The sequence below is a fragment of the Comamonas sp. UBA7840 genome (assembly GCF_002501455.1).
Lineage (GTDB): Bacteria > Pseudomonadota > Gammaproteobacteria > Burkholderiales > Burkholderiaceae_C > Comamonas > Comamonas jiangduensis.
The window spans coordinates 1-54547 of record NZ_DLTI01000028.1 but is presented as its reverse complement, the minus strand read 5'-3'; the positions used below and the strand labels follow the sequence as shown (position 1 = coordinate 54547).

Here is a 54547-nt window from a genome sequence, read left to right as displayed (position 1 = left end):
GCTGATTTTGGTGGTGGCCTTGTCTTTGATCAGCAGCTGGAACGCTTTCAGGCGCGCGCCGCGCTCGGCTTGCGGCTTGCGCACAAACACTTCGGGCTCATGAATGCGGTGGCGAATCACCCAGGCCACCACGGCGGGAATCACGCCCACCAGGAACATACCGCGCCAGCCAATGACGGGCAGCAGCAAAGGGGTGAGCAGCGCCGCCGCCAGCACGCCCACTTGCCAGCCCAGCGCCACGTAGGAAGACACGCGTGCGCTGTGGCGGGCAGGCCAGGCTTCAGCCGCCAGCGCCATGCCAATACCAAATTCACCGCCCAGGCCAATGCCGGCAATGGTGCGGTAGGCCAGCAAATCCCAGTAGCCGGTGGCAAACGCGCACAGGCCTGTGAAGATGGCGAACAGCATGATGGTCCAGGTCAGCACACGGATGCGGCCGTAGCGGTCAGACAGTGCGCCAAACACAATGCCGCCAAACACGGCGCCAATCAGTGTCCATGTCACCAGCGAGCCGGCCTGGCCCGTGGTGAGGTTCAAGTCGGCCGAGATGGCGCTGAGCATGAAGCCCAGAATCAGCAGGTCAAAGCCGTCCATGGCGTAGCCGACGGCAGAACCCATCAGGGCTTTCCAGCTGTAGCTGTTGACAGCCGTGGGCTGCCCGGTGGGGGAGGAGGAGAGAGAGGTCATGGCTGTGGTGTTGTTTTTTGATGTGGCACCAAGGAGTGCTTCCACCAAAAGCAAATACCCCAAGGTCCAAAGACTTTGGGGCCAGAAATTCAGCCAAGGGGCGGCGCAGCGGCCGCTGAAGTGAGGGGCGATCCAAGCCTGCACCGAATGCAGGCCGTAGAAGCCGAGCGTGATTCTATGCAGCACCTGCGGCGGCGTGCTGCGCGGCGCCCAACACCCATGCACAGGCTTGGCGTTTGCCCAGGCATTGCTGCAGAGGGCGCGTGTTCATGCCATTCGCGTGCGCGAGGTGGGGGGCAAGGTGATTGCACCTAGCGCAAAGCGGATGTTTGGGGCGTGCGCCGTACGCAATCGAACACTTTCGCGCAAAATCGATCAGCTTCGAAATTTTGGGTGGCCATGACGGCCTCCTGTTATTTTCTTTCCATCCCTTCCTATCACTGAATGACCCAGTACCAAGAGCTTTTGGCTCGCAAACGCGAGCTGGACAAGACGATTGAACAAATACGTCGCACAGAGTCGGCGGCGGCACTGAAAACCGTGCACGAGCTGATTGCCACGTTTGGCTTTACGGCGCAGCAGGTGTTCCCTTTCCAGCCTGTGCAAAAGAAAAAAGTGCAGGCCAAGTACTACGACCCTGAAACCGGGCTGTCATGGACAGGACGTGGCAAAGCGCCCAAGTGGATCGAGGGCAAAGACCGCACTGCCTATGAAATTGCTGCGCCGCGCACCGAACCCGCCAACCAGTCTGCGGGCCAAGCCTCGGACAGCGGCAACCCCTTCCCTATCCAGTAAGCGGCAACGCGGCTTTCAACAAAAAACCCTGCCTGTAGCAGTACAGGCAGGGTTTCTTTTGTGGGCAGCGGGTGGCTCGGGGGTGTAAGGCTCAGGGCTGTGTGGGCCAGCCTTGCAGGTGCTGCTGGGTAATGTCACGCAACGCCCCAATCCAGGCGCTGTGGTCGTTCAGGCAGGGAATAAAGCGGTAGTCCTTGCCGCCTGCGTGCACAAAGGCTTCGCGCGCTTCTTGGTTGATTTCTTCCAGTGTCTCGATGCAGTCGCTGGTAAAGCCGGGGCACATAATGTCCACGCTTTCCAAGCCGTTTTTGGCCATGTCGATCAGTGTGGGTTCGGTATAAGGCTGCAGCCACTTGGCTTTGCCAAAGCGCGACTGGAAGGTGAGGATGTATTGCTCCTCACTCAGGCCCAGGCGCTGTGCCAGCAAGCGACCTGTGGCGTAGCACTCATCGCGGTAGGGGTCGCCCAGCGTGTAGGTGCGCTCGGGCACACCATGAAAGCTCAGGAAAAGTTTTTGTGCGCGGCCGTTTTCCCGCCAGTGTTTTTCTACCGTCTGCGCCAGGGCCTCGATATAACCGGGGTGATCGTGGTAGCGCTGCACAAACCGCAGTTCTGGAATGTGGCGCTGGGTTTTGGCCCAGTCGTAGACCGCATCACACACACTGGCGGTAGTGGTGCCCGAGTACTGGGGGTACAGCGGCACGATCAAGATGCGCGTGGCGCCTTGGGCTTTGAGGGCGTCGAGCTGCGAAGCCATCGACGGGTTGCCGTAGCGCATGGCATAGCTCACCAGCACATTGGAGCCTGCTTCCCCCATCCAGCCTTGCAGCAGGGTGGCTTGACGCTGCGTGAAATACAGCAAGGGCGAGCCGGTGGCGCCCCCTTGGTTCCACACCGTGGCGTACTTGGCCGCAGAGGCTTTGGGGCGTATGCGCAAGATGATGCCGTGCAAAATAGGCCACCAGGCGAGCTTGGGAAGCTCGACCACCCGGTCATCGGCCAGAAATTGCGCGAGATAGCGGCGCACGGCAGCAGGCGTGGCCTCATCGGGGGTGCCAAGATTGCACAGTAAAACGGCAGTGCGTTCGGGCTGGCCGACGGGGAGCTTGGGTTCGGGGGCAAAACGAGACAGCATGGCTGCCATTGTGACAAAAGCCGGCTGCTTGTCGCAGGTTTTGGCGTGCAGCCTTAGTGAGCTCCAGTATTCTTGCAGTCTATGCTTGACCCATCTCAAATTCGTGCCGTCACTTTGGATCTGGACGATACGCTGTGGCCCATCTGGCCCACTATTCGCCGCGCAGAAGAAGTGCTCTTGCTCTGGTTAAAAGAGCATGCAGCGCAGACTGCACAAGTGTTTTCATCACCTGAGGCTTTGCGTGCTATTCGCCTGCAAGTGGAGCGGGAACGCCCTGACTTGCGCCACGATATGAGTGGTTTGCGCAAAGCCTCGATTGCGCAGGCTTTGCGCCAGGCGGGTGATGATGAAAATTTAGCTATCCCGGCGTTTGAGATATTTTTTGCCGAACGCCAGCGCGTGCAGCTGTTTGACGATGCTTTGCATGCACTGGAGTTTTTGGCAGCGCGCTGGCCGGTGGTGGCCGTTACCAATGGCAACGCTGATTTGGGCCAAATCGGGCTGGATCACTTTTTTCAAGACAGCTTTAACGTGCAGCGCACGGGTTTTGCCAAGCCCGATGTGCGCATCTTTGATTGCGCAGCGCAGGCGCTGCAAATGCCTTTGTCGGCCATCTTGCATGTAGGAGACGATGCCAAGTTGGACGCCGTGGCAGCGCGGGATGCGGGTATGCACGCTGTTTGGCTCAACCGTGCAGGCTTAGATTGGGCTGTAGAGGATCAGCACCCACCCACGACGGTGGCCAGCCTGTTGGAGTTGTGTGATTTGCTGGCTGCCTGAGTGATGCGCCCCCGCGTGGGGCAAGGAGCACGCGCATGTCTCAAGCCCTGTCTCGTTCATCCAGCATGGATTTGCCGCTGCCTTTGCGCATTGGCTTGATGCAGCCCCTGTCGTGGCTGGCACTGGGGTGGAAAGATATTTGCCGCGCTCCCACTTTGAGCTTGGCGCATGGCATGGTCTTAGCACTGTTGGGCGCTTTGATTTTGCTGGTGGGGCACAATCGCTTTTGGCTAATGGCCGGCGCGCTTTCTGGTTTTTTGGTGGTGGGGCCTGTGGTTGCCACCAGTTTGTATGCCATGAGCCAGGCTTTGGAGCGTGGTGAGGCGGTGAACTTGGGGCTGGTGCGGCGCACATGGTCGCACTGGCAGCAAGGACAGAGCAAGCTGGGCAGCAGCTATTGGTGCTTGGTGCAGTTTGGCCTGCTGCTGGCGGTTTCTGCCACCGGCTGGGTGGTGATTTCGGCGTCACTGATTACGCTGCTGTCGCCCGTACGCATTGCTTCGCCCATGGACTTTATGCAGCACGTGGTGCTGGCCCCAGACAGCACGCTGTTTTATCTGTGGCTGGGTGTGGGCAGTTTTTTGGCCGCGCCTATTTTTGCGTCCAGTGTGGTTTCTATGCCTTTGTTGCTGGATCGCAAAGTGAGCTTGCAGCAAGCCGTGCTCACTAGCTGGTTGGTGATTTTGCAAAACCCCATCGCTATGGCGCTGTGGGCGGCGCTGATTGTGGTGTTTACTTTATTGGGCTTGGCGTCGTTGTTGCTGGGTCTGGTGTTTGTGATGCCAATGCTTGGGCATGCCAGCTGGCATGCGTACCGAGATTTGGTGGATGCATCAGACTTTGCGTTGCGGGAGGCTGCATCGTAGCGACCTGGCCCTGCGGTTTCTAGGACACGTGTCGTGATCTTTGGCTACACAGAAGAACAAATTTCGCATTTTTTTATGACGTATGGCATAGGGGCGTTCATCCTCTTCATGCTGTTCATCATTGGCCACTTAGCCTGGGAGTCCAAGGCGGGCAAGTTCGGCACTTTTGTGCTGTTTTTGGGGCTGGCGGTAGGTTTCACCGGCTTTATCGCCAAAGCCGTGATTCAGTGGTACTTGGAAAAGTAAACGCTTAAAAAATAGCTGTCAGCGCTTGATGGATAAGAGTTTTGCATGGTTTTTTGCGTGAAAACCATGCTTATCCAGCGCTGCTAGCTATTGTTTTTTTATCTTGCGAATGCGGTCTGCGCCAAGGCGTGCGCCACTTGCATGCCGCTGCGCACCGCGCCTTCGAGCGTGGCCGGGTAGGGGCCATCCACATAGTCGCCACAGGCCCACAAACCAGGGGCAATCTGCATGCCGGGGCGCTGTACCAGGGGTGTACAGGCAAAGGTGGCGCGCTTGTCAATCACGGTTTGAAGCGCTTGCAAATGCTGCAGCTGCAGCTGCGCACGTGCTTGCTGCAGCACCTGGGTTTGCAGCTGTGCTTTGTCATCCGGGCTGGCGCTGACGACCAAGGCAATCACACCTGCAGGGCCGCCCAGTTGGCCTTTGTCGAACGCAAATTGTGCCGGCGCACCAGCATGGCTGCGCAGTGCCACCATGGGCGCGGGCAGCAGCGTACGGCCTTGCTGGGGCGGGGTGTACGCATAGACCGTGGCAATGGCGGTATGCGGCAATGCATGTGCTGCCGCAGCCCATGATTGGGTGTGCATTTGCACCGCAGCAGGCACCTGCGCGTGCTGCACCAAACGCGCCGCAGGAGTGCTCGCGGTGGCGATCACCACGGCATCAAAGGCTTGGCCGTCAACATGCCAGGTGGCGCTGTCTGCCTGCCACGCCAAGTGCGTGGCCCGCACGCCGAGTCGCAACTGTGCACCTTGGGCTTGCAGCCATTGCGCTGCTGCAGCAGGGTACAGCATGCTGAGGTCGGTGCGTGGAATCAGCAAGTTAGAGCCGCCTTGGCCGCTGAACAAGCCGTCTTGCAGCACCCGCAAAAAAATACGCCCGCTGGCCGCGCAAGCAGGCAAATTCAGCGCGGAGATGCACAGTGGGTCGACAAAATCTTGCATCAAGCGGGCTGGCAAACCGAGGCATATATCGGCCACGGTGGCATTGGCTGCGCATTGAAACTGCTGGCGTTGCCAGCGATGGGCGGTGCGCAGCAGTGCCAGTTTTTCACGCCAGCTCCAACCCCGGGTGCGGGCAATCCCGATGACGGCATCCCACGGCGTTGGCAGGTGGGGCAACTGCAGCCCGGTGCCATCGGCGTAACGCAAATCCAGGGGGAGGCGCTGCATGGCTTGGTCTGGCTGCACGCCCACGGTGCGCATGGCCTGCAGACAGGCGCTATAGGCTCCAATCAAGATGTGCTGGCCGTTGTCCAGCGTCCAGTGCTGGCCTTGTGGCCCCTGCGCCGTGAGTGCGCGGGCACGGCCCCCCCAGGTGCGGCTGGCTTCCCAGATATGTAGCTGGTGGCCCTGTTGCTGCAGGCTTGCGGCGGCAGCCATGCCGGCCCAGCCCCCGCCAATGATGGCAATACGCAAACGGGTGCGGCTTGCCACGGCTACATGCGGCCCAAGGCTTGCATCTTCCACGCCAGCCACAGCTTGCGCAGCGGGGTCAGGCCAATGCGCTGGTGCAGGACCTGGAAGTTCTCGGCTTCAATCTCGCGCAGCAAGGTGCGATAGATGCTGGCCATCATCAAGCCCGGCTTTTGGGCGCGGCGGTCTTCGGCAGGTAACAGGGCAAAAGCTTCTTCGTAGAGCTGGTGCGCACGCTGGGTCTCAAAACGCATCAGCGCGGTAAAGCGCTCCGAGTATTCGCGCTTGATGATTTGGTGCGCCTTGACATCGAACTGCTGCAAATCGCTAATGGGCAGGTAGATGCGACCCCGCATGGCATCTTCACCCACATCACGGATGATGTTGGTCAGCTGAAATGCTTGGCCCAGCTTGTGCGCGTACGCGGTGGTGGCTTCGTTGGTTTGACCAAAGATGCGCGCCGCCACCTCACCCACCACGCCAGCCACCAAATGGCAATAACGCTGCAAGCCGGGGTAGTCCAGATACCGCGTTTGGTCCAAATCCATTTGGCAGCCTTCAATCACGGCTTGCAAGTGGCGTTGCTCAATCTGGAACTGCGGCGCGTGCGGCATCAGCGCCTGCATCACAGGGTGGCTGGGCTTGCCGGCAAAGGCTTGCGCCACTTCCTGTTGCCACCATGCCAACTTTTGTGCGGCGACACCGGGGTCTTGAACCTCGTCGACTACGTCATCCACTTCGCGGCAGAACGCATAAAACGCTGTGATGGCAGCGCGGCGGTTGGCGGGCAGGAAAAGAAAGGCGTAATAAAAGCTGCTGCCTGATGCTGCAGCCTTTTGCTGAACGTAGGTTTCCGGTGTCATATAGCGGGGGATTGTCCCATGCCTTGGGTTGGCCGCTGCAATTGGGCTGGAAGGTGGGAGTGCTTGATGTGAATCAAGCGTCATCGACGTAGATGGCCCGCTTTTTGAGCAAGCCATCTAAGATAGCAAAGTTGCAATCAGATACATTCAACGAGATGCTCAGCTTCAATTCCCTGCGGTTAACTCAGCGCTACATGCTGGTTTTTGTCGGTTACTTTTTGTCGATGGCTGTCGTTATCGGCATGGGTTGGCATGGATTGATGAGCGCGCGTGACAGCCTGGGGGCGCTGCATGACAGATCGCTGCAGCGTATTTTGCTGGCAGAGTCGATCAATGAAAGCGTGTTGCAGTCGCGCATGCAAATGTTGCTGGCTTTCCAGCATGCTGCCGACAGCCCGCTGGCCGGGTTGCATGAACACCCTGTGGACATTCACCTGGATTTGGTGAAACACAATCTAAAGCAAGGTGCGGAGTGGCAAAAAGAGCTGAACTCCATGGTTGATACCGGCATCGAAAAAGACATGTTCACCGAAGCCGTGCGTGTGCAAAACGACTGGAACAGCAAGCTGGGCGAGTTGGTGGCGCAGATGGAGGCCGGGAATCTCAGCAGCGATTTGATGTCTCGCTTTTTGGCCACGGGCCGTGAAGAAGGGGACATGCTGGTGGCATTGGTGGGCGCCTTCAAGGGCCTGCAAGTGACGCAGGCGGATGAGGCTTACCAGGCAGCGGATGAGCGTTATCACCTCAGCATCTGGGTGTTTGCGCTGTGTGTGTTGCTGGGGGGATTGCCTGCGACCTTGCTCTCGGTGTCCTTGCTCAAGCGCATGCAAGCGGGTTTCCAGCAAGCGCATCGCACTGCGCAAGCGATTGCGGCGGGGGATATTTCGCAGCGCGTGAGTTCATCGGGCAAAGATGAAATCACGGAGTTGCTGGTGCAAATGGAAGATATGCGCAGCCACCTGCACAACATCATCTCGCAGGTGCGCAGCGGCGCTGAGGCGATTGCTGGCGCTTCGACCCAAGTGGCGGCGGGTACGGGTGACTTGTCCATGCGTACCGAGCAGCAAGCAGCCTCCTTGGAAGAGACGGCAGCGGCAACGGAAGAGCTCTCTAGCACCGTGCAGCAAAATGCCGACAGCGCTATCCGTGCCAGTGAATTGGCGCGTGGTGCCACAGATGTTGCGCAGCGTGGTGGTCACATGGTGTCGGAGGTGGTGGCAACCATGGAGGACATCAACACCTCGGCCAAGAAAATTGAAGCCATCATTGGCGTGATTGATTCGATTGCCTTCCAAACCAATATCTTGGCGCTGAACGCGGCGGTGGAAGCTGCCCGCGCGGGCGAACAAGGCCGTGGCTTTGCCGTGGTGGCCAGCGAGGTGCGTTCTTTGGCGGGCCGCTCTGCGGAGGCAGCCAAGGAGATCAAGGTCTTGATCAATGATTCGGTCAACCGTGTGCGCACCGGCAGCGAGCAGGTGCACCGCACGGGCAACACCATGCAAGATATTGTGCAAAGCATCGCCCGCGTGTCCGATATTGTGAGTGAAATTGCGGAAGCCAGCCGTGAACAGTCCAAGGGCCTGGCGCAAATCAATGATGCGGTGGCCAATTTGGATGATGTGACGCAGCAAAACGCTGCCCTGGTGGAGGAGACCTCGGCCGCCTCGACATCGTTGCAAGAGCAGGCCAATCAAATGGCGCAAATGTCGGCAAAGTTTGTCCTGGAGCCCAGTGCAGCTTCGGGCGGCTACGCTAGTCAATCTCGCCGCCCAGCCAGTATTGGCAGCGGCGGACAAACGGCCGCTGCATCAGCAAAAAATGCGCGAGGGCCCGCGTTGTCGCACAACACGAATGAAGAAAGCCTGGGCTAAATCTGCGCGGCGCACTCCCCCATCAAAAAACCGGCTCAGGCCGGTTTTTTCAATTGTGCAGCCTTGGTGCAAATGCTGCGGCCTACATCCAAAGTGCGTTCCACAGCAGGCGCGGAGCATCGGTTTTGCGCAGGGTCTGGCGGGTGTGCAGGCTGCGACCTGCTTGCGCCTCGACTTTGTCCAGAATGCACAAACCGCCTTGCACCACCAAACGCAGCTCCCAGCCAATCCGCCCGGGCAGGCGGTGCACAAGTTTTGAGCCTTTTTGCATGCAATCCCTTGCCCAATCTACGTTGGAAGCTATGAGTTTTTGAATGCTGGGCGTGACTTCTTGTGCGGCCAATGCCGCGCGTGTGACGCCAAATTGGGCGCAGTCTGCATCGGTCAGATAGTGGCGGCCGCGTGGAATGTCTTCACTCAAGTCCTGCCAAAAATTGGTGAGTTGCAGTGCGGTGCATACGGCATCGCTTTGCGCCAGCGATGCTGCGTCGTGGACGCCATATAAATGCAGCAACAGCCGGCCTACCGGGCTGGCAGAGCGGCTGCAATAGTCCAGCAGCTCGGTGCGGTCAGCGTAAGTCGCGTGATCGCGTGTTTTTTGAATGTCTTGCATGAAAGCGCTGAGTAGATCATCGAGCAGGGTGACGGGCAGCTGGTGCTGCAGCAGGTTGTACTGCAAGGGGCCGAAGATGGCGGCCCAGCGTGCTTGAGGTTGCGCCCCTCCAGCAATAGCGTGTAATTCCTGGCGATACGCGCGCAGTGTTTCCAAACGCTGCGGTGCCAGCGCATCACCTTCGTCAGCGATGTCATCTGCTTCACGGGCAAAGGCATAAATGGCAGCAATCGGCTGCCGCAGCGGGGCTGGGCACAACCACGATGCGACAGGGAAGTTCTCGTAGTGGGTGACAGCAGCTGCTTGGGTGGGCATGGTGGTGGGATCAGAGGCATTCACCCACGCATTGTCGCTTGACAGTCGGCAAGGCCTTCCCTAGATTGCTAACCAATCAGTCAGTAACTTTTTTTGTTATGTCTTCAAACGCTGTAGTTCTGCCCTTGAGGGGCTTTTTTGCTTGCGCGATCGCGGTAGGCGTTTTAGCGGCTTGTTCCAGGCAGGCGCCCGCGCCTGAGCCCATACGGGCCGTAAAGCTGGTGGAAGCAGGCGCCCACGCCAGCGCTGCCGAGGTGGAGTATGCCGGGGAGGTGCGGGCGCAGACTGAGTCGCGTTTGGGCTTTCAGGTGGCGGGCAAGTTGGTGCAGCGCCCGGTAGACGTAGGCGATGTGGTGCGCAAAGGTCAGTTACTGGCAGAACTGGATGCCCAAGACTATGCATTGGCTGCGCAGGCGGCGCAGGCGCAAGTTGCAGCGGCGAAAACCCAACGCGACTTGGCGCAGGCAGATTGGGAGCGTTATTCGGCGTTGAAAGAAAAAGGCTTTATCAGCGGCGTGGAGCTGGACAGACGCAAAGCCAATTTGCAGTCTGCACAAGCCCAGTTAGAGCAGGCGCAGGCGCAGGCCTCCGCGCAAAGCAACCAGAGTAGCTATACGCGTTTGGTGGCCAATGCATCTGGTGTTATCACGGCAGTGCAGGCCGAACCGGGGCAAGTGGTGACAGCGGGCGCACCGGTGGTGCAACTGGCGCACGATGATGCTCGGGATGTGGTGATTGCGGTGCCTGAAGGTGTTCGCAGCCGGGTAAAACCTGGGCAAGCAGTACAGGTTCGTATTTGGGCGCAAGATAAAACTTTGGATGCATCAGTGCGGGAAGTGGCTGCCAGTGCAGACCCCGTAACACGCACATACACCGTGAAAGTTCAGTTGCAGGCAGGAGCGCAGCCCCCATTGGGTGCGACCGCGTATGTGTGGATGCAGTTTGCTGACCACGTAAATGACACTTTGATCAAGCTGCCTTCGACAGTGGTATGGGAGCAGTCAGGTGCATCGATGGTGTGGGTATTTGATCGCCAGTCTTCATCCGTGCATGCCCGCAAAGTGGAGGTTGCGGGTGTGGATGGCAATGATGTAGTGATTGCGGCAGGTGTAGAGAAAGGAATGCAGTTGGTGGCAGCTGGCACCCATGTGCTCACAGAAGGCCAGAAAGTCAGCATCTACCAGCCTCGTCATCCTGATGCGGCGCGTTGAGCTTGGAGAAAACACATGAGTGGACCCAACCAAGCGCCTGAAAAAGAAGGCTTCAATTTGTCGCGTTGGGCGCTGCAGCATATTCCGCTGACGCGCTATTTGATGGTGGTGATTTTGCTGCTCGGTGGGGCAGCCTATTTTCAGTTGGGGCAGGACGAGGATCCGCCGTTCACTTTTCGTGCCATGGTGGTGCGAACCTATTGGCCGGGCGCGTCTGCCCAGCAGGTGGCAGAGCAAGTAACTGACAAGATTGAGCGCACGCTGCAAGAAGTGCCTTACGCAGACAAGATCAGCAGCTATTCCAAGCCGGGTGAGTCGCAGGTTATTTTCCAGCTCAGAGACAACTCTAGGCCGCAGGATGTGGCAGACCTTTGGTATACGGTGCGCAAAAAGGTGGGGGATATGCGCTACACCTTGCCGCAAGGGGTGCAGGGGCCATTTTTTAATGATGAGTTTGGCGATGTATATGGCGTGATTTATGGGCTCTCTGGGGATGGCTATAGCTATGCAGAGCTCAAAACTTTTGCCGATGACGTGCGCCAGCAGCTATTGCGCGTTAAAGATGTGGCCAAAGTGGAGTTGTTTGGTGTGCAGAGCGAACGAATTTTTGTGGAGCTCTCCCAAAAACGTTTGGCAGCAACGGGCCTGAATATCAATCAGGTCGTCAACCAGTTGAATCAGCAAAATGCCGTAGAAGGCTCTGGTGTCATTCAAACGCCGCAAGAGCAGGTGCAGGTGCGTATTGCCGGGCAGTTTGATGCGGTAGAGCAAGTGCGCGCAATGCCAGTCATGGCGCCGTCTGGCGTGCAATTGCGCTTAGGAGATATCGCAGAGGTCACGCGGGGCTACGAAGACCCGCCGAGCGTCAAAGTGCGGCATAACGGCCGCGAAGTGATTGCGCTGGGTATCTCCATGAGCAAGGGGGGCGACATCGTTGGGCTGGGTAAGGCTTTGCATGCGGCTGTTGCGCAGATTGCCCAGAAGCTTCCTGTTGGCATGGAATTGGTCAATATTCAGGATCAGCCCAAGGCTGTCACTGAATCCGTCAATGAATTTATCAAAGTGCTGGTGGAAGCCGTGGTGGTGGTGCTGGCAGTTAGCTTTATCAGCTTGGGTTTGCATAAACGTGCAGATGCCACGGTGTGGTGGCGCCGCTGGTATATCGATCCTAGGCCTGGCTTGGTGGTGGCAGTGAGCATTCCCCTGGTGTTGGCGGCGACATTTTTGGCCATGTGGTACTGGGGGATTGGGTTGCACAAGGTGTCCTTGGGCTCGCTGATTATTGCGCTGGGCTTGCTGGTGGACGATGCCATCATTGCGGTGGAGATGATGGTGCGTAAGCTCGAAGAGGGCTATGACAAGATGCGCTCGGCCACGTTTGCCTACGACATCACTGCAAAGCCCATGCTGACTGGGACGTTGATTACGGCCGCGGGCTTTTTGCCAATTGGCATGGCCAAGTCCATGACGGGCGAGTACACGTTTGCAATTTTCGCGGTGACGGTGATCGCTTTGATCCTCAGCTGGTTTGCTTCTGTTTATTTTGTGCCTTACTTGGGCAGTATTTTCTTGAAGGAGCCCAAGGCACGGGTCAGTACACCCGGCTTTGCACCAGATCCCCATGAGGTGTTCGATAGCGCCTTTTATCAGCGTTTTCGCAAAGCCGTGTACTGGTGTGTGGAGCATCGCTGGCTCACGATTGGGGCTACAGCGTTGGTCTTTGCCCTTGGTATTTTTGGCATGACCCGTGTGCAGCAGCAGTTTTTCCCAGATTCCAATCGCCCCGAAATTTTGCTGGATGCGTGGTTTCCGGAAGGCACTTCGTTTGCGGGTAACGAGCAATTGGTGCGCCAGATGGAAACGCATTTGCAAGCGCAGGCGGGGGTAGATGCGGTGACCGTGTGGGTCGGTTCAGGGGTGCCGCGTTTTTATTTGCCTTTGGATCAGGTGTTTCCGCAGAGTAATGTCTCGCAATTTATTCTGATGACAGAGAGCTTGCAGGTGCGAGATCAGTTGATGAAAACGCTGCCTGCGGAGTTGGCACAAGCGTTTCCTGAGGTGCGTTCACGCACCAAGCTGCTGCCCAGTGGGCCGCCTGTACCTTTCCCTGTGCAGTTTCGGGTGATTGGCCCGGATGCAACGCAGCTGCGCGTATTGGCCGATCAGGTCAAGGCGCTCATGAAACAGCATCCAGACATGAGGGGTGTGAATGACAACTGGAATGAGTCTGTCAAAGTCATGCGCTTGCAGATTGATCAGGAAAAAGCGCGGGCTTTGGGTGTGAGTAGTCAGTCGATTGCGCAAGCTACGCAAACGATGTGGACAGGCACAACGATTGGGCAATTTCGCGAGGGCGACAAGCTGATCAACATCGTGCTGCGCCAGCCCCTGAGTGAGCGTGATGCGATTGCTGACTTGGCTGGGGCCTATGTGCCTACTGCGTCAGGCAAATCTATTCCTTTGGCGCAAATTGCGACACCTGTGCTGGGCTGGGAACCTGGGGTGCTGTGGCGCGATGCGCGCACGTACGCGATTACGGTGCAGGGAGATGTACGCGCGGGTTTGCAAGGTGCTACCTTGACGCAGGCTTTGAAACCTGAAATGGACGGGTTGCAAGCGCAATGGCGTGAGCGGGGTTGGGCGGACTATCGGATTGTGGCGGCAGGTGCCGTGGAGGAAAGTGCCAAAGGTGCAATGTCGATTGCTGCGGGTATCCCGGTGATGCTATTTTTGGTGTTTACCTTGCTCATGCTGCAGTTGCACAGTTTTAGTCGTGCACTGCTGGTTTTTATGACGGGGCCTTTGGGGATTGCCGGTGTTGCTGCAGCTTTATTGCTGCTCAATCGTCCGTTTGGTTTTGTCGCGCTACTGGGTGTCATCGCGCTGATGGGTATGATTCAGCGCAACTCAGTGATTTTGATTGACCAAATTGAGTCAGATAGAGCGCGTGGCGTAGCAGCTTGGGATGCGATTGTCGAAGCTGCAGTGCGGCGGCTGCGCCCGATCGTGTTGACTGCGGCTGCCGCCGTGCTCGCCATGATTCCTTTGTCGCGCAGTGTCTTCTGGGGGCCAATGGCCGTGGCCATCATGGGGGGGTTGATTGTGGCTACGGTACTGACCTTGTTTGCATTGCCTGCCATGTATGCCGCATGTTTCCGTGTGAAACGTCCCGAGCTGGAGTACGCGCAAGAAAAATGATGACAGGGAATGTGTGGGAGGGATATTTTCGAGGTTAAAATCGCCGATTGACCTATGACGCAGGTGGGTTTGTTCTAGCCTGCAGTTATCAAAACCGCGCGGGTGGCGAAATTGGTAGACGCACCAGGTTTAGGTCCTGACGGTGGCAACACTGTGCGGGTTCGAGTCCCGCCCCGCGCACCACGATCAAAAATCGCTTGATCCAAGCGAATCCGGCAAAAGCCCGTTTCTCCCTCTGAGAACGGGCTTTTTTCTTGCCTAAAGTGTCCTCAAACAACCTACCCTATCCGGCATAAAACTGTATAAAACTACATGTGTTTCCCGCGCAGATCCCGACTGAAATCCCGCGCGGGATTTTTCTGTGGTGAGGGGCAGATGGCGTACTTAAGAAAAGTCAAAAACGGATGGCGCGCAGAGGTTGAGCGCGCAGGCGTGCGGCGAACAGCAACGCGCCCAACCAAAGCAGAGGCACAGGCGTGGGCCGTTGCTGAAGAAGCGGCGATTTTGTCTGGCGCGCGTGGTGAATATCCACGCCGCACCTTGGCTGAAGCGGTAGAGCGCTACCGGCGCGAAGTCACAGACAGCAAGACGGCCAGCACATCACGCGCTGACAACTTGCGGTTTGATGCCTGGCTGCGAGACTTCCCCGAGCTGGCCAACAAGGTGCTGCACGAGATCACAGCTGACGACCTAGCCAACTGGCGCGATGCTCGGCTTAAGCAGGTTTCAGGCTCCAGCGTTTTGCGTGAGGCTCAGCAATACCGCCCTGTCTGGACAATTGCCGTGAAGCAGTGGAAGTGGGCACCCAAAAGCCCTTGGCAAGAGATTCGTCTACCGGCTAAAGCGCATGCACGGCGCCGCACAGGCGGGTGGACAGAAATCCGGCGCATGCTGCGTTCTGCTGGCGCGTCACCACGTGTGGCGCCCAACACACCACAACAGCAAGCTGCCTGGGCCATGCTGGTGGCCTTGCACACCGCCATGCGTAGCGGAGAGATTTTGCGCATGTCGCGCAGCACCGTGGATCTCAAGCGAAAGGTTTATGAGCTACCCAAGCACAAGACCGAAGCATTGATTGGTGCCCGCCGCGTTCCACTCACCAGCCGGGCCGTGCGTTTGCTGCGTGTGCTGGAGGCGCAGGCCCAGCGCGAGGGGCGTGATGCTTATTTCACTATCAGTGATGCCAGCCGTGATGTGCTTTATCGCAAGCTGCGTGACCGCACCATGATTGAAGGGCTGCGGTTTCATGACCTCCGGGCCACGGCGCTGACTCTGCTAAGCAAGCGTGTGGATGTTATGACGCTGGCCCGAATCAGTGGTCACGTGGATATCAACGAGCTGTTCAATACTTACTATCGCGAGACTGCCGAAGATATTGCTGCTCGAATTTAAATTAGCTGGGAATCAATGAATCAATAGCTTTGCTGCCATCTCTTGGGTTCTTTATAGAACGGCGCGCTTCCCATAGCCTCATATCGTCTTCGCCATACACGTTAAACCAGCGGGACTCTTCATCACCATCAAGGTTAGCGAAAACTTTCTGTGAGCCTGCACTTCCTGCAATGTCCAAGTAGCTAATGCTGAAATCAAATACTTCAAATGGTTCAGTCGCTGAACCTTGAGCAATGACCCACCAAGTATGGTTAATACTTGCGTGTGGCTCCAATGTGACGTGCAGGCCTCTAGTGTCAGAGTTAACACGCATGTGACTGCAAATGGCACCAACGTTTTGGACTCTTATCTCCAGCCTTGTCCAGCCATCAATTTCATATGCATCACGCACGACTGAAAGCTCAAATTTTGGACGAGCCGCTGCTGCTTGTCTGTCGCGTTCGTCTTGCACCTGCTGTTTCTCGCGCTCTAGCTGCTGCTGGCCGAGTGCAACAAGTGCTTCTTGCTGCATGACATTTTTAGCAAGTTCCTCGGCTTGAAGCCTCAAAGCATCCGTGTTTTGCTTTAACTCATCGCCTTGCTGCATGTATCCAAGAATCAGCCACAGGAATGCGAGTGGGCCAAAGGCTCCTGCCGCGAAATCTCCAAGCTCATTAAGCTCTAGTGTGATGAGCTGTGGCCACTTTGCGTAGAGCAGCAGACCCAATAGAAGGAGATACACCGCAGTCACGACCACGCCTATCTTGGTACGGAGCGGTGTGGTTGGTTTAAATAAGCTGCACGACATGTATCCCCTCTATTAATTTTTGGTTTGAACATGCGCGGATTATGTGTTCATCGTCACATGCACCTGCACCTGCACCCCTTTGCCGCGGGCAGTGTTGTTAGCGATTTCCCCATCTGGCCACGTGCAAAGCATGCGCATGATGCGGGCGGTTTCGCGCACCACGTCGCGGCCGACGTAGGAGACCCTGCGCAGCATTTCGATAAGTCCAGCGCTGGCTGGGTTTGGCGGAAAGTACAAGGCTATTTGCCTCCCATCCACTTGAGCACATCGCTGGTGCGCCAGTAGCGCGTGCGTCGGCTGACATTGATATAGGGCTTGGGAAAGTCCAGGCGCTTGGTCAGTCGGTCGGTGACGTGTTCACGGCTCAGGCCCAGCAGGGCGGCGATGCCAGCGGTGTCCAGCCGTGGTGCGCTGCTGGCCATTGCGGCTTGGTTGGTTGTTTGCAAATCGGTGGTGTTCATGGTTTGCTCTCCTGAATTCATAGCTTTAAGCGCAGGCCTCTCCGGCGCTGGCATTGCTTTTTGCTGTGCGTGCTTGTGGCTTGCGTGACTGGGCCACCAAGGCCTGCAACTGCTCTTGCAGCACATCGTCTTGCGTGGCGTGTTCGTAGACCATCAGCCCCAGTTGCTTGGCCACCATGTACTCCAGGCTGGCGCCTTTGGACTGCTGCCAGCCCGGCAGCAGGTAAATGGCGTGGCAGGTCATGAGCTGGCTGACGCCCATGCGCATATAAGCCGTCCAGTCGCAGGCAGCATCCACGTGGGGCGCGGGGTTCTCGGCAGGGTTTTCAACGTGCCAGCCTTTGCTGCGCAGGCGTGCGGCGGCTGCATTGAAGGCGGGGTAGTTGCTTTCTGGCAGGCCAGTCATGGGCCCAGCCACATACACACGCTTGTTGGGGCATTCGTGCATCAGCCACATCTGCATGGTGCTGATGCAGCGGAATTCTTTGTTGCCAGAGACAAAGCCACCGAAGCGTTGGCACTCGTCGGCAATCATGCGCACAGCCATGCGCCAGCCGGTGAAAAAACTCAGCATGACCAAAGCGGGCATCAGCACCACGCGAAAAATCATCATGTACATGGCAAGTTTTCCTCTTAGTGACTGGGTTCAGCGATTTGGAATGTGGCTTTGGTCATGTCGCGCAAAACGGTCAGCGTGGTGAACAGCTCTTGCTCACGGTTGGCCAGCGCTCGGCCGCGTGCGTTCAGCCATGCATCCGCAGGCATGCGGCTCAGCTCAGCACTCACCTGTGCTTGTTCTGTAGTCAGCCGCTGGATGACGGCGGGCAGTGTTAGTGCTTGGCATTCATTTTTCATAGCTGCTTGCGCTTGTACTTGTTGTGTTTGCATGATGTTTTCCATTGAAGTTATTGATTTGCAAGCGCTGCCTGCTCTTGTTTTGTGACCAGTGCAGTGAACACGCCGCACAGGTTTTTGGTGAGCTGGCCAAAATTGCGGCGGTTGTAGTAGCAGTCCACGCGGCAGGCTTTGCACTGGTCGTGCAGTCCGTCTTCCTTGGTGCGGTCTGTCGTAAAAAACTCGGCGTCAGCTGGCCAGCTTTCACTGCAGCGGGTGCAGGTCTTTTCTTTCTGAATGGTTGGGGTGCTCATAAGGCGTTGGCGGTTTTGCGGGTCATGGGGAAGGCGGTCACGGTGGCCAGCTCCAGCTGGGTTTGCGCGGCGCTGGCTTGCTGCTTGGCGGCTTCGCGCTCGGCCTTGGCTGCGGCGCGGCGCATGTCGGCAAACTTTTTGGCCAGATTCGTGCTGGCGGAGTTCGTGTACTTGAAACCGGATGCCTGATTGAGCAGGCTTCGGCTGGGTTCGGTGCGTTTTGCAGGCATCGCTAATCCTCCTGGGGGCTTCAGGTCAGTAAAAAGGGATGGGGGAGGGGCCGATGGAGCGCCATTCGTCGCTACTCCGGCCAGGAAAACCGGGCAAACAGTCCTCGGCTTCGTGGGTTCCACGGCCCAAAAGGGCCCTGCGCAGCTCGCCTGTCAGACGACCTCTACAGTTATTGAAACCAGTCCAAGCTCGCGGCATGGCCGCTCGTGCCTCGCCAATGGCGAGGGAACAGCCGGAATCGCTATCCGTGCACAGTTCAGGGTTGAATGTTTCGGTTTCAGCGGCTACAGGCGTCCATGCCAAGCGGCGGCTAATCAGCCATTGGCCACGGGCGGTCTGCAGGCCCACCACGCGGCCCACGGTCAGCGCCTCGCCGTACTGGTTGCACTCACCATCACGCAGCGGGCGATGCGCCATGCGCAGGTGCCACTGGCCACGCGGGCGGCAGTGCCCGCCCATGGCCTCCATGTACACGCGCCAGTTGGCTTGAATGTTTCCTTCTCGGTGGCAGGCCACCCACGCACGGTGCGTAGTCTGGTCTCCAGCGCGGTGCAGGGTGTTGATCTGGTCTTTGCCCACACGGCGCAGCTCACGCCACACGCACACGCTGGGCATGCCAATGGCCTGAAACTGCCGAATGCCCCAAGTGGCCGCCCACGCATCCACACGGCGGTGGCCGGGCATGTCGTTTTGCTCCACATCCCACAGCTGGCCTTGCACCACGTCCAGGTGGTCAGCCAGCGCAGCGTGGCCCACACTCTTGGCGATGTACTTGGCCACATAGCCTGCGGCACCGCCGCTGGTCATGCGCTTGCAGTTCACGCGGTTTTTGAAAGCGCCGGGCTCGTCGCCGTCTTCAGCCAGCCACCACACTTTCATGGCCAGCTCCACGTATTGCGCTTCTGCCTCGGTCTCTGCCCAAATCAGCATGTGCCAATGTGGTGTGGCATCGTGGTGCGGCTCTGCCACACGAATGCCGTATATCTGAACGCCCTTGCTTTTCAGGTGCGCCCGAAACCGCGCCCAACGGGTGCGTAGCCACATCTGCGCATCACGCGGGGTGCTCACCCCGTCATAGCGCGGGTTGGGGCGTGGCCTGCCACCGGCGCCCACGGTCATGGGGTGAAACCGGCTGGGTGCAGTCTGCGTAAAAAACAGGCCCACATGGTTGCGGGCGTCTGCGTAATCTTCCGCACCGCGAATGCGTGTCATCAACTCGCCGCCGCGAATGACGGGGTTCGAGGGTGACAGTGCTGACAACTCAGCCAGCGTCCAAATCTGGCCAGCCTCGTTTTTGAACAGGCTGCGCTTGAGTGCCTCGTGATTACGCTCAATCTGGTTTTGGCGGCGGCGTACTGCCAAGTCACTGGCATAGCCACCTTGCTTGCGGTTCACAACTCCCAAGCGCACGGCACCACCTTCCACCACCCGGGCGACGTGTTTGCGCAGCAACATCCGCCACCACTTGGGGTCGTGGCTGCGCTTGATGTCAGGCTCACCTTGCAGCGGACGGCTTTCTTGCACACCCAGCATGCGCAGCAACATGCGCACCGTGTCAATGCGCTGGGGCACATCTGCACCCTCGGCCACCATGGCCGCGTCCAGCTCTTGAGCTTCTTGCACAATGCGCTTGGCCAATGCGCAGATCTCGCCATCGGTCAGGTTCCAGCTACTGGCGCGGCCAAAGCGCTGGTCAAACTCTGCAATGGCCTGCATGGCATCCCAGCTTTGTAGCCACAGCGGGGCAGGGTCTGGGTTGTGCAAATCCAGCTTGCCCAGCCCGCTCAGCGCAATCGGCTGGCGCCATTGCTCGGGCACGGCACGCAGCAGCGCATCTAGTGCGCGCTTGGCCATCCACGGTGCGGGCTTGTGCCGCTTCCACTCTTTCAGGGAAGCGGTAGGCAAGCTGCGCGCAGCGTGTTGCACGGCTCTGGTGATGGGTTTGCGGGCCATAGCTTTCAGCTCACCACCACATCACAAGCGGCTGCACAGTGCAGCCACGGCAGAAAACGTGCGCTTGGCCGCGCGCATTTCGCCCTTCACCGCTGCACGCTCCGCCGGGGTGAACTCACGCCACGCACGGGCAGCCAGTGCATCCAAGTCACCGCTAATGCCCGCCAGCATCATCACCATCATTCGGTGCTCATGACTGACGCGCGCCCACTCGCGGCTCTCGCCGTCCATCCACACACCGCCACTGGCTTTTTGCAGCAGCCCATCACGCAGGGTGCGCAGGCGCTCACGCGCTTCGGGCACGCTCAGGCTGGCGGCAGGCTTGCCCAGGTGCTTGGGCTTGGGTGGTTTTTGCGCCTTCACCGCTTTGCCAAGCGCTTTCATTTGCGCCTGCAGCTCATCCATGGTTGCGGGGGCGTTCATGGCTGCACCTCCATGCGTACAGCGCTGGCAAACCATGCATCGCCAAACTGTTGTTCCACCATGCGCAAGGCTTGGCGGCAGTTGCAGGCCAGCACACGCATGCGGCGGCGTGTGTGGTGCTCGTCAATATGGGTAATGCGGAACAGACTCATGCTGCACCGCCTTCCTTGTTCGCAACCAGTTGGGCCAAAGCAGCATCTGCATCGGCTGCGGCAGCAAGCAACAGGTTGGCCAAGGTGCGGGCTTGCCCGGGGGAGTAGGACAAGTTGATGCACTCATTGCCTTCAACCACCACCAGATCCACATACCCCTGCGGTTTAGAAATTCCGCGCAGCACTGTTGAGGCAATGCTGATGGCACCCTCAAAATCACTTACGTAGAGCGCGTGCCGGTGCTCGTACACCACATCAAGAGGTTGCTTGTCAGTGTTGAACTCCGGCGCAATCTCAAAGTTGCCCAGCGGTTTGAGTGGTTCGCGTTGGCTTTCGATCTGTGCTTGTATCACCGTCTCCATCCAAAAAAAGGCGTAAAAAATCCCGCAGCGCCTGCAAACAGGCTCTGTCAGTCGTTAAGCAAAAGGGGAAGGCAGCGCGCTAGGCGCTAGGGGTATCAGTCAGGAGGCGGTGCGCCCTGGCTGAATAAATCACCTGTCACAGGCGCGGTGTTGCGGGCGGTGTGTGCAGAGGTGGCTGCATGCTCCAGCTGGGCGCGCAGCATGTCGCGGCGCACGTGGCTGGAAAGGGGCAGGTTCACACTTGGGTCAGGCGTGGCGGAAGGCGAGAGGGTGCGCGATATTTCCAGCGTGCCCACAAAGGTGTGGCCGCATTCAGCATTCACGCAGCAAAACACGTACTGCCGTGTCAGCACCGACATTTGCTCACTGGTGCGAATCACGCTGGGCCAGCGGCAATGTGGGCAAGGCAAGCGCGTTGATTCTTTGCTGGTGCCCTTGAAGGGCTGCTTGGCTGTTACAGCTTGCACCGCTTGGCTACTGCCTTGCGCGGTTTCACCCGCAGACGCACGCGCTGCATCAGCCGCCTCATTCAGGCGCTTGCTGGCAACCAAAGCAGCCTTGGCCGCCTGAGAATTGCTGTCAGAAAAATGAAAACGCCCCACCATTGCACGCCACCTGCTTTAGCCGTTAGCGGCTATATCGGCCGCTGTCAGCTCAATGCGGCCACGGCGGCGGAACTCAGCCACGCCCATCAAATAAATCAGGCGGCAAAAGTTGCTGGAGCTGCGGCCCTCAGCCTTGGCCATGTCATGTGCGTCTTGCAGCTCACGCTTTTCAAGGCGCAGAGCAATGGGCTTTTCATGCACCAGGCGCTCTACGGAACCAGAGTGTTTGCGCGTGAGCTGCGCAGGGGTAGGTTGTGCTGACGTGGTCATGTACTATTGGGCATAGATTGTTACAACGTAAACGCATCATATGCTCACAAAAGTGAGCGGTCAATAGATGAACGAAAACTTTTGTGATCTTTTTGGTGATCGCATTAAAAGCGAACGGCTGCGCCTGAACATCCAACAACTTGCTTTTGCAGAAGCATGTGAGGTTTCACGCGGTGCGTTGCTCAAATGGGAAAAGAACGAATCCACGCCCAATGCCCAAGCGTTGGCTCTGATGAACAAGCTGGGAGTTGACGTGCTTTTCGTTGTGACAGGCAAACACGCCGACGAGTCAGAGGCCACCCTGGCACCCGCCGAACGCGCACTGCTGCAAGCCTGGCGCGATAGTGGCGAAAAGGGTCGAGCGGCACTGGCTGCAGTTGCAGAAGTTTTAAAGCCGGAGTAGCTAGCCATCTAACCAATTGGCACTCGTACCAACATAGCAAGAGAGGGAGGCAAGATGTCAGGTGAAAAAAAGACTTCAGGCAAGACGGTGCCTGTGTTTGATTCCGCAGCATTAACGTCCGAACGTTTTAAAAATGAGAGCTTCGGTAGTGGTGTAAACCGTCCCTCGACAATTGGCGACCCCCAAGTACGTGGCCAAGATGGCTTTGTGACGCGCAATGCAGCACCGCCACCGGTTTCAGATATTCCCGCACGACCCAAGGGAAAGTGAGCCACGGCGTTTTCTTTTTTGAAAGGCTGAGGTATGCAGACTGATTCATCGCTCGATACGCAAGCTTCGGACGTTGCTGATGACGCTGAATGGACGCGCCTGTACCAGCGCCGTGCTGAGCTGCTGAACTGGGCTGGCATTACGTATCGCTATCACCGCAAGCGTCAGCGTTTCTTTGACTGGATGGATAAGCTGACCCAAGTTGCTGCAGTGGCTGGCGGTGTTGCCGTGCTGGGAAAATCGCTTACCGATAACCTGCCTTGGGTGGGCGCAGGAATTTCTCTCACCAGCTTGCTAGCCTTGATTTACGGCTACGGTGACCGCCGTCAGTCACACAAAGAATTGGCCGAAGAGGCCATCAGTTTCTCTGGAAAAATTCAGAGTACGCCGTTGGCAGATTTGAACGAAACTTGTTTGTGTGCATGGGAAGTCGACCGTGCAGCCATTGATTTGCGGGAGCCTCCAAACCTGAAGACGCTGGTTTCCAAATGCGAGTGGGAACAAGCTACGTCTGAAGGGCATCCCGACCATGTTTCTGCACCTAAGTGGTACCAGCAGGCACACATGCATTTTTTCTAAACACTCAAGCCCTGTACAGGGCTTGTTTTGATTTGGTTTGGAGCAAAGACCTTTGATTGCAGCAGTTTGATGAAGGTTTCGGTTATCAGTGTGTTGCGTGTCGACCAGCCATCAACACTATCAAAGTATTCACTCAAGTCTGCCGCCCTATACAAGTTGCCTTGCGTAGTCATGTACAGGCGCATGATCACGTGTTTTTCGCCCCAGCACTCGACAATAAATTCGTACTCGTAAGCTAGCTCGCCAGCTTGCAGAGAAATCGGTCTTTGGCGTATTGCGACGTCATAGCCCAAGCATTGCAGCGAAACGCCTTCGCTTGTGCTCTGCACAGTACCTAGGTCTGATTCCACTTCTGGCTGTGCCGCCAACGCGTCCAGAAATGTTTTGTGAGCTTTCTGCAAGCGCTTCATTGATCTCAGTGCGTTGTAAACCTCGTACTGCTGCATCTTGGCCTCCATTGATAGTTGGTTGGCCCACAAGAATACAGTACCATCTGTTACAACTGGTATTTCCTTACATGGTTGCTATCACTGGTCATAGCAAGTTTTTTCAGTTGAACGTAACAGGCCATGCTGGCCGTGTTAGTCATCAGGGAGTGGCATGAGTATCTTTGTTGTGTCTGGGATGGATGGCCAGATCAAAACTACAAAACTGCCAAGTGGCGATATGTCTGTGTCTTGCTCTTCCTCTGGGCCATTAGAGCAAATCATGTTTGATATTTGCCGATGGGATGGGCGACGCAATCAGAACTATGGCGGATGGATTATTCCCAGTGAATACACATCACGCGCCTACGCAAAGTTATTGAATCGCTGCACCAAAATTTCGGATTGATCCGTGAAGCTAGCAGCATCTGCAATCTTTCTATTCGGCTCATTGCTTCCGTCTGTTGCAGCCACTCAATCGTTAGAGTGCTTGACGGTCGGAGTGACTGACGGTGACACGATCAAAGTGCGTTGCGGCCAGCAAGGCAGCTATGAGCAAATCACCGTCAGGTTTGGCGCCATCGATGCGCCAGAGCAGCGACAGCCTTTCGGGCAGCGTTCCAAACAGACGCTTTCTGAATTGGTCTACATGAAGCCGGTGCAGCTGGCCTGCTACAAAACCGACCGCTATCAACGCAAGATTTGCAACGTCAGCACTCAAGAGTCCGGCGATATCGGCCTCGCCATGATCCGCTCTGGCATGGCCTGGTGGTACCGCGATTACGCACATGAGCAAACCGCCGATGCGCGCAAGCGCTACGGTCAAACCGAAGCTTCAGCCATTCAAGGCAAGCAAGGGTTGTGGAGCGATCCGCACGCCGTGCCGCCTTGGGAGTGGCGGAAGCTACGCAGAAATTGACAAATGCTTGAGCGTCGAAATATTAACAGTAAAATATTTTTTAGTGATTAATATTTAAACTATTTATTCCTTAGTTTTGATATATAAAAAATTTAACTAAATGAAAAATAAATTTTTCGGTTTTTACAGCCCTACAGACAAAGAATTTTCCGATCTTTGGAGTAATTCTATTTTTGTCCTCGATACAAATGTTTTATTAAATTTATACAAACTCCCAAAGTTTGCAAGTGATGAACTTTTCGATCTTTTGAATCGTCTTAACGATAGGATATGGATACCTCACCAAGTTGCATTAGAGTTTCAAAGAAATAGAACAACTGTAATTAGTTCTGAGAAAAAAAAGATCCAAGATATTTTAAGTGAATCAGATAAATTTCTAATTAGTTTAAGAAAAAATATAGATGATCTACAAATACCCAAAAGAGGTATTGATGTAGATGTTGAGCCGATCTTTGAATCTCTTGACTTATTGAAAGAAAAAATATCAAGCTCTATATCTAAAATTCAAGATAACCAACTTGAGTTGGGCTCATCTGATCCGGTGCGTACGAAAATAGATAATTTGCTTGATGGAAGAGTCGGTGAAGGGCCAGTAAATCAAAACGATTTAGATAACCTCACGCAGGATGGTGAGGATAGATATGCTGAAAAAATTCCGCCTGGTTATCTTGATGTTTCAAAAGATAACCCAGCCAATCAATCTACGTTTATTTTTGATGGAATCAAATACCAAAGAAAATTTGGTGATCTCATACTTTGGAAGCAGCTTCTTAGCTATTCCAAGGAAAATTCTATAAAAAATGTTATTTTTGTCACAGGTGATAGCAAAGAAGATTGGTGGCTTATTGAAAAGGGCAAAACTATTGGCCCTCAGCCAGAACTCATTAGAGAGATTAGACGATTTTCTAATGTTGATAACTTTTGGATGTATAACTATCAAAATTTTGTCGTTCATGCGAATAAATATTTTAATGGTAATATTTCTGCGAAAACAGTTGATGAAATTGTGCACGTCGCAGAGGAAGATAAGAATGATTCTATAAATAATCAAAATTTAAAAATTAATTATAAAAATACTAGAGGTTCAGTAAATATAAAGTCAAGACTTTGGGACATGATGGATAGTTTGAATTTTTTAAAAGTTTCAAAGTGGATTGATCAAAATTATGGATTTAATGCAGAAGGAGCTTCGGAATCTTCTCTGCGCATTAAATACTATTTGCATGACAATAAGTTGCTAAGGATTTACATTGTAAAGTCATTTGAAGAAGCATCTGAATTTCATGACCATGGATACTTTGATTCTATAAACGATTACTTTTCAAATAAATTAAATATTGAGTTAAATAATTCTGTTCAATTTAATGTCGTTATACATGGTAAGGAAGATGATATTAAAAATAATATAGATGGTATTTTAAATATGAAATTCATCGACTACATTATGGATTATTGGGATTTAAGTGAAATTAGAGTTGAATATGGATTTTTTGATAAAGATAAATTTATTAATATTTGAACTTAAAAATTTCATTTAACCGAAGGTGCTTCGTTTAAAAGTGCGGTGTAATTTGGTGATCTCTTTTCCTGTCTCATCCTCCACTCGCTGGCATATAGCGCATTACCCGCACACAACGCCCCCTTGCCCCAGCGCGCATTGATGCGGTCCATGGCTTCCATCAAGGCGCTCATGTCTCTGCCACTTTCACGCTGCGGTGCTTCAAGCAATGAGGTCTGCTGTCGCGTGACGGGGGACAAGTCCAGCAGTATCACCCCCGCCTTGGCTAGCCGGTAACCGGGTTCATAAATCTTTCTTACCCCTCGCTCCGCCGCGGCAAGCAGCACAGCGGTGTCTGCGCTGGGCTGCACCAGTTGGATGGTGGCGCTTTGGGCAAAGCGGGCATCGTCTGGCCTGAAGGGGCTGGTGTGCGCAAACACGTGCACGGCGCCGCAGCGGTGTTCTTGCATGCGCAGCTTTTCTGCTGCCCGCTGAGTGAAGTGGCTCACAGCCTCAATCAGCGGCGCAAGCTCTGTCACCGGCCTGCCAAAGCTGCGCGTGCAGGCAATTTGCTGTTTGGGGGGCGGCTGGGTTTCTAGCTGCAGGCAGGCAGTGCCTTGCAGCTCGCGCACGGTGCGCTCAAGCACCACGCCAAACTGGCTGCGCACCCAAGGTACAGGGGCGTTGCGCAACTCCCACGCGGTGGCAATGTTGTACTCGCACAGGCGCTTGGCTATGCGGCGGCCCACTCCCCATACATCACCGACAGGCGTGCAGCGCAGCATGTGGGCCAACAATTCAGGGGCTGTTTCTGCCAGGTTGCATACGCCTGCCAAGTGAGGTGGGTACGAGCCGGGTTTGCGCTCTGCGTCTTTGGCGATGTGGTTGGCCAGCTTGGCCAAGGTTTTGGTGGGGGCTATGCCCACGCAGGTGGTAATGCCGATGCCGCGCTGTATGCGGCTGCGTATGGCGTGGGCGCGGCGGGTAACGTCTGCCACGCCTTGCAGGCCAATGAAGCATTCGTCAATGCTGTAGATCTCTTGCTCGGGGCCCATGCCTGCAGCCAGGCTCATCATGCGGTCTGACATGTCACCGTACAGGGCAAAGTTGGCACTCAGGGCCACCATGCCGTGGGTGGTGTGCAGGTGCTGTACCTGAAAGTAGGGCTGGCCCATTTTGATGCCGATGGCCTTAGCCTCTTCGCTGCGGGCAATGACGCAGCCGTCGTTATTACTCAGTACAACAAGGGGGATGCCCTTGAGTGAGGGGCGAAACACCCTCTCACAACTGGCGTAGAAGTTATTGCCATCGAGCAGGGCGAACATGGTGGCGCCTTATGCCTTGCGAAAACGCTTCACGCAGCTGGTGACTACGCCCCAGATCTCAATGGTCTGGCCGGGTTTGGGGCGTATGTCGGGGTAGGTGGGGTTTTCTGGGTGCAGGTGAAACTGGCCATTGCGCATGTGCAGGCGCTTGCAGGTGAAGTCTCCATCCACCTCGGCCACCACAATGTCACCGTGCTGGGGGCGCAAGTACTTGTCTACCACCAGCAGGTCGCCATCAAACATGCCCGCACCTTCCATGCTGTCGCCAGTCAAGCGCAGGATGAAGGTGCATTGCGGGTGAAAGATGAGTTCTTTGGCCAAGTCAATTCGCTTGGCTGCAAAGTCTTCAGCAGGGCTGGGGAAGCCCCCACGCACTTTGGCTGCAGCCAGCGGCAGTGGCATGGGGGCCGAGTCTGCCGGAACGGGCAGGCCTGCGAGGTAGTGGTAACTGTACATGCATACAGTATATGGCGGGTTTTGCCAGTACTGCTTTGCGCTTGATCGCTGATTTCGGCTTTGCTTTACGCCATCCTTGCAGCTGCGCTATGAAATCAGTAGGCAACTATTCATGATGGTTTTTACCGTCAGCGCTTGGCTTCGGAGCCGCTGTCTTCTTGTGCGCCCCTCTCCATCTGCACCTGGCTAGTCCACCCGCTCCCCCCATCCATGCGGTGGGTGACTTCTTTGACCAGCCAGTCTTGCCCATCGATTTCCGGCTTAAAGCCGCGCACAGCAATCGGTGACTGGGCAGTGATTTCCGGGCGGCCAATTGCAAGCGAGAGCGAGAAGGTGGCACCGCCACGCTCCAGGCGCTGCATCTCTGCCTTGGCGGCGTCCAGTGCATCTTGCTCACTGGCGTAGGTTTCTTTGAGCGTTTTCATGTTGCGGGTTTTCTTGCCCGCAATCACCTCTTTGCGCTTGCCGTTCACGCTGTTAGACCACCAGGCGCGCACGCCATCAAACGCATCGCGGGCGCTGGTGGCCCAGCGGTGCTGGTCACCGTCAGCACGGGTAATGGTGACCACCGGCAGGCTTTGGCCCTTGCTGTTTTTGGTGCCGTTGATGGGCATGAACAGCAAATGCTTTTTCTTGACCGTGGCCACCGCATCATGTTTGCGGGCCAACCGGGTGATGAAGTGCATATCGCTTTCATTGGTCTGGTCAAGGTGTGCAACTTTGATAGCTGCTAGCGCTTGATCTACCTTGTGTGTCAGGCTATTTCGTTTGGCAATCTCGGCCAGCACGTTACCCAGTGTGGTGCTGTGCCAGCTTTTCTCTTGTCGGGTGCGGATCTCGCCGCCCATGTCGGCAGCCCGGGCGCGGATGGTGAGTTTGTCTGGTGCGCCGCTGTGCTCTACCTCATCCACCACAAAGCTGCCTTTGTCGATCAGAGGCTGCCCCTCCCAGCCGATGTACAGCTCAATCTCTGCTTCTTTGGTGGGGATGATGACTTGGCCGTCATGGTCTAGCAGTACCAGGTCAAGCTGGTCGGCCTGGTTCTCGCGCCCCTCGGTGAGTGACAGGCTCTCCAGCCGCGCACTGAGCTTGGGCGTAATGTCTTTGCCTGCCACCACCAGGCGGTAGGTGGGGGCAAGGTGCTGGTAGTGGGTGGTGGTGACGTTGCCTGCCATGGCGCTTACTCTTCCCCAGGGGCCATGGTCGGCGCTACGTACTGGCCTTGCTCATTGACCGTGACTTTGGCGCCGCCTGCGTTGTCGTCAGCGCGGGCCAGCTGCAGATCAAACGCGATGCGGCGCGGGGTGCCATCTGCATGGTGCAGGGTGCCGGTCTCGCTCAGGCTTTCAATCACGTATTGGCCAAACACTTCCCCTGTGCCGCTGACCAGGGCGAAGGCCTGCCCGCTGTCTCCCATGGAGCGTAGCTCTGCCACGCTGGTGTATTTGCCCACCAGCTCGGGGGCCACCCAGCCAGAGAGGCTGATGGTGTCATCCCCCACGCCCACAAACTGGCGGGCAGGGCGGGCGCCAATGCGGCTGCTGCTGGGGTGGCGCCAAGTGTTGCTGCGCTTGAGTTCTTGGTAGGCCAGCGTTTCAATGCCAAAAATGAATTGGCCCAAGGCCATGAGCATGGATCCGGTCATGGGGTGGTCTTCTTAGTTGGTGTCATACAAAGCGCTGCGGCTTCGGGCATTGGCTGCGCGCTCGCGCTTGTCCAGCTCAGCCGCCACTGCGCGGGCGATGGCGTTGGGGTCAGCGCCTGGAGCTGCTTGGATGGTGATGGTGTAGTTGTTGCCACCGGCTGGCGCTGCAGCGGGGGCAGGTGCCTTGGCCATGATGACTGGGGCTGCCGCCACGGTGGGCGCAGGGCCTGCGCTGCCTGCACCGCCAGTGGCTGCAGTGGCTGGCGCCAGTGCAGCGGCCGCCATGGCCACAGAGGCGGCACGCACGCTGGCTTGGCCAGCCTCAATGCCTTTGGCTGCCCCCTCGCTGATCCACCCGCCAAACTGTGTGAACACCTTGGAGGGGCTGGCAATGCCCAGCTTTTCTTTGAACCAGTTGGCTGCAGAGCTGGCTGCGCCCACGATGGTTTCTTTCAAGGCCGACAGCCGATTGGTGATGCCGCCAATGATGCCGTCAATGATCCAGCTGCCAAACTGGGTGAAGTTTTGCACCATGCCAGCCCAGGCAGTGCTGGCCGTGGTGGCAATGCTGGTCCATAGGTTGCCCAGAAAGTTGGACAGGTCTTGCCACACCAGCTTGGCACCGGCCACTACCTCATCCCAGTTTTTCCACAGCAGCACGCCTGCAGCAATCAAAAGGCCGATGGCAATGATGAGCAGGCCAATAGGGTTGGCAGACATTGCAGCATTGACCAGCCACTGTGCAGCAGCTAGCCCTTTACTCATCACAATCGCAGCTTTGCTGGTGGCACTGCTGGCTACCATGGCGCCGGTGTAGAGCATCCAGCCCATGCGTGCAGCCAGCATCACTGCTTTCACAGAAAGAACCGCTCCACGAATGAACGTAAAGGCGTAGGCACCAGCAATGGCGGCAATCTTGAACGCCATCAAAGCTGCAAGGATGCTGACCACGGTGGTCACGGTGCCTTCGTTGGCTTGCATCCACTGAGCTAGCCCCAAAGCCATAGGGGCAAATGCTGCCAAGGTGTTGTTGATGGTGGGCAGCAGACCCATACCCAGGGCGGTAGTCACATTCTTGATGCCTTCGCTGGCCTTGCGCGCTTGCTGCTGGGTGGTGTTGCCCATGCTGTCAAACTCAGCTTGCAAGCTTCCCAGCGTCTGGGCGCTGTCACCTGCCAGATTGAAGGCTTTCAGCAGGCCATCGATGTTGCCCACGATTTGAGAAGCTGCCCCGACCGACTCTTGGCCAAACAGCATGCCAATGGCGGGGGCCAGCTCGTGCTTTTCCAAAGTCTTGAGGCTGGCCAGCACGGCCTTGATGGCTTGCTGCGGTGCTTTTTGCATGTCTTTGGCCACCTTCTCAGGGTTCAGGCCAATCATTTCCCAGATCTCGCGCTGGCCCTTGGTGGCTGCAAAGCCCTTGGTCAATGCGCCCATGAAGTTTTTGCCAGCTGTGGCAGCAATTTCAGAGGTCGCACCGCCTGAGAGCATGGTGGCTGCCAGTGCGGCGGCTTGGGTGTCGCTCAGGCCCATGGACTTCATCACGGCGCCTTGGCGCAGCAGCACATCGCCAATGTCATTGGCGGTGGCGTTCATGTTGTTGGCAATGTGGTTCACGGCACCGGCCAGCGCTGCGGCTTCGTCCATGCTCAGGTTCATACCTGCACGCCAAGCCTTGAGCATTTCGCCAGCCTTCTCGCCGGTGGTGTCAAAGGCCACCCCCATCTTGGCAGACACCTCGGCAAACTGCGCCCACTCGCTCTCTGCAAAACCTGCTTGGCTGGCGGCAATGTATGCGCCAATGATTTCCTCGCGCGCCACCCCAGTCTCTACGGCCAGCTTTTGTGCGGCAAAGGCAATCGAGTTCAGCTCCTCGGGTGTTTTGCCGGCCACTTTGTTCAGCTCTGCCAGGCGCTGCTCCCAGTCGATAGCCATTTTGATGGGGGCACCCAAGGCAGCCGCCAAGGCCACGCCATCGAGCAGGGCCCCGCGTGCATTGCCACGCGCTGCCACGTTGTCGGCCTGCGCTTGTTTGATGCCTGCTACGCGCTGCTGCATGTCAGCTTGTGCTTTGAGGGCCTGCGTTTGCTTGGCGATATCAAGCCGCGTGGTCGCCATGCTGGCACGCAGCTGCTTGTCATGCTCGGCCAGGTTCTTGGTGCTGATGCCTGCGGTTTGCAGTTTGTCGCGCAGCTGCTGCAGGTGCTGTTGCTGGCTGTTGAACTTGGCGCCCAGTTGGTTGGCTTCAGTGCGTGCGGCCGCCATGGCCGTGGTCATGGCTTTGGTGGGTACGCCCGCCTGGTTGAACTGCAGGGCCAGTTGCTTGACCCGCTCGCGTGCTGCTTGCAGCTTGGCCTCGGTCTCGCCCAGACCTGCGCGGGTTTCGCGGAAGGCGCCAACGGCTTTTTGGGTGGCGTCCAGCTGCTTGAGCTGGTCACGGGCGGCTTTGAGGGTTTGCGTGGTTTCGCTGCTGCCCTGGCTGATGCGCTTGAGCGGTGCCAGCGCCTTGTCTGCCAGATCCAGAATGACGCGCAAGCGCATGTTTTTCTCAGCCATGAGTGGGGTTCACTTTTCAGGGGGCGCGTTGATGGCGTTGTGTATGCCCACCGCCCTGTTGCGCCAGTCCATCAACTCGGGCAGCGGCATGGCTTCCAGAATGTCGAGGGGCCAATGGAAGAAATAGGCCACCTCGGCAATCACTTGCTCTACGCTGGCAGGGAGGCCTTGAGTTCCTTGCTGAGCAAAAAACCGGCGACCTCGCTACCCAACTTAAAGAAGTCGGCGGGATCCATGGCTTCCACGTCTTGCTTGTGCAGCATTGGCGTGGTGACGCGCGGCAGCACCGTGGCGACCGCTTCGTATTTGCAGCTGAGCAGATCAGCCAAGGCCACGGTTTTGAGGGCGCCCGCCAAGGGTTTGCGCACCGCGACTTCGGTAATCGTCTGGCCGCTGGGGCGGATGATGGGTGTGTCCAGTTTGATGGTGCTGGTATTGCTGGATGCGTTGTCTACAAGGGTGGCAGTGGACGTGGTTTGGGTTTCTGGGGTGTTCATAGTCTGGGTGTTGGTTCGGGTGTGGTTGGTAAGGCTGGGCGGCTGGCGCCCAGCGGGGAAGGGGCTGGGCTTAGATACCCAAGATCTGGCGCACCGTCTCCAGCATGTCGTTGCCGCCGACCTTTTCAATCATGTTGATGCTGTCCAGCTCAATGATTTCTTCACTATTGATGGTCAGCTTGTAGTAGGTAACGGCTAACTTGCACTTGAACTCAGTGCCCTCGCCAGCTTTGGCGCTGCCGGGGTCAATCTCTTCCCAGCGGCCGCGCATTTCGACTTCCACGGATGTGTACTCCGCATCGTCATCCGACTGCACGGCACCGGCAAAGCGCAGGGGCACGCTGCTGACGCCGCCACCCCACTGCTTGAGCACACCCTGCAGCCAGCCAGCGGCGGTGATTTCCGCTTCCAGCGCTTCATAGCCGTGGTCTACCTTGGCTTCAGAGCGCATACCGCCTGCGCGGTAGCCCTCCAAGATGCGGGTGAGCTTGGGCAGCACGACTTCGGTGACCTCGCCCACGTAGGAGGTGCCATCCACAAAGGTGGCAAAGTTTTTAAGAATCTTGGGCATTCCCATGGTGATTGCTCCAGGTGTTCAGGGGGGGGCTCAGGAGCCGGTTTGCACGCGGGTTGCAAAGTCAGCGAAGTAGCGATCGGTGATGCGCTGCTGGAAGGTGAGGTTCTCCAGCGGCGGCACGGGGGTGTAGTCGTAGTCAATAAAGGCTTGGCCTTCTTTGAGGGTGGCTGCCTGGTTGGCATCGGCATCAAACCAAGCCTGCCCACCCAGCAGGTAGCCGCCAAAGGTCAGCTCACGCATCTTGGCGTTGACGCCGCCCAAGATGTCTTTCATCAGGCTGGGGTGCAGTGGCTTGTCCACCGCCCACATGTGCGCCTCGGCAATGCTGTCGGCCAGGACGTGGGCGGTGCGCACGGCAGATTCAAAGCTGAACAGGGGCTCGTCCGCGCAGGTGCGGCTGCCCCAAAAGCGGTAGCCCTCGCGGTTAATCAGCGTGGTGATGTCGTTGCTGTTGAGCAGGCCTGCATCGGTGGCGGGGTTTTGCAAGTCCCAGTAAATGTCTTGCTTGATGCCGGTGACACCGTTGACGGCCACGTTGGAGAGGGTCTTGTGCCAGCCTTGCTCCAAGTCCAGCTTGGCACGCAGGCCCAAGGCATAGGCTTCGGTGTAGGCATCCACGGTGGCATTGGCCGTGGTGTCCCAGCGCTGGAAGTCGCCGTGGATCAGCATCAACTCACGCTTGCCAAACTCACCGCGGTAGAGCAGGGAATCGGCCACCACATCTTTGTAGCAGCCGCAGTAGGCCATGGCACGCAGTTGCTCACCCAGCGTGGCGAAGGCGGTCGCTACAGGTTGTGTGGCCAGACCGGGGGCGCCCAGGATGCGGGGTTTCACGCCCAGCTTGCCTTGGGCAGCCAGCAAGGCTTTCATGCCGGTGTAGGTGCCGTTTTCCAGCGTGGTACCAATGACGTTGCTGGTCAGGCTGGCGGCTTTTTCTTCGGGGGTTTCGCCCACGCCATCGGGCACACGCACTACCACGATGATGGGCAGGCACTGCTCGGCAATCGCATCCAGCGACGCAGCAAGCGTGCCCAGCTTGCCCGCCTTGGCAATGGCGTTGCGGGCATGGGTGATCAGCACCGGCTTGTTGTAGGGGAAGGTGGCCTCGTCGGCATCAGAAGCCGTGGCAACCAAGCCGATGATGGCCGTGGAGACGGTGCGAATGGTGCGCACGCCCTCGGTGATTTCGAGGACACGCACACCGTGGTGGTATTCGGTAGACATGGGCGCTGGTGTGGGTTGAGTTGGCGACCCCTCAAGGGTGCCAACCACCCCTCACGTGCGCCAGCGCGTGCGCGTGTAGCGGTGGGTGCTACAGCAAGAACTAAGCGGGCTGCGGTGTTTGCAAGTCAGTGGCTGGCCAGCCTTGCTCCAAGTCGTAGGCCTCCAGGGCTTGTTGCAGTGCTTGGTTATCATCAGCATGCAGCAGTTCCAGTGCATCGAGGGCTTCATGGTGAGTACGCTCCGCACTAAAGCACGCCTGCACGTGCATGGCGATGGCGGCCGCCACACCTTCCAACTCAGCCAGCGCGAGCGTTATCCAGCCGCTGGCGGCCTTGAAGCTGACGGTGTCTAGGTTAGCCAAACGTGCGTTGGCAATCACGCTGGTGATGCGGTTTTGATCATCGACGCCTGTTTCAACGTGAATGCCAGAGGACAGAGTGATGCCGCCTGTCTCCACCTCCCAGCGCCGCTGAGTCACCGTTTCCTTGAGTCGCTGCACGTTAAGCTGCAGTGCAGGTTGAGGTGAAAAAACGCCATCTGAATACTGCCAACCAACTTGTACACCCTCTGTGCAAGGCACCCAAATCATGCTTGGGTGAAAGCGCCCCGTTGGGTTAATTTCAGTCAGCTCAGTGACTATGTTGCTATTAATTAGTGCCCACATAGACCATCCTCACCACTCAATGATTACAACACCAGAGGTACTGAGCGGACTGCCACTTGTTACTGATCCGCCAGCCCCTGCACCATACCCGACTGCTGACACTCCAGAAGCACTGATTCCCCCTGGAAGTCCGAGCATAGAACTCCCGCCACCACCTCCAAAAGTTGAACCAGAAGAGGAGCTAACAGATGAGTTTGATGCGCCACCACGAATCAATAAGGCTCCGGGCAATGAGGAATATGCATTTCCACCTAATGGCGAATTTCCGTTAATCAATCCGCCCAGCCCGCCCTCTGCGCTTGCATAAGCACCAAAACTTGTAGAACCTCCAGGCGTCCCCGCCGAATCTGCGGTCGCCCCAACAGTGCCTGCAGCGCCAACTGTCACAGTCACTGTGACAACACCAGTGAGGTCAACTAAAACATCAAATCCACCTGCACCAGATCCGCCCGTTACCGCCACGTTCGCAGATGTGCTTCTGCGGGCAGCGCCACCACCACCACCCACACCACGAACCCGTGCTTTTTTCTTTCCACTTCGCAGAATTTCAGGAACTTGCCACGTTTGCACGCCGGGGATGTCAAACACCACCATGCCGCAGACAGCCAAGGTTGCATCCAAAACGGCATTCAGTGTGTGGGGAGTAAGAACTCGCTGACGGTCATCCAATTCCCGAGCTTCAGATTCGGAAGCTAACTCCACTAAGCCGCGCTTAAGTTCAGTGGCATGCAGTTTCTCTACCCAATCCCGCGAAGCGATCACCACAGCCGGATCAATCTTGAGCGTGACCGTCGCAGTGTGAGCAACCTCCACCACCACACGAATCACCAACTCACTACCTGCACCTTCTGACAGCAATGGCTTTGTGGCCGATGGGTAATTGCCAACTGCAATGCATTGGCTTCCCCCCGCGCCTCCCATGAGTGCGGTTTCACGCACGACGTAGCCGCCGCGATCTGCTGGGATGACCGCCTCAATCACGATCCAGTTGGGGTTGTCAGAGTCAGCCGCAATACTGGAAATGGCCAAACGATCCACCTCGCGGATCACACTGGTTTGTGAAGGGCTTGGAACAGGCTCCATGCCATTGCCATCGCCCAGCACCAGGTGGGTCCAAGGCACGGTGGTTTGCAGCAGCTGTGCATTGGCATGCAACGCAGCACCGATATTGGTAAGAGTGGTGAAGTATTTCTGACTCATGGTGCTTCCATAGGGTAAACCGTGGTGGTTTGGGCGCTGTGCACGCCAAAAGCCATGTGCATGGCGATGGGTTTAGGGTTGATGCTTTCTAGGCGCAATGGGTAGACCGTGGTGATGGCGCCCGTAACCATGTGTATGGCGTAGTACATGGCGCCGCGGCTTTGCATGGAGGTACGTAAGGTGCGCAACACACTGCGCTGTGCCTTGTTTTCTTCAATCAGGGTGTGTGCTCGCTGAATGGCTGCTTGGGTGAGTGGCCTGTCCACAATGACCACATCCACATCAAAGTGCGACCAGTGCGCAGCATCTGCGGGCTTTTCAATCACGCGCACGCTCTCTAGACCAGAGCGCAGCAAGGCATCACGCACGGCCCACACGGTGCCTTTTTTCTTGTGCAGCTTGATGGATGCACCCACCATGGCGCGCTGCTGGCCTTCAGTCCAAGCCGGATCCCACTCGTCAACACTCCAAGCCCATGCCAGCCAGGGCAGCAGCTGCAGCGGGCAGGTACGGTGGTTCCACAGCTTGCGGATCTCTTCCGGGTGGTGCGGCATGGCACCAGCCTTGGCCAAGGGTGGTGCGGCATGGCACCAGCCTTGGCCAAGGCTTTCTCCAGCGGCGTGGCATTGGGTGGCAGCAGCGTGGGGGCACTAGACATAGCTGCCAGCCTCCAGCGTCACGTTGATGGCTGTGCAATACGCCACCTGGTGGGGCAACACCTCCACATCTTGCATGGCGGCATCAAACACCACGCTTTGCACACCTTGCACGTGCAGGGCGGCAGCAATGCCGGTGATGGCCACGTCATAGCCCAGCTTGCGGCAGCTGGCCAAGTAGGTATCAAGGCTGGCCAAAGCACGCTCGAGCACGCTGGCTTGCATGGGGCCGGGGTAGGCGCGAAGCTGTGCGCCCACTGTGAAGGGCAGCACTTCGGCAGACGCCACCTCCACGGTATCGCTCATGGGGCGTACATCGTCAGGGCTGAGCGCGGCATTGACCTTGTCCAGCAGTTCCTGGCTGGCGCTGCCATCGCCCTCGGTGCTGAGCACCACTACGCGCACGGTGCCGCCGGTAGGGGTGATCGGCATTGCGTCCAGCACACGGGCATCTGCGCCCAGCGCATGAAAGATATAGCTGCCTTTGCTGCCAGCGACTGTCAGGCCTTCAAACGCCATCTGGGCACGGCGGCGCAATTGTTCGTCGGACTCACCAGGCAGGCGCTGCACATCATTGTTGGCGGCGAACACTTCCAGATCTTGCTCTGTGGCATAGGCCAGCATGCAAGCATGGGCGCTGTCGTTGATACGCGCTTGCATGGCCACGTTTTCATAGGCAATGCGCTGCAGCACTTTGACCAGAGGCTCAGACTCCAGAGTCAAGATGGCATCAATCTCAGGCTCAACGCCTGCCATTTCTTCACGCACGATGGCTTTGAGGCGCAGCAGCTCGGCTTCAAAGTTCAGCGGCTGCACCACGTTGGGTGCGGGCAGTTGGGATAGATCCACACTCATGCAGCACCTCGCATCTGCAGCGATGTGGACAGGCTGACCGCTTGGCCAAGGTATTCACCCTCCAAGTCCACGGTGGCTTGGCCGGGCTTATTGCCCGAGGTAATGCCCACACGGGTGACGCGCAGGCGTGGCTCCCACTTCATCAAGGCGCTGGCAATGGCCGAGTAGCAGCGCAGGCGGGTGGGGCCGTTGTCGGGCTGGTCGATCAGGCTGGGCAGCAGGCTGCCGTAGGTACGGCGCTCCAGGCGCGTGCCCAGCGGGGTGGTGAGGATGTCAGCCACGGATTGCTTGAGGTGTGCGATGCCTGTGATGCTGCGGCCGGTGGTGCGGTTCATCAGTTGGGGACTCCTGCACCGTTGTTGGCATGGGTATGAGCGCTGCCCACGTGCTTGCCGTTGTGGGTGAGGCTTCCGCCTTCGATGGCAATGCCGCCCTGGATGGCGTTGGAGCCACCTTCACCAGCTTGGCCAGCTATGCCGCCATTGAATGTGAGCAGCTTTTGCACGGTGACGGCACCCGTGAATTCGGTATCGGGGCTGTCCACGGTGTAGTTGGGTGTGGTCAGCCTGGTGCCTTCGGGGGTGATGTGCAGCACAGAGGCGCCCACCTTCAGCTCAATGGCAGCGGCAATTTCAAACCGCAGCGTGCTGGCAGGGCGGTTGTGCTCCCAAAAGTCCGATTCACTGAAGTCATGGCGCTCCACGTCTTCGCTGACCGCGCCTTGGGGCATGTCATCGCTAAACAGGCCGGATAGGGCCACAGCTTGGGCCAAGTCACCACCAGGGGCCAGCAGCAGGCACGGCTCACCGATGGCAGGTGTGCGCCAGTGACGTGTTTGGCCGCTGCCACCGGCTGCAGGACTGACCCATGGCAGCCAGGTGGTGAGCAGCTCGCCCGTGCGCACACGGCAGCGGGCAGGATCGGCAGCAGAGCCGGTGCGCACTTGCTCCACACGACCGGTGCGGATCATGTTGGCAAGCAGGCGGTACAACTCCACCGGGCTCAGTTCAGGGGCTTGGGCAGGCATATCAGCAATGGTGCCCAGCCCCTTGCGCGTAGGCCAGCGCGTGCGCGTGTAGCGGCGGGTGCTACAGCAAAAACTACAAGTCTTGGGTGAGAAAGCTCAGTGCCAGATCGGTGACCTGGTCGAGTTGCTCTTCACTGATGCCTATCAGCTCACGGGCTGGGTAGCTAATTTCTGCACCGCCGGGTGCGACGCGATCGCGCAGGCCGAAGTGGTGGATGCGTGCCAGGCGCTCAGCCCGGCCCATGAATTGCACCACGGCCGCATTGCCCAGCACTTGGGCACGCAGGTGGCGGGCCGTGCGCAGCTTTCTAAACATGGGGCCTTGGCGCAAGCGCCCACGGGCATCACGGCTGCGGTTTTTACGGGGCTGCCAGGCTTGCCCATCCGGGCTTTGCTGGGCGGCCATGGTTTGCTGGTTGGCAGCGCGCAGGCGCAGGGCGATTTGGCGGGCCAGTTGCCGCTGCTGGCTGGGGCCCAGCTGGTGCAGCAGTGGAGCCAGCCATGTGTCGAGGCGCTGGAGGTCATCCATGTTTTATGCGCCTGGTGCGGATGAACTTGGAAGAGCAGGCCATGCGGCCAGCTGCTGGCCATTGAGGTACAGGGCCGTGACGGTATCGGTGGGCATGTCGTGCGGGCCGGGTGGCTCAGTACGGTGATGTAACTCAAACGCACCAGCTGGGCCATCTTGCTTGGGGCGTGCCACCACGGCCTCGGTCAAGTCCAGCTCCAGCACCAAGTCCATGGTCTTGCTGTTCAGGTACTCGGCATCAAAGCGGATGGCGCGTTTTTGGGTATCGGGGTTGTGCAGCAGCTCAGACTGGTGCGCACGCAGCCACACCAGCACGGGGCCCATCACGGCATCTGGGTGCCCGCCGTAGTCGCAAAAGATCAGGCGCACGGTGTAGTGCCACTGCCAGGCCAGCGCCTTGGTGCCGGTGGCGGCGATGTGTCCATCTTTGATGAACATCATCAAGTCTTCGGGCTTGCGGCGCAGCTGCGGCAGTGCGGCCGTGAGGTGGTCGCGCAGGCTAGGGGGCTTGATCATGCTGCAGCTCCAGTTGGACAAGGCTGGCTTGCCAGCCCTCCATGGCTTGCTTTACTTGGTTGTACTGGGCGATGCACGTATTGAGTTCGCGGATTGCGGCGTCACCTTCGTGGGGAATGGCTGCAAGATCTGCTGCTGCCGCTGGGTCAAGTTGGGCGTGCGTGGTTGGAGCTGCAGCGGTGGCACTTGCGGCGGTGCCCACGACGACGCTGGGGCAGCTGGCGGGCACGATGGGGACGCGCACGCTGACAGTGCCGCTGCGCACGCCAGCAACATGAGTTTGGTGCTTTTCATTGGCTTGGCCTTGGGTGGTGGAGAGTTGGGTGTAAAGGTCGGCTATCTGTTGGGTCAGGCGGTTTTCACTGGCCACGCGTTCACCCCGCAACCAGGCAGCGTTGCTGGCAGCGCGGCGCTGCAGCTCTTGCAACTCGGTCTTATCGGCTTGCGCTTGCCGGGAGTTTTCGTAGGTGATGCCAGCAATGGCACCAGCAGCCAGCAGCACGGCATACAGCAGCACATCGGCCAATAGGTCTTTCATACAACCCCCTTATGGCAAAAGCTGGTTTCAGCCTGGCGGCGGTTGGCCAAGCCCTGAATGAATGTGAAAACCTTGGCTCCGGTCTTGGGATCAACGCGGCTGGTAAAGCTCCATACGGGGCGGCCTGCGTCGCTCATGCTCAAGCGGCGGCAGCCGGTGACCCAGTCGCCCTGGTTAAAGCTGGCCATGGCCAAGCTGGTGCAGGTGCTGGGGTGGCCAAAGTTCCAGGCATGGCTGCTGGCCGCATCAAACACATACTGTGGCGGCAGCACTTGAAAGCACTGGGCCAAGGCGGTTTGCACGCGCTGCAAGGCGGCGGTTTCTTCTCGCTGGCACTTGGCGGCACTCCAGCGCTCACCCACGATGATGGGCGTGCTGGTGACGTGGCGTGTGAGCCCTTTGCAGACCGTAGGTAGCCCCCCGGCCAGCTTGTCGGCATAGACCACATGCTGCTCGGCACCTTCCCATGTGGCTAGAAAGCCCACCAGCGCGGCACTGCCCAGGAACAAGCTACCGCCCAGGTGGGGGAAGTACTTTTTGATCATCCCTGCACCTCGGTGGAGTTGCCATCGGCTTTGGCGGCCTTGTGCCAGCGCCAGAGCAGCCACAGGATCTGCAGCACCAAGTAAATGATGGTGAGCACGGCAATCAGGTCAGCCGATGACCAGCCTTGCACTTGTGCGCCCGTGGCCACCACGATGGGGGGCGCTCCTTTGGCCGCCTCCACAGTGGCGGCGTGCATCAGTTCTTCTTTGCTCATGCTCAGTCCCATAGGGATACGGTTTGTTTGGGGGGCGGCGCACTCAGCACAGGCATATGAACCAAGATGCCTTGGGGCAGCACCAGTCCATGCCTGGCTAAACCGGGGTTGGCTTGCAGCACGGCCTCCACGGCACCTTGCGTGCGTCCGTAGTGACGCCAGCACAGCGCGTCGACGCTTTCGCCTTGCTGGGTGCGCACTGGGGTGGACATGGCTTAGAGCAGCTCCACGGTGCAGCGGGCACTGCCGCGAATGTCGGAGATGGCGTTGCGCAGCTGGCGCAAGTAGTCGCCTGCGGTTTGCTGCAGATCGTCGCTCTCACGGTCGAGCTTGTTGCCGGTGGCCATGGCGGGCATGCCGCGAAAGGTTTGCACCAAGTCAGCTTGCAGGGCAGCGTGTACGGCACGGCGGTAGTGCAGCAGCTTGGCGCTCTCGGCCCCCACCTGCGGTGCGGGTACATCGGCCAAGTTGGCGTAGCCCCAGCGGCAGCGCTGCTCATCGGCCCAGTCTTGCAGCTCGGCATTTACGGTGAGCATGGCGTTTTGCAGTGCAGGCAGCAGGCGATCAGCCGTGACCGTGCCATCCAAGCGGCAGGCGTTGCGCACCTTGGCAGGATCCATGTCGGGGAACCAGCCGTCATTGGTGACGGTGGGCTCTTGGCCTGCAGCGGGCGGGTTGGCGGTGACAAAGAATCCGTTGCTCATGGTGGTGGCTTTACAAAGGGACGGTGGTCAGGGGCGTTGGCGTCGTGCAGTGGTACTGACTGGCCGCAGCCCCTGAGCCGTCCGGGTGCGGGGTACGCTCAGTTGGGGGCTTGGTCGGCGGGCTCTTTTTTGAGGCGAGCGGCCAAGCGATCCACGTCTTTTTTCACGCCTACCTTGTCGTTCAAGGCCATGGCGCGTTGCAGGTGCTCCAAGGCGATGTGCACCTTGTCCAGCTCCAGTTGTTTGATTTCGTCAGCGTTCAGGTCTTGGGTGCTGGTTTTGCCCATGGCAGCCCAGCCAATGGCCTTGTGCAGCTTGGCGCGGGCTTGGTCGTGGGCATCCAGCTCACGGGTCAGCTCGTCCACCTTGGCCAGTACCACCAAGGCATCTACGCCTTGCAACTGGTTTTTGAGGGCGGCTTCGCTGACTTCATCGAGCAGCAGCGTGGGTACGTTGCGGTTAAAGCGGTCAGGCAGCTGCAGGCCATGGCGCAAGCAGTAGGCAGCCAAGTCCAGCGCCTGCATCCAGTCGCCCACATCTAGCAGCCACACCATCATGGTGGTGACCACGGGGTCTTGCACACCGGCATCGGCTTCCAGCACGCCGTCCAGGTACTCCATGTACTCGGGCAGCAGCTTGCGCTTGGCTTCCACCTTTTTTTCGGTAGCTTGAATTTCTTTGAGCTGGCGCATGTGGGCGTGCAGCTGGGCCAGCATCAGCTCGTGCTGGGTGCCAGTGGCTACGCCAAATGGGTCAGCTGCTGCGGCACGCTCGGCTTCTTGCTGAGCCAGCACGCGTGCCATGTGGCGTTGGGCAGGTGTTTTGGGCATGGGCTTGGAGGAGGCTGGGGTGGCAAAAAAGAGCCGCTGCGCCGTGTGGCAGCGTCAGCGGCTCAAGGCCTTTCGACCGGAGACAAGGGGTTAGCCGCCTTGCGCGGGCACGAACTCTTGGATGTTTTCCACCAGGGCGACCAAGTCGTAGTCCTCCACCACAAAGGCATCGTTGGAAGATTCGAGGGTCTCTACACCGTTGCGCTCAGGGCGTTCAAGGATGGAGCGGCGGCGAGCACCGTTTTGGTAGTAGATGGACAGGTTGTCCAAGCGGGTGATCAGCACCTTGCCTGCGGGGAAGTAAGGCACCACTACTGCCTGCAAACCGCCCAGGCGCTTTTGGCTTGTGACGATATCGGCCGCCAGCTTTTCTGTGGGGGCGTCGTTGTCAGAGACCAAGGGGAACAGCTTGTCGTGCATCAGGTCGCTGCCCACGATGGCCACCAGGCCTGGGTCTTCACGGTGCTGCTCAGCAATCAGGGTGTTGCGGGCATCAAAAACCAAGGCATCGAGGTTTTTGTAGTCGGCATCTTGGTGGCCAAAGGTCACTTTGCCAGCTACATCACCGGCAGACAACACACGGGCAGCAGCATGGGTTTTGATCTTTTTGAGCCAGCCGATGTTCACATCCTGCAGCAGCGGGTAGGTGGCACGGTCGGTGGTGTCAGCCACACTCTCGCCGTTCCAGCCAATCATGATGCGATCCAATGCGCAGCGATCAACGATGACTTGGCTGATGCGCGGCTGGAAGTCTTTGAATTTGGCCCAAGCGTCCAGTTTGGCGTAGGGGATGAAGGTGTCGTAGTCCGTCTGCTTGCAGATGTACTCGTTTTTGACCATGCCCGTTACGTCACGGCCTTGGCGGCGGCCATTGCCGCTGGTGTCCGTGCGGCCAGCGATGGTGCCCGTGACAGTCAGTCCAATGGCTTCGCCAACTTGTTCATCAACACCAATGATGTTGATCATGCTCAGGAACTTGCTGGACTGCTGCAGCTTGGTCTCCAGCGACTGCTGGGCCGAGGGTGCAACGCTGAATTTTTTGCTCACATCGTCAATAGCGATGGTGCACAGGGCGGCGATCTGCGAGAGATAGCCACGGTACAAAGCTCGGGTGTCGTTACGCATGGGGCGCTTCCTTGGGTGTGTGGTTTGGTGGAGTGGCTGGGTGGAATGCGTAGGGCTTAGAAGCTGGTCAACTCTTGGCCGTTGCCGCCAGCCGCAGGTGGGCGTTGCGCATCGCCAGATTCATTGCTCAGCTTGGTGACCAAGGCCTTGTGCTCTTTTTCCAGCTGAGAGAACCTGCCTTCAAGATCCGACAGCGCTTTGGTGTCTTTGGCCTGCTGGGTACAAAACGCTTGCGCCATGTCTTGCATGGCCGTCAGGGCGGCAGCAACGTCTGGGGCTTGGGCGCTGTGCTGCTGCACTGCCGGGGGCGTGGCTGGCTTTTCACTGCCCATGAACTTGTTCATCACGGCGGTGAACTTGTCCAAGGCTGTGGCCAGAGGGCCAGCTGCGGCATCGGGCTTTTCTTCTTCCAGCTCCAGCTTGAATTCCTGCGCAGCAGTGAACAAGGTGGCCTTGTCCGTTTTTCGGTCAGCAAATGGGCTGGCGGTGGCGGTTTGACTGAACTTGAGCACTTCGGTGCCCAAGCTGGCGGGGCTGTCGGTGACGCCCAAGCCAAACAGGTAGGCTCCGCCCGTATCACCCAGGTTGGGGTGGATTTCGATCGAGCTGTACAGCTTTTGCTTGGCCTTGTTCATTTCGATCAGCTTGGGCAGAGGCTCGATCTGTGCAAACAAGGCCAGCTTGCCGTCTTCGACTTCACGGGCTTCTACAGCGGTGACATCGCCCAAGGCATCAAATGGGCCGTTGGGTACCAGCCCACGGTAGTGCTCCAGCCAAACGCGGGCACCGTAGGTCGCCGGGTTGTACGACTTGGCCATTTGCTCGATATCGGCGCGTGTGATCTCACGGCCATCGGTCGTGGCTCCTTCGGTGGCCACGCGGAAAAGTTTGGACTTGGTGGGCATGTGCTTCAGGGGTAGTTGAGGGGTGCTTTGCAGCGCTAGCCTCTATGGTCTGACCGACCCCCTGTCAGCGGCAAACGCTTTGGGTTGTAGCGGTGCGTGCTACATAAACGCGCAGGTGCACGCGCGTGAATGCACGCCCAAACTGGCGGGTATGCCACCAACTGAGAGCCGAAAAGCGCGTTTGCGCCAAGGCCAGCACAACCCTTTTCCATTCCAAAAAGCCGAAGCTGCCGCCCCCGAAGCGGCTGAGCTGGACGTGTTGCGTGCACTGACGGACGCCAGCCAGGACAAGCGGCGCAAAGCCCGTGCGCTGTACTGGATGGGCTGGCGCGTGACGCACATTGCCGAGCACCTGGACATACCCCGCACCACGGTGCACGAGTGGAAAGCGGCCGATGCTTGGGACAAGGCCAAGCCGGTGGATCGGGTGGAGGGCACGCTGGAGATGCGGCTTTGCACCTTGATCAACAAGGAAAACAAAACCGGCGGGGACTTCAAAGAGATTGACTTGTTGGGCCGGCAGATGGCGAATTTGGCCCGTGTGCACAAGTACGCTGAGACAGGCAAGGAGGGCGACCTCAACCCCAACATAGCTGCCCGCAATGCAGCGCCCAAGCGCCAGCCAGACCGCAGCAACCAGTTGGGCGGGGAAGAGGGGCTGGAAAAACTCAAGGCAGCCTTCATTGACAGCCTGTTCAAGTACCAGCTGACCTGGTGGCAAAACAGCCAGGAGCGAACCCGTGCCATTCTCAAAAGCCGCCAGATTGGTGCCACTTGGTACTTTGCCCGTGAGGCCTTGATTGATGCGCTGGAGACGGGGCGCAACCAGATATTTTTGTCGGCCAGCAAGGCGCAGGCGCACATCTTCCGGGGCTACATCTTGGCCTTTGTGAAAGAGGTGCTGGGGATTGACCTCAAGGGCGACCCTATCGTGCTGCCCAACGGGGCCACGCTGTACTTTTTGGGCACCAACGCCCGCACAGCGCAGGGCTACCACGGCAATTTTTACTTTGACGAGTTCTTTTGGACGCAGAGCTTTGACCAGCTCAACAAGGTGGCCAGCGGCATGGCCATGCACAAGAAGTGGCGCAAAACGTACTTCAGCACGCCATCCAGTCTGCAGCACCAGGCCTATGCGTTCTGGAGTGGCAACCGTATCAACCGCAAGCGCAGCAAGGCCGACCGCATTGAGCTGGACTTGAGTCATGACCGGCTGGCCGGTGGCTTTACAGGTGAGGACAAGATTTGGCGCCAGATCGTCACGGTGCTGGATGCCGCTGCCGGTGGTTGTGAGCTGTTTGACCTGGACGAGCTGCGCTTTGAGTACAGCGACCAGGAGTGGGACAACCTGCTGATGTGCGGGTTTGTGGACGAGAGCTTCTCGGTCTTCCCTCTGTCAGAGCTGATGCGCTGCCATGTGGACAGCTGGGAGGCGTGGGCGCATGACTTCAAGCCTTTTGCCATGCGGCCGTTTGCTTACAAGCGGGTGTGGATTGGCTACGACCCCAGCCACACCGGGGACGCAGCGGGCCTGGTGGTGTTGGCGCCACCAGACAAACCGGGTGGCAAGTTCCGCGTGCTGGAGCGCATGCAGTTCAAAGGGGCGGACTTTGAGGGACAGGCCGACGAGATCCGCAAGCTGACCAAAAAGTACAACGTGGAGCACATCACGATCGACACGACCGGCCTTGGCACTGGCGTGTTTCAGATTGTGCAGAAGTTCTTCCCCGCAGTGCGGGGGCTGCAGTTCAGCATGGATGTGAAAACCCGCCTGGTGCTCAAGGCCCAAAGCGTGATCCGTGCCGGCCGCTTGGAGTTTGACGCGGGCGACCTGGACTTGCAGCGCAGCTTTATGGCCATCAAGCGCGAGATGACCGCCAGCGGCCGCAGCGTGACCTATGCCAGCGGGCGCAGTGAAGAAGCGGGCCACGCCGACTTGGCATGGGCCTGCATGAATGCTTTAGACAACGAGCCACTGGAAGCAGCCGCCGTGGGCGGTGTGCAACCAGGCAGTGGCGTGACCTTGGAGATTTGCTAAATGACTGATGTGGCCACCACCGTGGAACAACCGCAGGCGATCGAGGCCTTCACTTTTGGAGAGCCCGAGGCCGTGCTGGACCGGCGCGAGATCTTCGATCTGTTTGAGTGCAACCTGATCGATGGCCGCTGGTATGAGATGCCTGTCAGCGTGGACGGGCTAGCGCGCATGCTGCGTGCCGGCGTTCACCACGCCAGCGCGATCGACTTTAAGGCCAAGGTGCTGGCCAGCACGTTCAAGCCGCACGCCATGCTCGACGGTGTGACCATGCTCAAGGTGGCTAAAGAGTACTTGGTGTTTGGCAACGCCTACCTGGAGCAACCGCGCAACCGGCTGGGTGAGGGCATGAAGTTCAAGCACAGCTTGGCCAAGTACACCCGCCGCCATCAGGATCTGCAGCGCTTTGGCTTTATGCCGCGCTGGAACGAGGTGCACGAGTTTCGCGCTGGCAGCATCTGCCACATCATGGAGCCGGACGTAGACCAAGAGATCTACGGCGTGCCGCAGTACTTGGCCAGCTTGCAGTCCAGCCTGCTCAATGAATCGGCCACCTTGTTCCGCCGCCGCTATTACACCAACGGCAGTCACGCGGGCTTCATCCTCTACCTGACCGACCCACAACCCAGCCAAGGCGATGTGGATGACTTGCGCGCCGCCCTGAAAAGCAGCAAGGGCATCGGCAATTTCCGCAACCTGTTTTTTCACAGCCCCAACGGGCAAAAGGACGGCATCAAGTTGATCCCTATTGGAGAGGCCACGGCCAAGGACGAGTTCTTGAACATCAAGAACGTCAGCCGCGACGACCAGCTGGCCGCCCACCGGGTGCCGCCCGAGCTGATCGGGGTAGTGCCAACCAGTGGCGTGGCATTTGGCAACGTGGTCAACGCTGCCCGTGTGTTTGCCCGCAACGAGATCCAGCCCCTGCAAACCCACCTGGCCAGCACGATCAATGCTTTTGCGGGGGAAGAGATCTGCCGGTTTGAAACTTACCGGCTGCCGGGAGTGGATGAACCGCAGGCACAGCCCCTGAAGTAATCGTCGGAGATCGACGGACATGACAAAGCCCCGCACTGCGGGGCTTTTTTATTGGCTTCAATTTACTTTTGGAAAGGCTGATCAGCCAATACGCCAGCTGCCTGATCAAGCTGCCTTGCTATGGGCTTGAGTATGGAGTGTATGCACGAGGCACTCACCTTGTTTTGCTGTGCAGCCTCAAGCAATTCACACAAAGCGCCCACGCGCTCACTGGCTTGATCAATCTCTTTCTGGATCCTGTGCGTGCTCTCAATCGGCATGTCTTACCCGGTGCGTACTGTATGAATACACAGTATATGACCGGTATGCACCTGTAAGCAAATGCTCTCTTTAAATCTTCATGCTCCACCCCCCCCCAGCGCGCGCTCGAAACCCCGCCTCGCCCGCCCGCTTCGTGTGGCGATTTAGACGACACTGCCGAGGAATTGCTAGATCAAGCGCTACGCGCCTTTTGTGGCGGTTTGTGCAAACAAGTCGACGACGGCTTTTGACGGCGTTTGGCGGGCATCTTGACGACTTGCTGCAGCTAAAAAACATAGTTTGTTGGTTTGAGCTGGCTTGGGTTGGGCTTGGCTGGATATAATGGCGGATTAAGCATGCGCTGGGTTGTGACCTCATGTCCCGCGAAAATCCCGCAAACATCAGATAAGTCTTTGAATTTATTGTTTGTACGAATCGCGCCCCGCGCACCACATTCCAGTGAGACTATGCGGAATACGGTGCAGGCTGTGGACTGCAGTCGGCACAGTCCACTATTTCCCCAGAATTAGGAATCACCATGGCCGTTACAGTTGAAACTCTTGAAAAGCTTGAGCGCAAAATCACGCTGAGCTTGCCTCTTGCTGCAATCCAGACCGAAGTCGAAGCTCGCCTGAAGAAGGTTGCGCGCACTGTGAAGATGGACGGTTTTCGCCCAGGTAAGGTGCCAATGAACGTTGTTGCGCAGCGTTATGGCTATTCGGTGCAGTACGAAGTGCTGAACGACAAGGTGGGTGAAGAGTTCGCAAAGGCTGTTCAAGAAGCAGGTCTGCGCGTCGCCGGTCAGCCTCGTATCTCTGAAAAAGAAGGCGCTGCTGAAGGAAATGCTGACTTTGAAGCTGTTTTCGAAGTATTTCCTGAAGTAAAGATTGGTGATCTGGCAGCTGCTGAAGTGGAAAAGCTGACTGCTGAAGTGGACGATTCCGCCATTGAGAAGACGTTGGACATTCTGCGCAAGCAGCGCCGTACTTTTGCGCAGCGTGCTGCTGCTGAAGCTGCAGTGGATGGTGACCGCGTGACTGTGGATTTTGAAGGCAAGATCGACGGTGAAACTTTCGCAGGCGGTAAGGCTGAAGGCTTTCAATTCTTGGTTGGCGAAGGCCAGATGCTCAAGGAATTTGAGGATGCTGTGCGTGGCATGAAGGCTGGTGAGTCCAAGACTTTCCCCTTGGCTTTCCCCGAGGATTACCACGGCAAGGATGTTGCAGGAAAGACAGCTGATTTCTTGGTGACTTTGACCAAGGTAGAGGCTGCTAATTTGCCTGAAGTGAATGAGGCTTTGGTGAAGTCTTTGGGTATTGCTGACGGTTCTGTTGAAGCCTTGCGCGCTGACATCAAGAAGAACCTGGAGCGTGAAGTGAAGTTCCGTCTGCAGGCTCGCAACAAGCAAGCTGTGATGGATGCATTGGTTTCTGTGGCTGAGTTGGATCTGCCTAAGGCATCGGTGCAAGCTGAAGTTTCTCGCTTGATGGAAAGCGCTCGCGCTGATCTCAAGCAGCGTGGCATTAAAGATGCTGACAAGGCGGAAATCCCTGAAGATATCTTCTTGCCTCAGGCAGAGCGCCGTGTACGCTTGGGCTTGGTGGTCGCTGAGCTGGTCAAGTCTAACAAGCTGGAAGCTACGCCTGAGCAGTTGAAGGCGCATGTGGACGAGTTGGCAGCTTCTTACGAAAAGCCTGAAGAGGTCGTGCGTTGGTACTTCGGTGACCGTCAGCGTTTGGCTGAGGTGGAGGCTGTTGTGATTGAGAATAACGTCACTGAATTTGTTCTGGGCAAGGCTAAGGTGAGCGACAAGGCTGTGTCGTTCGAAGAACTGATGGGTCAGGCCTAACAGGCACCCTTGAACATAGCTAACCGCTTGTCTTCTATTGTTGATTGCGCGGTTGGGCGAAAAAGTTCTTGATCCGGGGCTTGTGCTTTGCAGCACAAGCCCCATTTCATTTCTTGGTTACAGTATTTGTTCTGTTCCCCGTTTGGAGAAAACATGAGCGCATTGGATATGCAAGGCTTGGGCATGGTGCCTATGGTGGTTGAGCAGTCGGGACGTGGTGAACGTTCCTACGACATCTATTCCCGCTTGCTCAAAGAGCGCGTAATTTTTTTGGTCGGTGAGGTCAATGACCAAACTGCCAACTTGGTAGTGGCTCAGTTGCTTTTCTTGGAGAGTGAAAATCCTGAGAAGGATATTTCGTTCTACATCAATTCGCCGGGTGGCAGTGTGACAGCAGGCATGGCTATTTTTGACACCATGAACTTCATCAAGCCAGATGTCTCCACCTTGTGTTGTGGTATGGCTGCCAGTATGGGAGCTTTCCTGTTGTCTGCTGGCGCAAAAGGTAAGCGTTTTGCGCTGCCTAATTCGCAAGTCATGATTCATCAACCTTTGGGTGGTGCGCGTGGACAGGCTACAGAAATTGAAATTCATGCCCGTGAAATTCTGAAGACGCGTGAGCGTTTGAACAAAATTCTGGCAGAGCGCACTGGCCAGCCGCTAGAAAGAATTCAGCATGACACAGAGCGTGACTATTTCCTGTCTGCGCAAGAAGCTAAAGACTATGGTTTAGTCGATAGCGTTCTTGAAAAACGCGCCTAATACTTAGCGCTGATCAGCAGCAAGCGGCGCTTTCCCCTTCGGGTAGCGCCGTTTTTTCATTGCTATCATCCTTCTCTCTTATTGACGTAAACAAGGCGTAGCCCCCATGGCCGAGAAAAAAGGCACAACCAGCGAAAAAAATCTTTATTGCACCTTCTGCGGCAAGAGTCAGCACGAGGTCAAAAAGTTGATTGCTGGGCCGTCCGTCTTCATCTGTGATGAGTGCATTGATTTGTGCAATGAAATTATTCGTGATGAAGTTCCTGACAACAGTGCGCGTGAGGCGCGCGGTGATCTGCCTACGCCTTCTGAAATTAAGGCCAACCTTGATAACTACGTGATTGATCAGGAGCAGGCCAAGCGCACTTTGGCTGTTGCTGTTTACAACCATTACAAGCGTCTAAATCACAAGGACAAAGCTGTAAAGGACGATGTTGAGTTGTCCAAGAGTAATATTTTGCTGATTGGGCCAACAGGCTCTGGCAAAACGCTTTTGGCGCAAACTTTGGCACGTCAATTGGATGTGCCCTTTGTGATGGCAGACGCTACCACGCTGACAGAAGCAGGCTATGTGGGTGAGGATGTAGAAAACATCGTTCAAAAATTGCTGCAAAGCTGCGAATACAACGTCGAGCGCGCACAGCGAGGCATTGTGTACATCGACGAGATCGACAAAATTTCTCGTAAATCTGATAACCCCAGCATCACACGAGACGTGTCTGGTGAGGGGGTGCAGCAGGCGTTGCTGAAACTGATTGAAGGCACGATGGCCAGTGTTCCACCACAAGGCGGACGCAAACACCCTAACCAAGACTTTTTGCAGGTTGATACCACCAACATCTTGTTTATTTGTGGTGGTGCATTCCAGGGTTTAGAGAAGGTGATTGAAAACCGTACCGAAGCATCAGGGATCGGTTTTGGGGCTGCAGTGCGTAGCAAGGCCAACCGTTCTTTGACCGAATTATTCAGTGATATTGAACCTGAAGATCTCATCAAGTTCGGGATCATCCCGGAGTTGATTGGCCGTATGCCTGTTGTGACGGCATTAACAGAACTTAGCGAAGACGCATTGGTGCGCATCTTGACGGAGCCTAAGAATGCCTTGGTAAAGCAATACAGCAAATTGTTTGCTATGGAAGGTGTTGAGTTGGAGGTGCGGTCGTCTGCACTCAATGCGATTGCGCGTAAGGCTATTAAGCGCAAAACCGGTGCGCGTGGCTTGCGTTCCATCTTGGAGCAGTCATTGCTGTCCACGATGTTTGATTTGCCTAACCTGGAAAATGTTGAAAAAGTGGTCGTGGATGAGACCACAATCGATGAGGGTAAGGCGCCGCTGCTGGTCTATCGAGAGACTGCCAAAAAGGCATAGGTTGCTTGCAGTTGCTATTTGTAGTGCTTGCAGCGTAAGAATTAATGAGTTCAAGCACTCGATGGGTGCTTGGGTTGCGAAGGAGTTCTATGTCGGAACCAAAAAAAATAGATCTTGCAGCAGGTGTTGAGCTGCCCTTGCTGCCTTTGCGCGATGTAGTGGTGTTTCCGCACATGGTGATCCCACTGTTTGTAGGGCGTGTGAAAAGCATCAAGGCGCTGGAGCTTGCGATGGAGGCGGATCGCCGCATCATGCTGGTGGCTCAGAAAACTGCCTCTAAAGATGAGCCATCTGTGGATGACTTGTTTGAGGTGGGAAGCGTCTCCACCATTTTGCAAATGTTGAAGCTCCCTGATGGAACTGTAAAGGTTTTGGTAGAGGGGCAGGGGCGTGCAAAGCTGCTACAAGTCGAAGATAAAGAAACGCACTTCGTAGCGCGCTGTGAAGAAATTCCCACCCCTGCACCTTCTGCTAAGCAGGCGAGTGAAATCGAAGCTTTGCGCAGGGCTGTATCGCAGCAGTTTGATCAATACGTCAAGCTCAATAAGAAAATTCCATCAGAAATCTTGACGTCTATTGCTGGGATTGATGACGGTGGCCGTTTGGCGGACACCATCGCAGCCCATTTGCCGTTGAAGTTGGATCAGAAGCAAATTGTCTTGAATCTCTCCGATGTCAAGCTGCGACTGGAGAATTTATTTGAGCAGCTTGAGCGTGAAGTCGACATTCTCAACGTAGATAAAAAAATCCGTGGCCGCGTCAAGCGTCAAATGGAGAAGAGTCAGCGCGATTTTTATTTGAATGAGCAAGTCAAGGCCATTCAAAAAGAATTGGGTGAAGGTGAAGAAGGTGCAGATCTTGAAGAGATAGAGAAAAAGATCAAGGCAGCCAAGATGCCTTTGGCAGCGCGCAAGAAGGCTGAGGCCGAGTTGAAGAAGCTCAAGCTAATGTCTCCTATGTCAGCAGAAGCGACAGTGGTGCGTAACTATATTGATGTGCTGACTGCGCTACCTTGGAGCAAAAAAACCAAGATCAAACATGATTTGAACTATGCGGAAGAAGTGCTGAATGCAGATCACTTTGGCTTGGAGAAAGTGAAAGATCGCATCTTGGAATACCTTGCTGTGCAGCAACGCGTAGACAAAGTAAAAGCGCCTATTCTGTGTTTGGTTGGTCCGCCTGGCGTGGGTAAAACCTCATTGGGTCAGTCGATTGCCAAAGCCACTGGCCGCAAGTATGTGCGTATGGCTTTGGGTGGAATGCGCGATGAGGCCGAAATCCGCGGACATCGACGCACTTATATCGGAGCCATGCCGGGTAAGGTTTTGCAAAGTTTGGAGAAGGCCGGGACGCGCAATCCCTTGTTCTTGTTGGATGAAATCGACAAGCTGGGCATGGATTTCAGGGGTGACCCTTCAAGTGCTTTGCTGGAAGTGCTGGATCCTGAGCAAAACAACGCTTTTGCTGATCACTATGTCGAAGTCGACTTTGACTTGAGTGATGTCATGTTTATTGCGACCTCGAACTCCATGAATATTCCTCCAGCGCTGCTGGATCGGATGGAGGTAATTCGTTTGTCGGGCTATACCGAAGACGAGAAGGTCAATATTGCCAAACGCTATCTGCTGCCTAAGCAAATCACCAACAATGGTTTGAAAGAGGGTGAGCTAGAGGTGAATGATGATGCGCTGCAGGACATCGTGCGCTACTACACACGTGAAGCGGGTGTGCGCTCTTTAGAGCGTGAGCTGTCGAAAATCTGCCGCAAGGTTGTTAAGGGCTTGCAACTGAAGACGCTCCACCCCAGGGTCATCGTTAACGCTGCCAATTTGGCTGATTACCTAGGTGTTCGCAAGTTCACATATGGACGTGCTGAGCAGCAAAACCAAGTGGGGCAGGTAGTAGGCTTGGCGTGGACGGAGGTCGGTGGTGACTTGTTGACCATTGAAGCCGCCACGATGCCTGGTAAGGGTAATATTTTGCGCACCGGTTCTTTGGGCGATGTAATGAAAGAGTCGGTAGAGGCTGCGCGTACTGTAGTGCGCAGTCGTGCTCATGCCCTAGGTATTGAAGATGTGGCTTTTGAAAAGCGTGACATCCACGTTCACGTCCCTGATGGTGCGACGCCTAAGGATGGTCCAAGTGCAGGTGCTGCGATGACAACTGCCTTCGTGTCTGCTCTGACGGGGATTCCTGTGCGTGCAGATGTGGCTATGACTGGTGAAATTACCTTGCGAGGAGAGGTGACCGCCATCGGTGGGCTCAAGGAGAAGCTGCTTGCCGCATTGAGAGGTGGCATCAAAACGGTGTTGATCCCGCAGGAAAATGTGAAAGATTTGCAAGACATCCCTGTGAATGTCAAAACGGATCTTGAAATTGTTCCTGTGCGGTGGATTGACGAAGTTTTGAAGATCGCGTTGGAGCGCATGCCAGTTGCTTTGGATGATGTTGCAGTGGTTGCATCTCCCTCGGTAGCTGTGAAAGCGGCTGCTGCTAAAACGGCGGTAAAGAAAACACGTGCGGTGAAGCATTGATGAAAATTTGTAGCGCGATTTTCTGAAGGGTCAAAAAATTGCGCTACAATTCACTCTATCGCAACGCTGCTTGATTTCTGTTATAGAATCTAAGGCTTCGTTAGATAAGCGGGAATAGCTCAGTTGGTAGAGCGATACCTTGCCAAGGTATAGGTCGTCGGTTCGAACCCGATTTCCCGCTCCAGGTTTTCTGGAGCTTGTTTTGATAAGTTCCATACTTTCCAAGAAATTGGAAGTACAAGCGGGAATAGCTCAGTT

63 protein-coding genes and 2 tRNA genes (1 of these 65 cut by a window edge) are annotated in these 54547 nt (G+C 56.9%); 21 read left to right on the top strand and 44 right to left on the bottom strand.

Going from position 1 to position 54547, the window contains the following annotated elements; all coding sequences use genetic code 11:
* On the bottom strand, positions 1-687 hold the 5' portion of the coding sequence (locus B3R00_RS11905; RefSeq protein WP_286999198.1) for an MFS transporter. 552 nt of this gene lie to the left of the window's left edge; only the first 687 of its 1239 coding nucleotides appear in the window; its start codon is at positions 685-687; its stop codon lies off the left edge, out of view.
* 444 nt (positions 688-1131) lie between these two features.
* Here B3R00_RS11905 and B3R00_RS11900 point away from each other — a divergent pair, with 444 nt between their 5' ends.
* Positions 1132-1482 (top strand): H-NS histone family protein, encoded by a 351-nt coding sequence (locus tag B3R00_RS11900; RefSeq protein ID WP_286999197.1) that lies wholly within the window; start codon positions 1132-1134, stop codon positions 1480-1482.
* Between the two features lie 91 nt (positions 1483-1573).
* On the opposite strand, the gene hemH is transcribed toward B3R00_RS11900, so the two are convergent.
* The gene (hemH, locus tag B3R00_RS11895; protein ID WP_286999196.1) at positions 1574-2617 is read right to left on the bottom strand and encodes a ferrochelatase; all 1044 of its coding nucleotides are present in this window, start codon (positions 2615-2617) and stop codon (positions 1574-1576) included.
* An 81-nt stretch (positions 2618-2698) separates the two neighbouring features.
* Between hemH and B3R00_RS11890 the strand changes: the two genes are divergently transcribed.
* The 3 genes from B3R00_RS11890 to B3R00_RS11880 are packed head-to-tail and all read left to right on the top strand — an operon-like array spanning position 2699 to position 4509.
* Positions 2699-3397 carry an HAD family hydrolase gene (locus B3R00_RS11890; RefSeq protein WP_286999195.1) on the top strand — a complete coding sequence of 233 codons (699 nt, stop codon included), beginning with the start codon at positions 2699-2701 and terminating at the stop codon, positions 3395-3397.
* A 35-nt stretch (positions 3398-3432) separates the two neighbouring features.
* Complete coding sequence (locus B3R00_RS11885) at positions 3433-4263, top strand: DUF2189 domain-containing protein (RefSeq protein WP_376747623.1); 831 nt, start codon at positions 3433-3435, stop codon at positions 4261-4263.
* 33 nt (positions 4264-4296) lie between these two features.
* Positions 4297-4509: a DUF2788 domain-containing protein gene (locus B3R00_RS11880; protein WP_174863327.1), complete on the top strand. Its 213-nt coding sequence runs from the start codon at positions 4297-4299 to the stop codon at positions 4507-4509.
* 98 nt (positions 4510-4607) lie between these two features.
* On the opposite strand, the gene hpnE is transcribed toward B3R00_RS11880, so the two are convergent.
* Together hpnE and hpnD are read right to left on the bottom strand one after the other, a co-directional pair.
* The gene (gene hpnE, locus B3R00_RS11875; RefSeq protein WP_286999194.1) at positions 4608-5945 is read right to left on the bottom strand and encodes a hydroxysqualene dehydroxylase HpnE; all 1338 of its coding nucleotides are present in this window, start codon (positions 5943-5945) and stop codon (positions 4608-4610) included.
* 2 nt (positions 5946-5947) lie between these two features.
* Complete coding sequence (hpnD, locus tag B3R00_RS11870; RefSeq protein WP_286999193.1) at positions 5948-6787, bottom strand: presqualene diphosphate synthase HpnD; 840 nt, start codon at positions 6785-6787, stop codon at positions 5948-5950.
* Positions 6788-6981: 194 nt separating this feature from the next.
* Between hpnD and B3R00_RS11865 the strand changes: the two genes are divergently transcribed.
* Complete coding sequence (locus B3R00_RS11865) at positions 6982-8658, top strand: methyl-accepting chemotaxis protein (RefSeq protein WP_286999192.1); 1677 nt, start codon at positions 6982-6984, stop codon at positions 8656-8658.
* Positions 8659-8740: 82 nt separating this feature from the next.
* Here B3R00_RS11865 and hpnC read toward each other — a convergent pair whose 3' ends face one another.
* Positions 8741-9586 carry a squalene synthase HpnC gene (hpnC, locus tag B3R00_RS11860; protein WP_286999191.1) on the bottom strand — a complete coding sequence of 282 codons (846 nt, stop codon included), beginning with the start codon at positions 9584-9586 and terminating at the stop codon, positions 8741-8743.
* 221 nt (positions 9587-9807) lie between these two features.
* Between hpnC and B3R00_RS11855 the strand changes: the two genes are divergently transcribed.
* The 4 genes from B3R00_RS11855 to B3R00_RS11840 all read left to right on the top strand — a co-directional run bounded on the left by B3R00_RS11855 (position 9808) and on the right by B3R00_RS11840 (position 15387).
* Complete coding sequence (locus tag B3R00_RS11855; protein ID WP_286999190.1) at positions 9808-10797, top strand: efflux RND transporter periplasmic adaptor subunit; 990 nt, start codon at positions 9808-9810, stop codon at positions 10795-10797.
* A 15-nt stretch (positions 10798-10812) separates the two neighbouring features.
* Positions 10813-13995, top strand: a complete 3183-nt coding sequence (locus tag B3R00_RS11850; protein WP_286999189.1) for an efflux RND transporter permease subunit — start codon at positions 10813-10815, stop codon at positions 13993-13995.
* Between the two features lie 96 nt (positions 13996-14091).
* Positions 14092-14178, top strand: a tRNA-Leu gene (locus tag B3R00_RS11845).
* 192 nt (positions 14179-14370) lie between these two features.
* A complete protein-coding gene (locus B3R00_RS11840; RefSeq protein ID WP_286999188.1) occupies positions 14371-15387 on the top strand; it encodes a tyrosine-type recombinase/integrase in 1017 nt (338 codons plus the stop codon).
* A 1-nt stretch (position 15388) separates the two neighbouring features.
* On the opposite strand, the gene B3R00_RS11835 is transcribed toward B3R00_RS11840, so the two are convergent.
* The 13 genes from B3R00_RS11835 to B3R00_RS11775 all read right to left on the bottom strand — a co-directional run bounded on the left by B3R00_RS11835 (position 15389) and on the right by B3R00_RS11775 (position 21779).
* Positions 15389-16174 (bottom strand): hypothetical protein, encoded by a 786-nt coding sequence (locus tag B3R00_RS11835; RefSeq protein ID WP_286999187.1) that lies wholly within the window; start codon positions 16172-16174, stop codon positions 15389-15391.
* A 39-nt stretch (positions 16175-16213) separates the two neighbouring features.
* Entirely contained in the window at positions 16214-16369 is a 156-nt protein-coding gene (locus B3R00_RS11830) for a hypothetical protein (RefSeq protein ID WP_286999186.1), read from the bottom strand.
* A 44-nt stretch (positions 16370-16413) separates the two neighbouring features.
* Positions 16414-16635: a helix-turn-helix transcriptional regulator gene (locus tag B3R00_RS11825; RefSeq protein ID WP_286999185.1), complete on the bottom strand. Its 222-nt coding sequence runs from the start codon at positions 16633-16635 to the stop codon at positions 16414-16416.
* Positions 16636-16660: 25 nt separating this feature from the next.
* Positions 16661-17254 (bottom strand): DUF4406 domain-containing protein, encoded by a 594-nt coding sequence (locus tag B3R00_RS11820; protein ID WP_286999184.1) that lies wholly within the window; start codon positions 17252-17254, stop codon positions 16661-16663.
* Positions 17255-17268: 14 nt separating this feature from the next.
* Entirely contained in the window at positions 17269-17523 is a 255-nt protein-coding gene (locus B3R00_RS11815; RefSeq protein WP_286999183.1) for a hypothetical protein, read from the bottom strand.
* Positions 17524-17540: 17 nt separating this feature from the next.
* Positions 17541-17783, bottom strand: coding sequence for a hypothetical protein (locus B3R00_RS11810; protein ID WP_286999182.1), 243 nt, complete (start codon positions 17781-17783; stop codon positions 17541-17543).
* Positions 17780-18013 carry a hypothetical protein gene (locus B3R00_RS11805; protein ID WP_286999181.1) on the bottom strand — a complete coding sequence of 78 codons (234 nt, stop codon included), beginning with the start codon at positions 18011-18013 and terminating at the stop codon, positions 17780-17782. The genes B3R00_RS11810 and B3R00_RS11805 overlap by 4 nt, the downstream gene beginning before the upstream one ends.
* A gap of 25 nt (positions 18014-18038) precedes the next feature.
* Entirely contained in the window at positions 18039-19967 is a 1929-nt protein-coding gene (locus B3R00_RS11800; protein ID WP_286999180.1) for a replication endonuclease, read from the bottom strand.
* Positions 19968-19988: 21 nt separating this feature from the next.
* On the bottom strand, positions 19989-20390 hold the full coding sequence (locus tag B3R00_RS11795) for a hypothetical protein (protein ID WP_219162246.1): 402 nt from the start codon (positions 20388-20390) through the stop codon (positions 19989-19991).
* Positions 20387-20542, bottom strand: coding sequence for a hypothetical protein (locus tag B3R00_RS11790; protein WP_286999179.1), 156 nt, complete (start codon positions 20540-20542; stop codon positions 20387-20389). Before B3R00_RS11790 ends, B3R00_RS11795 begins: the two co-directional genes overlap by 4 nt.
* Positions 20539-20904: a hypothetical protein gene (locus B3R00_RS11785; RefSeq protein ID WP_286999178.1), complete on the bottom strand. Its 366-nt coding sequence runs from the start codon at positions 20902-20904 to the stop codon at positions 20539-20541. The genes B3R00_RS11790 and B3R00_RS11785 overlap by 4 nt, the downstream gene beginning before the upstream one ends.
* A gap of 95 nt (positions 20905-20999) precedes the next feature.
* Positions 21000-21509, bottom strand: a complete 510-nt coding sequence (locus B3R00_RS11780; RefSeq protein ID WP_219162242.1) for an ogr/Delta-like zinc finger family protein — start codon at positions 21507-21509, stop codon at positions 21000-21002.
* Positions 21510-21524: 15 nt separating this feature from the next.
* The gene (locus tag B3R00_RS11775; protein WP_219162241.1) at positions 21525-21779 is read right to left on the bottom strand and encodes a hypothetical protein; all 255 of its coding nucleotides are present in this window, start codon (positions 21777-21779) and stop codon (positions 21525-21527) included.
* A 67-nt stretch (positions 21780-21846) separates the two neighbouring features.
* On the opposite strand from B3R00_RS11775, the gene B3R00_RS11770 reads away from it, so the two are divergent.
* The 3 genes from B3R00_RS11770 to B3R00_RS11760 are packed head-to-tail and all read left to right on the top strand — an operon-like array spanning position 21847 to position 23031.
* Positions 21847-22182 carry a helix-turn-helix domain-containing protein gene (locus tag B3R00_RS11770; RefSeq protein ID WP_286999177.1) on the top strand — a complete coding sequence of 112 codons (336 nt, stop codon included), beginning with the start codon at positions 21847-21849 and terminating at the stop codon, positions 22180-22182.
* 54 nt (positions 22183-22236) lie between these two features.
* Positions 22237-22452 (top strand): hypothetical protein, encoded by a 216-nt coding sequence (locus B3R00_RS11765; RefSeq protein ID WP_286999176.1) that lies wholly within the window; start codon positions 22237-22239, stop codon positions 22450-22452.
* A gap of 33 nt (positions 22453-22485) precedes the next feature.
* Complete coding sequence (locus tag B3R00_RS11760) at positions 22486-23031, top strand: hypothetical protein (protein WP_286999175.1); 546 nt, start codon at positions 22486-22488, stop codon at positions 23029-23031.
* Here the strand turns inward: B3R00_RS11760 and B3R00_RS11755 are convergent.
* Positions 23028-23477, bottom strand: a complete 450-nt coding sequence (locus B3R00_RS11755; protein ID WP_286999174.1) for a hypothetical protein — start codon at positions 23475-23477, stop codon at positions 23028-23030. The two genes, B3R00_RS11760 and B3R00_RS11755, sit on opposite strands and share 4 nt — an antisense overlap.
* A gap of 391 nt (positions 23478-23868) precedes the next feature.
* Between B3R00_RS11755 and B3R00_RS11750 the strand changes: the two genes are divergently transcribed.
* On the top strand, positions 23869-24375 hold the full coding sequence (locus B3R00_RS11750) for a thermonuclease family protein (protein WP_286999173.1): 507 nt from the start codon (positions 23869-23871) through the stop codon (positions 24373-24375).
* A 100-nt stretch (positions 24376-24475) separates the two neighbouring features.
* Positions 24476-25894 (top strand): PIN domain-containing protein, encoded by a 1419-nt coding sequence (locus B3R00_RS11745; protein ID WP_286999172.1) that lies wholly within the window; start codon positions 24476-24478, stop codon positions 25892-25894.
* An 11-nt stretch (positions 25895-25905) separates the two neighbouring features.
* On the opposite strand, the gene B3R00_RS11740 is transcribed toward B3R00_RS11745, so the two are convergent.
* The 25 genes from B3R00_RS11740 to B3R00_RS11620 all read right to left on the bottom strand — a co-directional run bounded on the left by B3R00_RS11740 (position 25906) and on the right by B3R00_RS11620 (position 44462).
* A complete protein-coding gene (locus tag B3R00_RS11740) occupies positions 25906-27198 on the bottom strand; it encodes a Y-family DNA polymerase (RefSeq protein WP_286999171.1) in 1293 nt (430 codons plus the stop codon).
* Positions 27199-27207: 9 nt separating this feature from the next.
* A complete protein-coding gene (locus tag B3R00_RS11735) occupies positions 27208-27654 on the bottom strand; it encodes a LexA family protein (protein WP_286999170.1) in 447 nt (148 codons plus the stop codon).
* Positions 27655-27782: 128 nt separating this feature from the next.
* Positions 27783-28829 carry a phage late control D family protein gene (locus B3R00_RS11730; protein WP_286999169.1) on the bottom strand — a complete coding sequence of 349 codons (1047 nt, stop codon included), beginning with the start codon at positions 28827-28829 and terminating at the stop codon, positions 27783-27785.
* Positions 28830-28834: 5 nt separating this feature from the next.
* Positions 28835-29287, bottom strand: a complete 453-nt coding sequence (locus B3R00_RS11725; protein ID WP_286999283.1) for a phage tail protein — start codon at positions 29285-29287, stop codon at positions 28835-28837.
* A gap of 24 nt (positions 29288-29311) precedes the next feature.
* Positions 29312-31855 (bottom strand): phage tail tape measure protein, encoded by a 2544-nt coding sequence (locus B3R00_RS11720; protein WP_286999168.1) that lies wholly within the window; start codon positions 31853-31855, stop codon positions 29312-29314.
* Positions 31856-31864: 9 nt separating this feature from the next.
* Complete coding sequence (locus tag B3R00_RS11715) at positions 31865-31987, bottom strand: GpE family phage tail protein (RefSeq protein ID WP_349682257.1); 123 nt, start codon at positions 31985-31987, stop codon at positions 31865-31867.
* Between the two features lie 17 nt (positions 31988-32004).
* Positions 32005-32352, bottom strand: coding sequence for a phage tail assembly protein (locus B3R00_RS11710; protein ID WP_286999167.1), 348 nt, complete (start codon positions 32350-32352; stop codon positions 32005-32007).
* A gap of 70 nt (positions 32353-32422) precedes the next feature.
* Complete coding sequence (locus tag B3R00_RS11705; RefSeq protein WP_286999166.1) at positions 32423-32929, bottom strand: phage major tail tube protein; 507 nt, start codon at positions 32927-32929, stop codon at positions 32423-32425.
* A 30-nt stretch (positions 32930-32959) separates the two neighbouring features.
* Positions 32960-34153 carry a phage tail sheath protein gene (locus B3R00_RS11700; protein WP_286999165.1) on the bottom strand — a complete coding sequence of 398 codons (1194 nt, stop codon included), beginning with the start codon at positions 34151-34153 and terminating at the stop codon, positions 32960-32962.
* A gap of 100 nt (positions 34154-34253) precedes the next feature.
* Positions 34254-34652, bottom strand: coding sequence for a DUF4376 domain-containing protein (locus B3R00_RS11695; RefSeq protein WP_286999164.1), 399 nt, complete (start codon positions 34650-34652; stop codon positions 34254-34256).
* Between the two features lie 174 nt (positions 34653-34826).
* Positions 34827-36017: a phage tail protein gene (locus B3R00_RS11690; protein WP_286999163.1), complete on the bottom strand. Its 1191-nt coding sequence runs from the start codon at positions 36015-36017 to the stop codon at positions 34827-34829.
* Positions 36014-36571 (bottom strand): phage tail protein I, encoded by a 558-nt coding sequence (locus B3R00_RS11685; protein ID WP_286999162.1) that lies wholly within the window; start codon positions 36569-36571, stop codon positions 36014-36016. Before B3R00_RS11685 ends, B3R00_RS11690 begins: the two co-directional genes overlap by 4 nt.
* 96 nt (positions 36572-36667) lie before the next feature.
* On the bottom strand, positions 36668-37528 hold the full coding sequence (locus B3R00_RS11680) for a baseplate assembly protein (protein WP_286999161.1): 861 nt from the start codon (positions 37526-37528) through the stop codon (positions 36668-36670).
* The gene (locus B3R00_RS11675) at positions 37525-37863 is read right to left on the bottom strand and encodes a GPW/gp25 family protein (RefSeq protein WP_286999160.1); all 339 of its coding nucleotides are present in this window, start codon (positions 37861-37863) and stop codon (positions 37525-37527) included. The genes B3R00_RS11680 and B3R00_RS11675 overlap by 4 nt, the downstream gene beginning before the upstream one ends.
* Positions 37863-38555: a phage baseplate assembly protein V gene (locus B3R00_RS11670; RefSeq protein ID WP_286999159.1), complete on the bottom strand. Its 693-nt coding sequence runs from the start codon at positions 38553-38555 to the stop codon at positions 37863-37865. Before B3R00_RS11670 ends, B3R00_RS11675 begins: the two co-directional genes overlap by 1 nt.
* A 73-nt stretch (positions 38556-38628) precedes the next feature.
* On the bottom strand, positions 38629-39084 hold the full coding sequence (locus B3R00_RS11665; RefSeq protein ID WP_286999158.1) for a phage virion morphogenesis protein: 456 nt from the start codon (positions 39082-39084) through the stop codon (positions 38629-38631).
* A 3-nt stretch (positions 39085-39087) separates the two neighbouring features.
* Positions 39088-39600 carry a phage tail protein gene (locus B3R00_RS11660; protein ID WP_286999157.1) on the bottom strand — a complete coding sequence of 171 codons (513 nt, stop codon included), beginning with the start codon at positions 39598-39600 and terminating at the stop codon, positions 39088-39090.
* Positions 39584-40138, bottom strand: coding sequence for a hypothetical protein (locus B3R00_RS11655; protein WP_286999156.1), 555 nt, complete (start codon positions 40136-40138; stop codon positions 39584-39586). The genes B3R00_RS11660 and B3R00_RS11655 overlap by 17 nt, the downstream gene beginning before the upstream one ends.
* Positions 40135-40683, bottom strand: coding sequence for a lysozyme (locus tag B3R00_RS11650; RefSeq protein ID WP_286999155.1), 549 nt, complete (start codon positions 40681-40683; stop codon positions 40135-40137). Before B3R00_RS11650 ends, B3R00_RS11655 begins: the two co-directional genes overlap by 4 nt.
* Positions 40680-40898 (bottom strand): hypothetical protein, encoded by a 219-nt coding sequence (locus B3R00_RS11645; protein WP_286999154.1) that lies wholly within the window; start codon positions 40896-40898, stop codon positions 40680-40682. The genes B3R00_RS11650 and B3R00_RS11645 overlap by 4 nt, the downstream gene beginning before the upstream one ends.
* 2 nt (positions 40899-40900) lie before the next feature.
* Positions 40901-41110, bottom strand: coding sequence for a tail protein X (locus tag B3R00_RS11640; RefSeq protein WP_286999153.1), 210 nt, complete (start codon positions 41108-41110; stop codon positions 40901-40903).
* Between the two features lie 3 nt (positions 41111-41113).
* On the bottom strand, positions 41114-41602 hold the full coding sequence (locus B3R00_RS11635) for a head completion/stabilization protein (RefSeq protein WP_286999152.1): 489 nt from the start codon (positions 41600-41602) through the stop codon (positions 41114-41116).
* Between the two features lie 98 nt (positions 41603-41700).
* The gene (gpM, locus tag B3R00_RS11630; RefSeq protein ID WP_286999151.1) at positions 41701-42432 is read right to left on the bottom strand and encodes a phage terminase small subunit; all 732 of its coding nucleotides are present in this window, start codon (positions 42430-42432) and stop codon (positions 41701-41703) included.
* A 90-nt stretch (positions 42433-42522) separates the two neighbouring features.
* Positions 42523-43557 (bottom strand): phage major capsid protein, P2 family, encoded by a 1035-nt coding sequence (locus B3R00_RS11625; RefSeq protein ID WP_286999150.1) that lies wholly within the window; start codon positions 43555-43557, stop codon positions 42523-42525.
* 56 nt (positions 43558-43613) lie between these two features.
* On the bottom strand, positions 43614-44462 hold the full coding sequence (locus tag B3R00_RS11620) for a GPO family capsid scaffolding protein (RefSeq protein ID WP_286999149.1): 849 nt from the start codon (positions 44460-44462) through the stop codon (positions 43614-43616).
* 259 nt (positions 44463-44721) lie between these two features.
* Here B3R00_RS11620 and B3R00_RS11615 point away from each other — a divergent pair, with 259 nt between their 5' ends.
* The 7 genes from B3R00_RS11615 to B3R00_RS11585 all read left to right on the top strand — a co-directional run bounded on the left by B3R00_RS11615 (position 44722) and on the right by B3R00_RS11585 (position 54473).
* Positions 44722-46500, top strand: a complete 1779-nt coding sequence (locus B3R00_RS11615) for a terminase large subunit domain-containing protein (RefSeq protein WP_286999281.1) — start codon at positions 44722-44724, stop codon at positions 46498-46500.
* Positions 46501-47535, top strand: coding sequence for a phage portal protein (locus B3R00_RS11610; RefSeq protein WP_286999148.1), 1035 nt, complete (start codon positions 46501-46503; stop codon positions 47533-47535).
* Positions 47536-48313: 778 nt separating this feature from the next.
* Positions 48314-49624: a trigger factor gene (tig, locus tag B3R00_RS11605; protein ID WP_286999147.1), complete on the top strand. Its 1311-nt coding sequence runs from the start codon at positions 48314-48316 to the stop codon at positions 49622-49624.
* Between the two features lie 153 nt (positions 49625-49777).
* Positions 49778-50386 carry an ATP-dependent Clp endopeptidase proteolytic subunit ClpP gene (gene clpP / locus B3R00_RS11600; protein WP_174863438.1) on the top strand — a complete coding sequence of 203 codons (609 nt, stop codon included), beginning with the start codon at positions 49778-49780 and terminating at the stop codon, positions 50384-50386.
* A 106-nt stretch (positions 50387-50492) separates the two neighbouring features.
* Complete coding sequence (gene clpX / locus B3R00_RS11595; RefSeq protein ID WP_174863437.1) at positions 50493-51755, top strand: ATP-dependent Clp protease ATP-binding subunit ClpX; 1263 nt, start codon at positions 50493-50495, stop codon at positions 51753-51755.
* An 89-nt stretch (positions 51756-51844) separates the two neighbouring features.
* A complete protein-coding gene (gene lon, locus B3R00_RS11590; RefSeq protein ID WP_286999146.1) occupies positions 51845-54289 on the top strand; it encodes an endopeptidase La in 2445 nt (814 codons plus the stop codon).
* 108 nt (positions 54290-54397) lie between these two features.
* Positions 54398-54473 (top strand) — tRNA-Gly (locus B3R00_RS11585).
* Positions 54474-54547: the final 74 nt, after the last annotated feature.

Coding starts and splice junctions, on each gene's coding strand:
- B3R00_RS11900 (WP_286999197.1), top strand. CDS start 1,132: ATGACCCAGTACCAAGAGCTTTTGGCTCGCAAACGCGAGCTGGACAAG.
- hemH (WP_286999196.1), bottom strand. CDS start 2,617: ATGCTGTCTCGTTTTGCCCCCGAACCCAAGCTCCCCGTCGGCCAGCCC.
- B3R00_RS11890 (WP_286999195.1), top strand. CDS start 2,699: ATGCTTGACCCATCTCAAATTCGTGCCGTCACTTTGGATCTGGACGAT.
- B3R00_RS11885 (WP_376747623.1), top strand. CDS start 3,433: ATGTCTCAAGCCCTGTCTCGTTCATCCAGCATGGATTTGCCGCTGCCT.
- hpnD (WP_286999193.1), bottom strand. CDS start 6,787: ATGACACCGGAAACCTACGTTCAGCAAAAGGCTGCAGCATCAGGCAGC.
- B3R00_RS11865 (WP_286999192.1), top strand. CDS start 6,982: ATGCTGGTTTTTGTCGGTTACTTTTTGTCGATGGCTGTCGTTATCGGC.
- hpnC (WP_286999191.1), bottom strand. CDS start 9,586: ATGCCCACCCAAGCAGCTGCTGTCACCCACTACGAGAACTTCCCTGTC.
- B3R00_RS11850 (WP_286999189.1), top strand. CDS start 10,813: ATGAGTGGACCCAACCAAGCGCCTGAAAAAGAAGGCTTCAATTTGTCG.
- B3R00_RS11840 (WP_286999188.1), top strand. CDS start 14,371: ATGGCGTACTTAAGAAAAGTCAAAAACGGATGGCGCGCAGAGGTTGAG.
- B3R00_RS11835 (WP_286999187.1), bottom strand. CDS start 16,174: ATGTCGTGCAGCTTATTTAAACCAACCACACCGCTCCGTACCAAGATA.
- B3R00_RS11830 (WP_286999186.1), bottom strand. CDS start 16,369: ATGCTGCGCAGGGTCTCCTACGTCGGCCGCGACGTGGTGCGCGAAACC.
- B3R00_RS11825 (WP_286999185.1), bottom strand. CDS start 16,635: ATGAACACCACCGATTTGCAAACAACCAACCAAGCCGCAATGGCCAGC.
- B3R00_RS11820 (WP_286999184.1), bottom strand. CDS start 17,254: ATGTACATGATGATTTTTCGCGTGGTGCTGATGCCCGCTTTGGTCATG.
- B3R00_RS11815 (WP_286999183.1), bottom strand. CDS start 17,523: ATGCAAACACAACAAGTACAAGCGCAAGCAGCTATGAAAAATGAATGC.
- B3R00_RS11810 (WP_286999182.1), bottom strand. CDS start 17,783: ATGAGCACCCCAACCATTCAGAAAGAAAAGACCTGCACCCGCTGCAGT.
- B3R00_RS11805 (WP_286999181.1), bottom strand. CDS start 18,013: ATGCCTGCAAAACGCACCGAACCCAGCCGAAGCCTGCTCAATCAGGCA.
- B3R00_RS11800 (WP_286999180.1), bottom strand. CDS start 19,967: ATGGCCCGCAAACCCATCACCAGAGCCGTGCAACACGCTGCGCGCAGC.
- B3R00_RS11795 (WP_219162246.1), bottom strand. CDS start 20,390: ATGAACGCCCCCGCAACCATGGATGAGCTGCAGGCGCAAATGAAAGCG.
- B3R00_RS11790 (WP_286999179.1), bottom strand. CDS start 20,542: ATGAGTCTGTTCCGCATTACCCATATTGACGAGCACCACACACGCCGC.
- B3R00_RS11785 (WP_286999178.1), bottom strand. CDS start 20,904: ATGGAGACGGTGATACAAGCACAGATCGAAAGCCAACGCGAACCACTC.
- B3R00_RS11780 (WP_219162242.1), bottom strand. CDS start 21,509: ATGGTGGGGCGTTTTCATTTTTCTGACAGCAATTCTCAGGCGGCCAAG.
- B3R00_RS11775 (WP_219162241.1), bottom strand. CDS start 21,779: ATGACCACGTCAGCACAACCTACCCCTGCGCAGCTCACGCGCAAACAC.
- B3R00_RS11770 (WP_286999177.1), top strand. CDS start 21,847: ATGAACGAAAACTTTTGTGATCTTTTTGGTGATCGCATTAAAAGCGAA.
- B3R00_RS11765 (WP_286999176.1), top strand. CDS start 22,237: ATGTCAGGTGAAAAAAAGACTTCAGGCAAGACGGTGCCTGTGTTTGAT.
- B3R00_RS11760 (WP_286999175.1), top strand. CDS start 22,486: ATGCAGACTGATTCATCGCTCGATACGCAAGCTTCGGACGTTGCTGAT.
- B3R00_RS11755 (WP_286999174.1), bottom strand. CDS start 23,477: ATGCAGCAGTACGAGGTTTACAACGCACTGAGATCAATGAAGCGCTTG.
- B3R00_RS11745 (WP_286999172.1), top strand. CDS start 24,476: ATGAAAAATAAATTTTTCGGTTTTTACAGCCCTACAGACAAAGAATTT.
- B3R00_RS11740 (WP_286999171.1), bottom strand. CDS start 27,198: ATGTTCGCCCTGCTCGATGGCAATAACTTCTACGCCAGTTGTGAGAGG.
- B3R00_RS11735 (WP_286999170.1), bottom strand. CDS start 27,654: ATGTACAGTTACCACTACCTCGCAGGCCTGCCCGTTCCGGCAGACTCG.
- B3R00_RS11730 (WP_286999169.1), bottom strand. CDS start 28,829: ATGGCAGGCAACGTCACCACCACCCACTACCAGCACCTTGCCCCCACC.
- B3R00_RS11725 (WP_286999283.1), bottom strand. CDS start 29,287: ATGCTCATGGCCTTGGGCCAATTCATTTTTGGCATTGAAACGCTGGCC.
- B3R00_RS11720 (WP_286999168.1), bottom strand. CDS start 31,855: ATGGCTGAGAAAAACATGCGCTTGCGCGTCATTCTGGATCTGGCAGAC.
- B3R00_RS11710 (WP_286999167.1), bottom strand. CDS start 32,352: ATGAACACCCCAGAAACCCAAACCACGTCCACTGCCACCCTTGTAGAC.
- B3R00_RS11705 (WP_286999166.1), bottom strand. CDS start 32,929: ATGGGAATGCCCAAGATTCTTAAAAACTTTGCCACCTTTGTGGATGGC.
- B3R00_RS11700 (WP_286999165.1), bottom strand. CDS start 34,153: ATGTCTACCGAATACCACCACGGTGTGCGTGTCCTCGAAATCACCGAG.
- B3R00_RS11690 (WP_286999163.1), bottom strand. CDS start 36,017: ATGAGTCAGAAATACTTCACCACTCTTACCAATATCGGTGCTGCGTTG.
- B3R00_RS11685 (WP_286999162.1), bottom strand. CDS start 36,571: ATGCCGCACCACCCGGAAGAGATCCGCAAGCTGTGGAACCACCGTACC.
- B3R00_RS11680 (WP_286999161.1), bottom strand. CDS start 37,528: ATGAGTGTGGATCTATCCCAACTGCCCGCACCCAACGTGGTGCAGCCG.
- B3R00_RS11675 (WP_286999160.1), bottom strand. CDS start 37,863: ATGAACCGCACCACCGGCCGCAGCATCACAGGCATCGCACACCTCAAG.
- B3R00_RS11670 (WP_286999159.1), bottom strand. CDS start 38,555: ATGCCTGCCCAAGCCCCTGAACTGAGCCCGGTGGAGTTGTACCGCCTG.
- B3R00_RS11665 (WP_286999158.1), bottom strand. CDS start 39,084: ATGGATGACCTCCAGCGCCTCGACACATGGCTGGCTCCACTGCTGCAC.
- B3R00_RS11660 (WP_286999157.1), bottom strand. CDS start 39,600: ATGATCAAGCCCCCTAGCCTGCGCGACCACCTCACGGCCGCACTGCCG.
- B3R00_RS11655 (WP_286999156.1), bottom strand. CDS start 40,138: ATGAAAGACCTATTGGCCGATGTGCTGCTGTATGCCGTGCTGCTGGCT.
- B3R00_RS11650 (WP_286999155.1), bottom strand. CDS start 40,683: ATGATCAAAAAGTACTTCCCCCACCTGGGCGGTAGCTTGTTCCTGGGC.
- B3R00_RS11645 (WP_286999154.1), bottom strand. CDS start 40,898: ATGAGCAAAGAAGAACTGATGCACGCCGCCACTGTGGAGGCGGCCAAA.
- B3R00_RS11640 (WP_286999153.1), bottom strand. CDS start 41,110: ATGTCCACCCCAGTGCGCACCCAGCAAGGCGAAAGCGTCGACGCGCTG.
- B3R00_RS11635 (WP_286999152.1), bottom strand. CDS start 41,602: ATGAGCAACGGATTCTTTGTCACCGCCAACCCGCCCGCTGCAGGCCAA.
- gpM (WP_286999151.1), bottom strand. CDS start 42,432: ATGCCCAAAACACCTGCCCAACGCCACATGGCACGCGTGCTGGCTCAG.
- B3R00_RS11625 (WP_286999150.1), bottom strand. CDS start 43,557: ATGCGTAACGACACCCGAGCTTTGTACCGTGGCTATCTCTCGCAGATC.
- B3R00_RS11620 (WP_286999149.1), bottom strand. CDS start 44,462: ATGCCCACCAAGTCCAAACTTTTCCGCGTGGCCACCGAAGGAGCCACG.
- B3R00_RS11610 (WP_286999148.1), top strand. CDS start 46,501: ATGACTGATGTGGCCACCACCGTGGAACAACCGCAGGCGATCGAGGCC.
- tig (WP_286999147.1), top strand. CDS start 48,314: ATGGCCGTTACAGTTGAAACTCTTGAAAAGCTTGAGCGCAAAATCACG.
- clpP (WP_174863438.1), top strand. CDS start 49,778: ATGAGCGCATTGGATATGCAAGGCTTGGGCATGGTGCCTATGGTGGTT.
- clpX (WP_174863437.1), top strand. CDS start 50,493: ATGGCCGAGAAAAAAGGCACAACCAGCGAAAAAAATCTTTATTGCACC.
- lon (WP_286999146.1), top strand. CDS start 51,845: ATGTCGGAACCAAAAAAAATAGATCTTGCAGCAGGTGTTGAGCTGCCC.